The organism is Paenibacillus paludis (genome assembly GCF_042610515.1).
GTDB lineage: Bacteria > Bacillota > Bacilli > Paenibacillales > Paenibacillaceae > Paenibacillus_AQ.
On the sequence record NZ_JBGJZP010000021.1, the window covers coordinates 1 to 57,671 of the forward strand.

47 protein-coding genes are annotated in these 57,671 nt (G+C 47.7%); 13 read left to right on the forward strand and 34 right to left on the reverse strand.

Annotated features, from left to right (window positions below):
* Positions 1 to 549: 549 nt before the first annotated feature.
* The 6 genes from ACAN56_RS28430 to ACAN56_RS28455 form a co-directional block, all read right to left on the reverse strand.
* Positions 550 to 1,260, reverse strand: coding sequence for a response regulator (locus ACAN56_RS28430; RefSeq protein WP_342440203.1), 711 nt, complete (start codon positions 1,258 to 1,260; stop codon positions 550 to 552).
* The gene (locus ACAN56_RS28435; RefSeq protein WP_379147067.1) at positions 1,253 to 3,952 is read right to left on the reverse strand and encodes an ATP-binding protein; all 2,700 of its coding nucleotides are present in this window, start codon (positions 3,950 to 3,952) and stop codon (positions 1,253 to 1,255) included. The genes ACAN56_RS28430 and ACAN56_RS28435 overlap by 8 nt, the downstream gene beginning before the upstream one ends.
* Before the next feature lie 98 nt (positions 3,953 to 4,050).
* A complete protein-coding gene (locus tag ACAN56_RS28440) occupies positions 4,051 to 4,623 on the reverse strand; it encodes a 5' nucleotidase, NT5C type (protein WP_038591701.1) in 573 nt (190 codons plus the stop codon).
* A gap of 180 nt (positions 4,624 to 4,803) precedes the next feature.
* Positions 4,804 to 5,793: an alpha/beta fold hydrolase gene (locus ACAN56_RS28445; RefSeq protein WP_081965827.1), complete on the reverse strand. Its 990-nt coding sequence runs from the start codon at positions 5,791 to 5,793 to the stop codon at positions 4,804 to 4,806.
* Positions 5,794 to 5,943: 150 nt separating this feature from the next.
* Positions 5,944 to 7,386 (reverse strand): DUF4179 domain-containing protein, encoded by a 1,443-nt coding sequence (locus tag ACAN56_RS28450; RefSeq protein WP_038591698.1) that lies wholly within the window; start codon positions 7,384 to 7,386, stop codon positions 5,944 to 5,946.
* A 21-nt stretch (positions 7,387 to 7,407) separates the two neighbouring features.
* On the reverse strand, positions 7,408 to 7,917 hold the full coding sequence (locus ACAN56_RS28455) for a sigma-70 family RNA polymerase sigma factor (RefSeq protein WP_231578443.1): 510 nt from the start codon (positions 7,915 to 7,917) through the stop codon (positions 7,408 to 7,410).
* A 198-nt stretch (positions 7,918 to 8,115) separates the two neighbouring features.
* Between ACAN56_RS28455 and ACAN56_RS28460 the strand changes: the two genes are divergently transcribed.
* Positions 8,116 to 8,301, forward strand: a complete 186-nt coding sequence (locus ACAN56_RS28460) for a hypothetical protein (protein ID WP_038591695.1) — start codon at positions 8,116 to 8,118, stop codon at positions 8,299 to 8,301.
* Positions 8,302 to 8,350: 49 nt separating this feature from the next.
* Here the strand turns inward: ACAN56_RS28460 and ACAN56_RS28465 are convergent, their stop codons facing one another.
* On the reverse strand, positions 8,351 to 8,941 hold the full coding sequence (locus ACAN56_RS28465; RefSeq protein ID WP_038591692.1) for a TetR/AcrR family transcriptional regulator: 591 nt from the start codon (positions 8,939 to 8,941) through the stop codon (positions 8,351 to 8,353).
* Between the two features lie 205 nt (positions 8,942 to 9,146).
* On the opposite strand from ACAN56_RS28465, the gene ACAN56_RS28470 reads away from it, so the two are divergent.
* Both ACAN56_RS28470 and ACAN56_RS28475 read left to right on the forward strand, forming a co-directional pair.
* The gene (locus ACAN56_RS28470) at positions 9,147 to 10,352 is read left to right on the forward strand and encodes an MFS transporter (protein ID WP_379147072.1); all 1,206 of its coding nucleotides are present in this window, start codon (positions 9,147 to 9,149) and stop codon (positions 10,350 to 10,352) included.
* A gap of 194 nt (positions 10,353 to 10,546) precedes the next feature.
* Positions 10,547 to 11,350: a polysaccharide deacetylase family protein gene (locus tag ACAN56_RS28475; protein ID WP_231578442.1), complete on the forward strand. Its 804-nt coding sequence runs from the start codon at positions 10,547 to 10,549 to the stop codon at positions 11,348 to 11,350.
* A gap of 57 nt (positions 11,351 to 11,407) precedes the next feature.
* Here ACAN56_RS28475 and ACAN56_RS28480 read toward each other — a convergent pair whose 3' ends face one another.
* The 5 genes from ACAN56_RS28480 to ACAN56_RS28500 all read right to left on the reverse strand — a co-directional run bounded on the left by ACAN56_RS28480 (position 11,408) and on the right by ACAN56_RS28500 (position 20,222).
* Positions 11,408 to 12,001: a TetR/AcrR family transcriptional regulator gene (locus ACAN56_RS28480; RefSeq protein WP_038591685.1), complete on the reverse strand. Its 594-nt coding sequence runs from the start codon at positions 11,999 to 12,001 to the stop codon at positions 11,408 to 11,410.
* A 43-nt stretch (positions 12,002 to 12,044) separates the two neighbouring features.
* Positions 12,045 to 12,815 (reverse strand): flavodoxin family protein, encoded by a 771-nt coding sequence (locus ACAN56_RS28485; protein ID WP_379147075.1) that lies wholly within the window; start codon positions 12,813 to 12,815, stop codon positions 12,045 to 12,047.
* Between the two features lie 185 nt (positions 12,816 to 13,000).
* Positions 13,001 to 16,429, reverse strand: coding sequence for a discoidin domain-containing protein (locus ACAN56_RS28490; RefSeq protein WP_379147077.1), 3,429 nt, complete (start codon positions 16,427 to 16,429; stop codon positions 13,001 to 13,003).
* Positions 16,430 to 16,594: 165 nt separating this feature from the next.
* Positions 16,595 to 17,272 carry a DUF6273 domain-containing protein gene (locus tag ACAN56_RS28495; protein WP_379147079.1) on the reverse strand — a complete coding sequence of 226 codons (678 nt, stop codon included), beginning with the start codon at positions 17,270 to 17,272 and terminating at the stop codon, positions 16,595 to 16,597.
* 277 nt (positions 17,273 to 17,549) lie between these two features.
* A complete protein-coding gene (locus ACAN56_RS28500; protein ID WP_379147081.1) occupies positions 17,550 to 20,222 on the reverse strand; it encodes a family 78 glycoside hydrolase catalytic domain in 2,673 nt (890 codons plus the stop codon).
* 134 nt (positions 20,223 to 20,356) lie between these two features.
* Here ACAN56_RS28500 and ACAN56_RS28505 point away from each other — a divergent pair, with 134 nt between their 5' ends.
* Positions 20,357 to 21,229: a helix-turn-helix domain-containing protein gene (locus tag ACAN56_RS28505; protein WP_379147084.1), complete on the forward strand. Its 873-nt coding sequence runs from the start codon at positions 20,357 to 20,359 to the stop codon at positions 21,227 to 21,229.
* Positions 21,230 to 21,678: 449 nt separating this feature from the next.
* On the opposite strand, the gene ACAN56_RS28510 is transcribed toward ACAN56_RS28505, so the two are convergent.
* The 6 genes from ACAN56_RS28510 to ACAN56_RS28535 all read right to left on the reverse strand — a co-directional run bounded on the left by ACAN56_RS28510 (position 21,679) and on the right by ACAN56_RS28535 (position 29,734).
* Positions 21,679 to 23,940 (reverse strand): amylo-alpha-1,6-glucosidase, encoded by a 2,262-nt coding sequence (locus ACAN56_RS28510; RefSeq protein WP_052092070.1) that lies wholly within the window; start codon positions 23,938 to 23,940, stop codon positions 21,679 to 21,681.
* A gap of 33 nt (positions 23,941 to 23,973) precedes the next feature.
* On the reverse strand, positions 23,974 to 25,821 hold the full coding sequence (locus tag ACAN56_RS28515) for a glycoside hydrolase family 13 protein (RefSeq protein WP_379147086.1): 1,848 nt from the start codon (positions 25,819 to 25,821) through the stop codon (positions 23,974 to 23,976).
* Positions 25,822 to 25,867: 46 nt separating this feature from the next.
* Entirely contained in the window at positions 25,868 to 27,061 is a 1,194-nt protein-coding gene (locus ACAN56_RS28520) for an MFS transporter (RefSeq protein WP_379147089.1), read from the reverse strand.
* A 153-nt stretch (positions 27,062 to 27,214) separates the two neighbouring features.
* Positions 27,215 to 27,517 carry an ArsR/SmtB family transcription factor gene (locus tag ACAN56_RS28525; RefSeq protein ID WP_379147091.1) on the reverse strand — a complete coding sequence of 101 codons (303 nt, stop codon included), beginning with the start codon at positions 27,515 to 27,517 and terminating at the stop codon, positions 27,215 to 27,217.
* A 31-nt stretch (positions 27,518 to 27,548) separates the two neighbouring features.
* On the reverse strand, positions 27,549 to 28,748 hold the full coding sequence (locus tag ACAN56_RS28530; RefSeq protein ID WP_038591657.1) for a GNAT family N-acetyltransferase: 1,200 nt from the start codon (positions 28,746 to 28,748) through the stop codon (positions 27,549 to 27,551).
* An 80-nt stretch (positions 28,749 to 28,828) separates the two neighbouring features.
* A complete protein-coding gene (locus ACAN56_RS28535) occupies positions 28,829 to 29,734 on the reverse strand; it encodes an NAD(P)/FAD-dependent oxidoreductase (RefSeq protein ID WP_038591654.1) in 906 nt (301 codons plus the stop codon).
* A gap of 234 nt (positions 29,735 to 29,968) precedes the next feature.
* Between ACAN56_RS28535 and ACAN56_RS28540 the strand changes: the two genes are divergently transcribed.
* Together ACAN56_RS28540 and ACAN56_RS28545 are read left to right on the forward strand one after the other, a co-directional pair.
* Positions 29,969 to 31,018, forward strand: a complete 1,050-nt coding sequence (locus tag ACAN56_RS28540) for an ArsR/SmtB family transcription factor (RefSeq protein WP_038591651.1) — start codon at positions 29,969 to 29,971, stop codon at positions 31,016 to 31,018.
* A gap of 151 nt (positions 31,019 to 31,169) precedes the next feature.
* Positions 31,170 to 32,882 carry an ABC transporter ATP-binding protein gene (locus tag ACAN56_RS28545; RefSeq protein WP_379147094.1) on the forward strand — a complete coding sequence of 571 codons (1,713 nt, stop codon included), beginning with the start codon at positions 31,170 to 31,172 and terminating at the stop codon, positions 32,880 to 32,882.
* 136 nt (positions 32,883 to 33,018) lie between these two features.
* Here ACAN56_RS28545 and ACAN56_RS28550 read toward each other — a convergent pair whose 3' ends face one another.
* Both ACAN56_RS28550 and ACAN56_RS28555 read right to left on the reverse strand, forming a co-directional pair.
* On the reverse strand, positions 33,019 to 33,834 hold the full coding sequence (locus ACAN56_RS28550; RefSeq protein ID WP_379147096.1) for a GNAT family N-acetyltransferase: 816 nt from the start codon (positions 33,832 to 33,834) through the stop codon (positions 33,019 to 33,021).
* 13 nt (positions 33,835 to 33,847) lie between these two features.
* A complete protein-coding gene (locus ACAN56_RS28555; RefSeq protein WP_379147099.1) occupies positions 33,848 to 36,028 on the reverse strand; it encodes a PEP/pyruvate-binding domain-containing protein in 2,181 nt (726 codons plus the stop codon).
* A gap of 398 nt (positions 36,029 to 36,426) precedes the next feature.
* Here ACAN56_RS28555 and ACAN56_RS28560 point away from each other — a divergent pair, with 398 nt between their 5' ends.
* Positions 36,427 to 37,224, forward strand: a complete 798-nt coding sequence (locus tag ACAN56_RS28560; protein ID WP_052092069.1) for a YheC/YheD family protein — start codon at positions 36,427 to 36,429, stop codon at positions 37,222 to 37,224.
* A gap of 139 nt (positions 37,225 to 37,363) precedes the next feature.
* Entirely contained in the window at positions 37,364 to 37,954 is a 591-nt protein-coding gene (locus tag ACAN56_RS28565; protein WP_038591640.1) for a P-loop nucleotide/nucleoside kinase family protein, read from the forward strand.
* A 90-nt stretch (positions 37,955 to 38,044) separates the two neighbouring features.
* On the opposite strand, the gene ACAN56_RS28570 is transcribed toward ACAN56_RS28565, so the two are convergent.
* Positions 38,045 to 38,866, reverse strand: a complete 822-nt coding sequence (locus tag ACAN56_RS28570) for an AraC family transcriptional regulator (protein WP_379147101.1) — start codon at positions 38,864 to 38,866, stop codon at positions 38,045 to 38,047.
* A 165-nt stretch (positions 38,867 to 39,031) separates the two neighbouring features.
* Between ACAN56_RS28570 and lacZ the strand changes: the two genes are divergently transcribed.
* Positions 39,032 to 42,145: a beta-galactosidase, LacZ type gene (gene lacZ / locus ACAN56_RS28575; protein WP_379147103.1), complete on the forward strand. Its 3,114-nt coding sequence runs from the start codon at positions 39,032 to 39,034 to the stop codon at positions 42,143 to 42,145.
* Positions 42,146 to 42,363: 218 nt separating this feature from the next.
* On the forward strand, positions 42,364 to 42,939 hold the full coding sequence (locus ACAN56_RS28580) for an acetylglutamate kinase (RefSeq protein ID WP_379147214.1): 576 nt from the start codon (positions 42,364 to 42,366) through the stop codon (positions 42,937 to 42,939).
* Between the two features lie 76 nt (positions 42,940 to 43,015).
* Here the strand turns inward: ACAN56_RS28580 and ACAN56_RS28585 are convergent, their stop codons facing one another.
* From ACAN56_RS28585 to ACAN56_RS28615, 7 genes are all read right to left on the reverse strand, one after another.
* Positions 43,016 to 43,177 (reverse strand): hypothetical protein, encoded by a 162-nt coding sequence (locus tag ACAN56_RS28585; protein WP_179091682.1) that lies wholly within the window; start codon positions 43,175 to 43,177, stop codon positions 43,016 to 43,018.
* Positions 43,178 to 43,416: 239 nt separating this feature from the next.
* On the reverse strand, positions 43,417 to 44,295 hold the full coding sequence (locus tag ACAN56_RS28590; protein WP_076109369.1) for a metal ABC transporter permease: 879 nt from the start codon (positions 44,293 to 44,295) through the stop codon (positions 43,417 to 43,419).
* The gene (locus tag ACAN56_RS28595; protein WP_038591630.1) at positions 44,292 to 45,215 is read right to left on the reverse strand and encodes a metal ABC transporter permease; all 924 of its coding nucleotides are present in this window, start codon (positions 45,213 to 45,215) and stop codon (positions 44,292 to 44,294) included. Before ACAN56_RS28595 ends, ACAN56_RS28590 begins: the two co-directional genes overlap by 4 nt.
* Entirely contained in the window at positions 45,215 to 45,943 is a 729-nt protein-coding gene (locus ACAN56_RS28600; protein ID WP_076109367.1) for a metal ABC transporter ATP-binding protein, read from the reverse strand. Before ACAN56_RS28600 ends, ACAN56_RS28595 begins: the two co-directional genes overlap by 1 nt.
* A 1-nt stretch (position 45,944) precedes the next feature.
* Positions 45,945 to 46,910, reverse strand: coding sequence for a metal ABC transporter solute-binding protein, Zn/Mn family (locus tag ACAN56_RS28605; protein WP_379147107.1), 966 nt, complete (start codon positions 46,908 to 46,910; stop codon positions 45,945 to 45,947).
* Positions 46,911 to 47,203: 293 nt separating this feature from the next.
* The gene (locus ACAN56_RS28610) at positions 47,204 to 47,977 is read right to left on the reverse strand and encodes a DUF817 domain-containing protein (protein WP_379147109.1); all 774 of its coding nucleotides are present in this window, start codon (positions 47,975 to 47,977) and stop codon (positions 47,204 to 47,206) included.
* A 144-nt stretch (positions 47,978 to 48,121) separates the two neighbouring features.
* The gene (locus ACAN56_RS28615; RefSeq protein WP_379147112.1) at positions 48,122 to 49,903 is read right to left on the reverse strand and encodes an SgrR family transcriptional regulator; all 1,782 of its coding nucleotides are present in this window, start codon (positions 49,901 to 49,903) and stop codon (positions 48,122 to 48,124) included.
* 112 nt (positions 49,904 to 50,015) lie between these two features.
* Here ACAN56_RS28615 and ACAN56_RS28620 point away from each other — a divergent pair, with 112 nt between their 5' ends.
* On the forward strand, positions 50,016 to 51,260 hold the full coding sequence (locus ACAN56_RS28620; protein ID WP_379147114.1) for an MFS transporter: 1,245 nt from the start codon (positions 50,016 to 50,018) through the stop codon (positions 51,258 to 51,260).
* 7 nt (positions 51,261 to 51,267) lie between these two features.
* Here the strand turns inward: ACAN56_RS28620 and ACAN56_RS28625 are convergent, their stop codons facing one another.
* The 3 genes from ACAN56_RS28625 to ACAN56_RS28635 form a co-directional block, all read right to left on the reverse strand.
* Entirely contained in the window at positions 51,268 to 51,876 is a 609-nt protein-coding gene (locus ACAN56_RS28625) for a hypothetical protein (protein WP_038591621.1), read from the reverse strand.
* Complete coding sequence (locus tag ACAN56_RS28630) at positions 51,857 to 52,588, reverse strand: hypothetical protein (RefSeq protein ID WP_379147116.1); 732 nt, start codon at positions 52,586 to 52,588, stop codon at positions 51,857 to 51,859. The genes ACAN56_RS28625 and ACAN56_RS28630 overlap by 20 nt, the downstream gene beginning before the upstream one ends.
* 91 nt (positions 52,589 to 52,679) lie before the next feature.
* The gene (locus tag ACAN56_RS28635; RefSeq protein ID WP_379147118.1) at positions 52,680 to 53,870 is read right to left on the reverse strand and encodes a sedoheptulokinase; all 1,191 of its coding nucleotides are present in this window, start codon (positions 53,868 to 53,870) and stop codon (positions 52,680 to 52,682) included.
* Between the two features lie 180 nt (positions 53,871 to 54,050).
* Here ACAN56_RS28635 and ACAN56_RS28640 point away from each other — a divergent pair, with 180 nt between their 5' ends.
* A complete protein-coding gene (locus ACAN56_RS28640; RefSeq protein ID WP_379147120.1) occupies positions 54,051 to 54,809 on the forward strand; it encodes an SDR family oxidoreductase in 759 nt (252 codons plus the stop codon).
* 163 nt (positions 54,810 to 54,972) lie between these two features.
* Here ACAN56_RS28640 and ACAN56_RS28645 read toward each other — a convergent pair whose 3' ends face one another.
* Both ACAN56_RS28645 and ACAN56_RS28650 read right to left on the reverse strand, forming a co-directional pair.
* Positions 54,973 to 55,305: an antibiotic biosynthesis monooxygenase family protein gene (locus tag ACAN56_RS28645; RefSeq protein ID WP_038591615.1), complete on the reverse strand. Its 333-nt coding sequence runs from the start codon at positions 55,303 to 55,305 to the stop codon at positions 54,973 to 54,975.
* A gap of 27 nt (positions 55,306 to 55,332) precedes the next feature.
* Positions 55,333 to 56,115 (reverse strand): SagB/ThcOx family dehydrogenase, encoded by a 783-nt coding sequence (locus ACAN56_RS28650; protein ID WP_379147123.1) that lies wholly within the window; start codon positions 56,113 to 56,115, stop codon positions 55,333 to 55,335.
* A 128-nt stretch (positions 56,116 to 56,243) separates the two neighbouring features.
* On the opposite strand from ACAN56_RS28650, the gene ACAN56_RS28655 reads away from it, so the two are divergent.
* Positions 56,244 to 57,119 (forward strand): LysR family transcriptional regulator, encoded by an 876-nt coding sequence (locus tag ACAN56_RS28655; RefSeq protein ID WP_379147125.1) that lies wholly within the window; start codon positions 56,244 to 56,246, stop codon positions 57,117 to 57,119.
* 176 nt (positions 57,120 to 57,295) lie between these two features.
* Here ACAN56_RS28655 and ACAN56_RS28660 read toward each other — a convergent pair whose 3' ends face one another.
* Positions 57,296 to 57,616: an iron-sulfur cluster biosynthesis family protein gene (locus ACAN56_RS28660; protein WP_379147127.1), complete on the reverse strand. Its 321-nt coding sequence runs from the start codon at positions 57,614 to 57,616 to the stop codon at positions 57,296 to 57,298.
* Positions 57,617 to 57,671: the final 55 nt, after the last annotated feature.

Here is a 57,671-nt window from a genome sequence, read left to right on the forward strand (position 1 = left end):
GAGATCTGGGAGGGTGAACCTCCGTGGGCCAAGTGGAGTGTGCAGGATATCGACGATCTAAAGGCACGTCATGCGTTGCTTCTGTTCCCGCCCGCCCGCTAACCGCTCGACGGTTCAATTTCCATCGTAAGCCAACCATCTCCACCGCTTCATAGCGATGAAATCCTGCGAATGAGTGAGCATTCGTGAGAATCCCTCTTAATTACGAGGGACGGATTCAGGAGGCGCTATAGAGAGTAAAACACCTGTTTATTCTCTTATGCGGACCCAGGTGACCTTATCTGCTCTGCATTCTATCTAAAAACGGCCAGCAGGGAGAAATAACTGCGCTGGAGTCCGATGTCCTCCTGTATCAGGCTAATAGCTCCAAATAAGTGCAACTCGGTCCGTTCATGCTCAGAGCCAGGAATACACTTTCCGGAAGCACACACACCTTGCGGGTGAAGCGGTTTGAAGACACGCCCTAGTAGAATGGGTGCTTTGAAATTTCTCGTTAAATTCTTCCAGGTCTACGCTGACATTTTTATGAATTCTAAGCGTTAACTCAGGTCACTTTGTATCGTCGCCAACCTGCAGCATACGGTAACCTACTCCGATATGGGTTTGAATGTACTTTGGCTGAGAAGGCAGCTTCTCTATTTTCTTTCTCAGAGTCGCCATAAATACGCGCAAGGCAGGGATGTCATAGGTATGACTGCCCCAGATTTCATGCAGGATGTAATTATGGGTCAATACTTTTCCCACATTTTTGGCCAGCAGGCAGATTAGCTTGTATTCAATGGGAGTGAGGTGGATTTCTTCTTCGTCCAACAATACGATGCCTGCCGAATAATCGATTCTGAGACTTCCGTTAGTAAAAATAGATGCATCCTTCAGCAGCTTGTCACTATCGTACCGGATACGCCGCAGGCTGACCCGGAGCCTCGCCAGCAGCTCTTCCACGCTGAAGGGTTTGGTCAGATAATCGTCTGCGCCTGCATCCAGCGCGTCGATTTTGTCCCGGTCTTCACTGCGGGCGCTGACCACAATAATCGGGATATTCGACCATGCCCGAACCTTCTTTATAATATCTACGCCATCCATATCGGGAAGTCCGAGGTCCAGTATCATAATATCCGGCTGCTTGGAGACCGCCTCCAGAATCGAGGCCTGGCCTGTTTCAGCTGTATGGTACTTATAGCCCTGCGTCTCCAGTGTTGTAGTAATCAATTTGCGGATGGGCTTGTCATCCTCGACGACAAGAATTAAAGGCTTATTCATGAACAACCACCTCCACGGCCTGCAGGGTAAAGCGGAACACTGTACCTTGCGGAACATTATCTTTCACACTTATTGTGCCTCCATGAGCAGTTACAATAGATTTACACAATGAAAGCCCGAGTCCCAGTCCGCGGCGGCCATCTCCGCGGATATTATCCGCCGTATAGAACATGTCAAACAGCTTAGCCTTCGCTTCCTCCGGGATACCGGGACCGTCATCGGAAATCTCTACACTGACCATTTCTTTATCGCGTCTCGCCGAGACTGTAATATGCGACCCGGTCCCGGTATATTTAATTGCGTTGTCGACAATATTGATCAGGACCTGAATAATCAGCCGGGAATCCATTTTAGCCATAAGCAGCTCTTCATCAAGTACGGTGCTAATCATATGATCTATGCTGCTTCGATGAATATGAAGCAAAGCTTCCGCAATAACTTCCTCCAGAAGCTCTCCCTGCATATTCAGATTTAATGACCCATTATCAATCCGGGTAATGGACAGCAGGTTCTCCACCAGATTAATAAGCCACATGGAATCATCATAAATATCGGTGTACAGCCCCTTCTTCTGTTCCTCGCTCAGCACCTTGGAGTTTCCGATGAGGATTCCCGCATTGCCGGATATACTGGTCAGGGGGGTACGCAAATCGTGGGAGATTCCCCGCAGCAGGTTCGCCCGCAGCTGTTCCTGCTGGATTTGGATCGAGATTTCTTTTTGTTTTTCGTTTAGCATTTCTTTTTCCAGCGCCAGCGCACATTCTCCCAGCATGGCAATCATCAGACTTTTCTCAAAAACCTCCAGCGGGTCTTCCTTATCCATGGCGATGGCTGCCACTGCAAATACGCAATCTCCTCCCCGCACCGCATGATACAAGCAACTGGCGGCAGAGAAGGTATCTGTGGTAGCCCCGGCCCGTTTGTTATTCTTATAGACCCAGTCCGCAACCGCTTGTTCATTTCCGCCCGAAAACTCTTGAGGATCTACAGCCGACTCTTCCTTTAAAAAAACGAGCGGCTCAGATAAGCTGTCTTGCTGCACCGGATAAAAGATAATCGTTCTGTCCAGCAGCTTCACCATTTGCTGTGCCGTCTCATGAATGATTGCCGTGGTGTCTTTCGCCTGCTGCAGTTTACGGCTTGTCTCCAGAAGCACCTCTGTCCGATAAGCCTTTTGCGCGGATTGCCGGGCCTGCTCTTTTACCCGCATTGTCAGAGTGCTTGTGATAAAGGAAGCCGACAGCATCACCAGGAAGGTAACCGGATAACCCGAACCATACGCCTGTAAAGAAAAATAAGGTTTGGTAAAAAAGTAATTAAACACAAGCACACTAACAACCGAAGACACAGCGCTGTACAGCCGGCCTCCGGTAACCATCGCATTGAGCAGCACACCCAGAATATAGACCGTGATGATATTTGCTTCCCTGAAACCGAGATAATTAAACCACAGTCCGATTAAGGTGCAGACAACCAGAATTCCAGTCGTCTTGGCTGTGTCAGCCAGTGACAGCTCGGGATAGCTCACATATTGCGGAAATCTTTTATAGAACGTAGGCTGGGTGTCCGGAATAATATAAATGTCGATATTGGGTGCAGATGCGGTCAGCTTATCGGCCAAATTCGCTTTTGCAAACCACTTCTTTTTGTTATGGGAGCGCCCCACCACGATCTTCGAAACCCGGCTTGCTTTGGCATACTCCGCAATCTGTCCAGGGATATCTTCTCCATAGACTGTGGCAATTTGTGCGCCAAGCTGCTCTGCAAGCCTAAAGTTCGCTCTAAGTTCCGCCTTGTTTTTCTGGGTTAGCTTTTGCGTCTTCGGTGTCTCCACAAACAATGCGGTGAATTCCCCGTGAAAAGCCTCCGCCATTCTCGCCGCCGTGCGGATCACCTTTTTATTGGTAGCCGCCGAAGAAAGGCAGACCAGGACATGGTCTTTGGCATAATATTCGTTGGTTTTTACCTGAGTACCGATGTGTGAAGCGATTCTGTTCAATTGATTTGCCGTGTACCGCAGTGCAATCTCACGCAAGGCAGTCAGTTTTTCTTTGATATACAAATGAGCATTTGCCCTTTGTGCTTCTTCATCCGGATAAATGTTCCCCTTGTTCAGGCGGTCGATCAAATCATCAGGTTCAATATCAACCAGTTCAACCTGATCGGCACTATCGAATACACTATCAGGAATACGCTCCTCTACAGAAATGCCGGTTATTGAAGCGACTACATCCTGCAGGCTTTCAATATGCTGCACATTAATAGTCGTATAGACATGGATTCCTGCGCGAAGCAGCTCGCTTATGTCCTGATATCTTTTTTTATGCCTGCTGCCAGCCGCATTGATATGAGCCAGATCATCCAGAAGGATAAGATCAGGTCTTCTCCGGATCGCACGGTCCAGATCAAACTCCTCTGTAAGGATACCGTTATGGGTGACTTCCAGTGGCGGCATAAGCTCCAGACCCTTGAGCAGAATCAGCGTCTCCGGCCTGTGATGAGACTCAATACAGCCTGCAGCAACATCAATTCCGGCTTTTTGTTCCTCATGGGCAGCACTCAGCATGGCACAAGTCTTGCCGACACCTGCTGCGTAACCGAAGAATATTTTCAGTCTTCCAAGTCTTTTCTCTTCCGGCAGGTCTGGAATCTGCTCAAATTCGGAAGCTGAGCCGGTGCGGTTTGTTGCCATTTGGCTACCCCTTTTTCAATATCTTCGCTTTTAGCGCTAGTATATCATGAGCAAAATCTGCATAGTGTTACAACTTTGGCTGTGGTATTAAGATTGTATTAAGATGAAACGGGCTGACCCCCGAGGATTAGATCAACCTGCTCTTTGGCACCTTGCCAGGTGGTAAGCAGCGGAAATGCATATTGCTCCCGGGCCTTCAGGTTCCAAGGATGTGGAATGCAGAGTACTTTCCTTCCCTCCTGCAATGCTGGCACCAAATTATGTACCCCGTCATCAATGAGCAGATCGTAGTTAATCAGCGTCTTCCGCTTGCAAGGGAAGAAGTTCTCAATTGGAATAAAAGGCATATGCTTCTGAAGCCAGTTCCACTTCTCGATGACTGTCTTCGGCTGTGCAGCCGTAACGATAATTACATCATAAGCGTTATGCAGCTTCTCCATCTCCCCGACGACATGTTCGTCGAACACTTCAAGCTCCTCAAACAATCCGGGCCGTCCGTAGAAGATTTCCTGAGTGCAATCCGGATGGCGCAGATGATCGGTATCCCAATCAAGCATATCTTCATACCGCAGCAGATGCGTAGGGAAATCATTGTTGTTATGGTAAATCGCCCGCTTAACCAGATGACAGATCGTATCATCCATATCCACGGCAATAATTGGCTTTCTCATATATGTACCCCCATAGGTTGTTTCTAGTTTTTAGTATTGCTTTATTTATATTCGCTTATATTGCTGTTTTAGTCGAGAGCAACTTTATCACAAGAAAAAATTCTAGGCAGGAATTGCAAAAGCCAAGCCCCTCTAGTAAGAGGTGCTTGACTTATTTGTTGAAGCGGCTCACTTGTTATACTATTTGTTCCCTGCATATGCAGCGAGGAATTCATTTACTTCCTCTGAAATCTTCTTGGAATGGGTCCAATGCAGATAATGATGCCCTTCCAATACGACGAGCTTGTTAGAAGCTACATTCTTCAGCTGGGTTTCGTAAAAGGTAATGTTGGATTTGCCTTCTTCATTCACTTTGTCCGGTTTTGTAGTAAAAATCATTACAGGTATGTTTGAAGGAAATGACAGGTTCTTTGTTTTTTTGATATTGTTGTTAATTTCGCTTGCTTCATTTACTACATTCTTATTATAGGCATTCCATGCAGTGAGGATCTTGGTCAGCTTTAAATTCTCATCAGAATAAGTTCCATCAGCAGATATCGGCAGAACATTCTTAGGGCTGACGTAGGTTGCCAATCTTACAAGTCCGGTTGGTGCCGCCATGCTCAAATATTTAGGCATCGCGGGCGCAGACTCTTTGAAATACTCAACCGCCTGCGGCAAGGTTGGATCAATGCCTATTACTGCTTTTACCTCAGACGGATATTTATTGGCATAATACATGCTATAAATTCCGGATATAGAGTGGGGCATTAGGATATAAGGGCCTTTTACATTTGCCTTTTGCAAAGCGGTCCGCCATTCTTCAACGATATTTTCCACAGTTCGTTGTTTTGAAGTCCGCTCACTCCAGCCAGATCCGAAAGGCTCCACGACGACCACTCTATTGTTTTGAGCCAACTCATTCATCAAAGGTTCGAAATCCAAGACAGGCGCTGCTGTCCCCAGGCCGCTTAAAAGAACAATAGTGTTTCCCGTCTCACCTTTGGTGTACACATGCATTTTCTTGCCGGAGACTTCCACGAGTTGGCCCCATGCAGGGTATCTCTTTTGTTCGTACTTGGTCACCAGCATATTCGCAACCACACCGAGAATCAATACTACTAATAATAGCAGTACAATACTTCTAACAATTCTCCAAAATTTAAACTTCTTTTTCTTTTTCTCTTCCATCGGTTTCACTGCTCCCTGTAACAAGTCTTTGAACGTAATCGGATAATCGCCTCTCCCCTACTGGTCTATTGTAAAAGACGTAGTTTAAAAATCGGGTTGGTGAAAGGTTAAATTCCGTTTAAATAAAAATCTCATTACAGGAGACAGTACCTATTTTTGCGATGAGAACTCTACAGTTTGCGTGTCCATAATCGGGTTCCAATACCGCTCAATAGTTAAGGTTAGCGGTTGCGGGTATTCAACGGCTTCCTTTCCAAAATTATAGAGGTATTTATCTACGGCCGTACTCTCCTTGTTCGAAGAAATTCTACTGATTTGGCCGTTCACACCCGCCGTTTTGTGGGATTGACCATTGCCATCGGTAAAGGTATCCGACAGCCGCATACTAATGATACTGTTCAATGGGGCTTTCTGAAACGTTTGCTGGAACAGGATCTTTTCAGCTTCCGCCCCCTCTTCAGATTCAATAATGGAAAGGTCTGAGTTCGGAGCTTCGATCATCTGCTTTTTGCTTAGATCGACTTTAATTTTCATTTGATCTTTATCAAGAGCGGCAATTCCGAAGGTCTTCAATGTGGCAGCGTCCGGCTGGCCGTCCTGGGTGTTCTTGAAGTAAAGCGTGGACTGGGAGCGGTCCGAATAGACCTCGGAATTATCGGCTGTGATGATGCCGGGGTAGTAGGATTTCACCGTCTTTCCTGCGCTTTTAACAATCAGCACAGGCTCAATCAGGCTGAAGACTTGTTTATCATTATTCTTATCAAATTCCAAATCCACATAGGTGTTCAGCGGAGTATAGAGCACCTGATTCACTTTAATGGTCTGACCATCAACAATCAGATTGCTTTCGGGATGTAGCGTTCGTGTCTGTTCCTTGAACATGTCCGGATCAAGCTCGAAAGGAATTGACAGGTTAGTCTGGAGTCCCTTGCCTGAAGTTTGGTACAGCATCACATTCCATGTCACTTCCTTGGGATAGTCAACCGTGGGTGACAGGTTATTCGTATAGATGAAATAGGAGGTTTGGCCCGCGTTGATTTGACTACTATGAGCAGTTATCTCTAAACTCGCTCCGATAGACGCTGCTTCAAAAGCTCCAAAATCCAATGAGAAATCAGCATGAGATACCGTTTGGTCCGTATTGTTGTGTACACTATACAAAATAAACAACTTTCGGGTGTCTGCGACAGCGCCCATGACTTCGACCCGCAGGCCGTTTTTCTCCACGCTCTGGTAGACAGGCTTTATGAGATTCCGGTCTAGTATGCTTTGAAAAGATCTATCGCTTATGGAGGCTCCGCTAAATTTTGCGGAATCGGTCCATGGTTTAGTGGTAGCTGTGTAGCTCTGCGGCGATTGTTCGGCAACTTCCGTTCCTGGAGCATCATTGATATTAAAAAGAAACAGTGCTGCTGCAGCGGCTGCGATTACTACACCCATTCCGTAGAAATAGCTGCGCCGCTTTTCGCGTTTTTTTCCCTGCATGATTCCACCTCGCATTGCATTATAGAGTTTCATTTCCTCAAGGGCTTCAGCATTATGCTTTACTTCATCCACATTCTGGTGCAGAACGCGTTCTTCTTTGTCAATCATGTTCTTTCACCTCCCGTATCTCTACAGATAATCCCGCAGCTGCTTAAGTCCCTCGCGAAGCCAGGTTTTAACCGTACCCTCCGGTTTCTGCAGCACATTGGCAATTTGGGCAGTTGTCATGTCCTGGTAGTATTTTAGAATCACCGCATGCCGGTATTTCGGCTTCAACCGGTCCATCGCCCGTTCCAGGTCAATCCGTTCATTGCTTTTCATTTCCTGCGCCGCTTCTTCTATCAGCGTCTCCGCCGGAAACACACGTTTTTTGCGCCTGAGTTCATCCATGCAGCAGTTGATGGTAATTCGTATCACCCAGGATGTAAAGGCTTGCTCGTCTTTGAGCTTTTTGCGCTTGATCCATGCCCGGCAAGACGCTTCCTGCACCACTTCCAGCGCGTCAGCTTCACTTCTCAGGTAGCTGAACGCGATCGAGTACAACTTGCGGTGCTCCACATACAGCCGCTGAAAAAAAGCTTCTTCATCCATCTCGGCAACATCCACCATTCTGACCTCTTTCATCGTATTTTCTACCATCGCCACTCCCCCTCTCTTTCTTTAGTGTTGGCATGTAGAAGAGGCCCTCTGAAAGAGTTCATGTAAGTAAGACGCCTTTCAACGGGAAAACGATTGATTTATTTTTACCGCGCTCACATGTTATACCGCAGATCAACCTTCCTTTAATGTTCTCAAAAGGTTATAATTAACTAATAATGAAGCAAGGAGCTGATTTATATGTTTGATGGCAATAACTCTCCTCCACCCCGTACAACGGACCATGTAGGCCATAAAGCCAACTTTGATGTAAACGAACAGAAGCTTCACTCCCGGGGCGTTCCCAGTCTGTGGGATGAAATATCCAGCTGGCTGATCATCGCCGGAATCATCGCTGGAATATATCTGCTTTTCAAAATATTTTAGATCAATAAAATGACCGTATCCAGATAATTCACCTGGACACGGCCATTTTTCATTTATACGTTGCAATGGGAGCAACTCCCTGAAAACCAAGCTTTACAAGTTTCTGAATATAGACATCGTCAAGTGTTTCACCGGTTAATAATAATCTGTAGAAAATAGGTCCATAAATGAGATCCGTACATATCCCGATATCGAGTTCTGCATTTAGCTCCCCCCGCTTGACGCCTTGCTCCAATAGTTGTCTGGCCTCCAGCCTGCGCGGCTGAAAATACCGTGTCCGGTACGCCTCTGCCAGACCCTCATCGAGTTGTCCTTCACCGATAATCTCGGTAATCATTTTGCCTTCCCGGCTAATCAGGAAACGGGCCAGATTCGTGGCGTGGATAAGGATGTCCTCGTACACCGAACCTGTATCCGGCAACGGCAGCCTTTCTGTAGTCGCTGAAAGGAAGCCATCCATTACAACTGCCGCTTTATTGGGCCACCACTTATAGATCGTAGCTTTGCTAACCCCGGCACGCTCTGCAATTTTCTCAACGGTTACTGCCGCAAAACCATGCTCAAGAAGCAGTTCATAGGAGGATTTCAAAATCGAACTCTGAGTCTCCATGTTGCGTGGACGCCCTCGTTTGGTATTCACACTATCAGTCCCCTTCGCAAAATAACTTCACAATCCCATATTTATAAATACTATACGTTCATTATACTTAATCTCCCACAAAAAGAAAATCAAAATTACCCATTTACAAAACGATACGTTCAGTATATTATTTGATTATGAATTAGTGAACTGAACGTTCAGTATATTATTTAAACCATACTTTTATGAAATGAGGAGGATTACAATGCAAAATGAACAAGAAGTGAAGGGTCTGCCTATTCCGGGATGGATTACCTTTCTGCTCGCGGCCTCTTGCGGTATCATCGTTGCCAATCTTTATTACGCACAAACGTTAGTGGGTCCGATCAGTGCTGCAACAGGGCTGTCCTCAGCAGCAGCAGGATTAATAGTTACCATTACTCAAATCGGTTATGTTCTGGGTCTGCTGTTCATTGTACCGCTTAGTGATATTATCGAAAACCGGCGTCTTGCCGTGGTTTCGCTGATCGTCGTCGTGATTGCTCTAGTGGCCGCGACTTTCGTCCATCACGCAGCACTGTTCCTGACGGCTTCCTTTTTTATTGGATTAGGTTCTGTAGTCGCTCAAATTCTGGTCCCTTATGCTACTTATTTGGCTTCTGAAGAACAACGTGGACGTGTAGTGGGAAATGTGATGAGCGGACTTCTGCTCGGCATTATGTTCTCCCGTCCATTAGCCAGCTTTACTGCAAGCTTTTGGGGATGGCGGTCTGTATTTGCAATCTCCGCGGTTCTGATTGCCGTACTGTCGGTCTTGCTGTCGCGGATTCTTCCGAAACGTATGCCCTCGCGGGCAATGAACTATGGAGAGTTAACCCTGTCGCTGGTTACTTTATTCAAGCAAACGCCGGTATTGCGGCGCCGCGCCTTTTATCAAGCTTCTCTTTTTGGAGCCTTCAGCCTTTTCTGGACTGCGGTCCCTTTACATTTGGCAGATGAGTTCGGATTGTCCCAGCAAGGGATTGCATGGTTTGCTTTAGCCGGTGTGGGAGGAGCCGTAGCGGCTCCAATCGCCGGACGTCTGGCGGACAAAGGCTGGACCCGCCGTTTAACCGGACTGGCGATGGTTTTGGCTACACTTTCCTTTCTGTTGGCTTTTCTGCTTCAAGGCCATTCCAGAGCAGTCCTTCTCCTGCTTGTACTCGCCGCTATTACCCTGGATATGGCTGTGTCGGGAAATCTCGTGCTTGGACAGCGTGCAATTTATTCACTCGGGAATGAGGCCAGAGGCCGTCTGAACGGTCTGTTCATGTCCATATTCTTTATGGGCGGGGCTATTGGATCCTCCTTGGGAGGCTGGTCCTATGCTCATGGCGGCTGGAGCTTCACCTCTTTGATCGGAACGGTCTTGCCGCTGCTGGCGTTGCTTTACTTTTTTACGGAGAAAAAAAGCGGAGTGAACAACGTTTAACCTTTTACTGAGACACGGATGATATTTAGTGCTTTTCTGAAACGGCCCATAGTGGTAAAAAAGGCGTCCCATCTGCAGAAACTCAGCTGAAGGGACGCCTTAAGTGTAAAAAACCTCCCAATTTTCCGGGGAGTTACACTATAATAAAGCTTAACAGGCTTGTTTACATAAATGAACATTAATGGAGTGTGGTAATGATGAAGCTGAAATTTAATTTATTTCCCGGCGGGATGTCCAAAGCACTCACCATGAGCTATGATGACGGGCATAAACACGATATTCGTCTGGCCGGAATATTTGATCAATACGGGATCAGAGGAACCTTTCATCTCAACAGCGCAATGCTGAATGCTCCCGGATTTCTTACAAATGATGATGTACGGGCCATAGCCCGCAATCACGAAATATCGGCGCATTCTGTAACCCACCCGCATTTGGACCGACTGCCATTACCCATGGTGGTAGAGGAGCTATTGGAAGACCGCAGACGGCTGGAGCAGCTCGTAGACTATCCGATTCGGGGAATGTCTTATCCCTATGGTTCGTATTCGGCAGCTATCATCCCTCCGCTACAAGCAGCAGGTATTGAATACAGCCGTACTGTTGTTTCCACCAGACAGTTTGATGTCCCTCTTGATTTTATGGAATGGCATCCGACTTGTCATCACAAGGATGAGCTTGAGGGGATTTGGGAGCGCTTTACTACCGAAGGACCTTCGCAGAAGTTTAGGCTCTGCTATGTTTGGGGGCACAGCTTTGAGTTCGAGCGCCAGAACAACTGGGAACTGATCGAAGCCTTTTGCCGGAAAGCCGGCGGTCACTCCGATGTATGGTATGCAACAAATGTCGAAATCATGGATTATATTCAGGCTGTCCGTTCCTTGAAGTTTAGTGTCGACCGCAAGATCATCCGCAATCTTTCCTCCGTGGACGTTTGGCTATCCATTAATGACGAGCCCGTTTGCATTAAAGGCGGCGGTACCTATATCTCAAATTAATCCAGTGAACAAGCTGCCGGTTCTCCCGGCAGCTTATTGCGGCTGCTTAACTTCAATCTACATAGGTTTAGCCTGCGGATGATCAGTCAACCCCTTCATTACAAACTCCGCCATGTAATCCATAATCTGCGGAAAATGCTGAATCCCGATTTCATCTTTATGGGTGTCTATAATAATAATTCCTGTGAAAAAAGCCATGATCAGCTCAACATCCAGGTCATTTCTTATCTTTCCTTCAGCTTGCCAGCATCTGAACAGTTCTGCAAAACTGTCATATAAGAAATCAACCTGTTCGACGCCGTTCTCTTCACGGTATTGTTGCTCAATCTTGACGAAAACATCTTTATTAAACCATTCTTTAAGGATCGGGTTTGAATTCATCCCATTAATGTTTAATGCTATTAATTTTTTGATCAGCGGCAGAGGTTCCTCGTTTAAGTCGATTGATTTCATAATGCTCTTTTTCAGCTTCACATTTTCTTCCAGAAAGATCTCCAGAAACAGCTTCTCCTTAGAAGAGAAGTAATTATAAAATGTGCCTACTGCAATCCCGGCCGCCTTTGTAATGTCGGAGACATTGGTTTGTTTAAAACCTTTCGCACTGAAGATTGCTTTACCATTGTTAAAAATCTCTGTTTTCTTATCCTCCACTCTATTGCCCTCCGATAGATAGATATATAGTTACTGTAACTTGCTATGAGCGTTTAGCCATTCTTTTTCCCATTCCATCGAAAATACGACCAGCCATTTTTTTGACGAGCCCTAAGGAAACCGGGTAATAGTACCCCGATTCAAACCAGCCGTTTTCCTTGTAATACCGGTAATCCTTAGACTTATCGTCGAGCATTAGCTGAATGCTGGTACGGGACATACGGAATGTCATCAGCCTGAAAAAAGAAGGAACTGGTGGTGCTGGTCGCATAAGGTTCTTGTAAAATCTCACAGAGGCTTTTTTGATTTCCCGGGTTATTTTGTTCTGCGCAGCTTCACTCCGGGGCTCAAGCGTCGTCAGGACACAGCCTTTGGAAACCCGAAATCCGAAGTTACCCCCCATACTGCTAAGATACTTAACGATAGCGTTGCCTCCAAAGATTCCCTGATTAACAATAGCCGTAAAGGTCTTCCCGAAAAACCGCGGTCTATGGAATGTAAAAGCAAGCCGGTCCAGCAGGTTCTTCATTGGTGCGGATACATGAAATGCGTAATTGGGGGTAGCGAAAATAACTCCGTCTGATTGGATCATCTTTTCCATCAGAATGTCACGATCATCATGCAAAGGGCAATATTCCTCCCCTTTTTCAAAACATACCTTACAACCCCGGCAATATTCAAGCTGATAATCTTTAAGAAATACGATTTCGAACTCAATATTACCATAAGCTTTGAGATTACGCTCAAATTCACATACTGCCTTGTAAGTCGAATGCTTCTGATGATTCCCGATAAATGCAGTAACTTTTTTCATTGAAGCCCCTCCAGTATCTTCTGTGCTTAAGTCGAGTTTGCTGGTGAATGAATATATTATTATTCATTCATATCATAACATGGATATTCGGCTCTGTCAGGATTGATATCCATGTTTATACAAAAAGGCCCTGCCCGAGATATCCCTTCATGGAATCCCTCTCAGGCAGGAGCCTTTAGTTAATCTTATTGAATGGTCAACTTAAACCCATTTTGGATGAAGTATAAAGCTGGATATGCGATATTACTTGTCGTCAGATTCTTGAACGTTGCGGAACCATTACCGGTGTAAGTGTAGATCGCCGCACCCAGATGGGGTCCTGCGAACCGCGAGGTGGTTATCCCGTCCAGTCCAGTACCGTTAATATTGATGTTGTTAAACACAATATTCTCGAATCCGCTTCCGTAGCCGAACTGAACTGCATCCCGCTGAGTGTTGATGATATCAATATTGGTGAATGTTACGTTCTTAATCGGATCATTGGAAGCCTCCAGATCTATCGCTCCGCGTTCCCCATCGTACAAGTCTTTACTGGTTCCGCTGTTGATTATGGTTGTATCCGAGAATACAATGCCGGTGTTGTTCTGGAAATGATATCCCGGGAACACCGTGTTCATTCGGATTCCGGAACCTCCAACGGTGTCAATGATGTAGTTGTGATCAGCCTTATGCCCGCTTCCGCCAAAGAAGGCGATAGCCGCTGCACGCCAGTTATTCTCGATTGTATTATAGGAGAAGATATTGTTTACACCCGCAGGTGCACCATTGGTATTGCTGGTCCATACCGCAAGACCGTCATCTCCGTTATTCCGCACGCTGCTGTTACGCACGGTGGAGTTGCTTGTTCCTTGGGCGAAGTTGATTCCGTCGGCGAGGTTGTTGCGGATGCGGCTGTTCTCGACAACCAACCCGCTGGCATAGATTGCCGGAGTATGCCCATAGTCCCCTACCCACATGCCGCATTCAAAATGCTCTACCCAGACGTCATGGATGATGGAATTGGTTCCGAAATTGTCCATGAAACCCTTGTAAATCGCATTTTGCCCATATCTGGAACGCAGATTCGAATTAAGATACACATTGCTGAAATCAAGCTTGCCTGTTATTCGGAGCGAAATGCCTCCACCCGCCGCATTTGGATTAGTAAACTGGAGATTTGTATGCCAGTAACCCGCTCCAGTAATTGTTATGTTGCTTATCATTTTACTGATCGAGCCAATCTGCCAAATGCTGCTGAGGTTGAAGGTTCCTGCCGGAATGTAAAGTGTTTTCCCGGCTGCGACTGCTGCAGTAACGGCAGAATTGAAAGCAGCAAGATCATCCTTATTGTCATTCGCCACTGCCCCGTAATCCGTTACAGAGACTGCACCTGCCGGACGTGAGACAGCCGCCGGAACGGGCTCAATTTCAATGAAATCCACACCATATTCCAGGCTGTCCCCGTTATTCTTCTGAATGCGTATCGTATCTCCCGGTTGCAGCGCTGTGTCCATTTTCCAATGTACTTCATCAAAACGGAACAGCGGGCGTCCCGCACTAGGTGCATCTCCCGGCATATCGCCCGAGAAATACTGCCAGCTGTAATAGGAGGTCAGCGGAATAGTCTTGGCCTTGACTCCATTTACATATACATCCAGCGAACCGTTAAGCCCCATACCGTCTGCCGAATCTGGCATGGTGAATCTCATGGTTACACCCGCACCGCCTTCACCCGGTCTTACTGTCCACTGCGCATAAGAACCGTTCGAAGGCAGTGCCACATAACGCTGGCCGGAAGCTTCCGAAGCAATCAATGCCTGATTGAACGTAGGTGCACTCTTCAGGGCTGCAGCTCCACCTCGGGCAACGTCATCGGTGTCGTACCGTGTGTAGGGTACACTTGCCCCACGAAGAGAAGATACAACCAGATTTGTTGTATTTACATTGTTAGCCTGCTTTGCCGTCACTTCGTTGGCGTCTGCGGCAACGGTAGTAGTTACGGTATAGTTGCCATTAAGCGCTGCCCAAGTCCCCGGAATTGCAACATGAACAGATGCTCCGGCAGCGAGGGTACCACTGTAGGAACCGTTAAAGGTTTGAATGGTTGAACCTGCAAAATTCTTAAGAACTACAGTGACTCCATGGGCACCATTTGCTGAATCCATGGTTCCCTGATTTTTAAGATTCACAGTAAACTTGACAGCGTTATTGGCAACCGGGTTGCTTGGTGTCCACGATACTGTACCCACCAGATCTGAGCTAGTCACAGGAGCGACAACGAGCGATGCTGCATTCGTATAGCTGTTGTTGGTGTCGTTCTGCTCGATTATAAGGTTGCTCTCATCAACTTTGGCGTTTAAGGCGTAGGATGCAGCGGCTTTTGTTCCTATATTCAGCGAAACGTTCGCCGACCCGCCTGCCGCTAATGCGCCTACCGGGGAAGTTCCGGCAAGTTCACGGTTCAGGTAAAAATTCACCGTAGAGGCTGCGGAACTTGCATTGCCGTTGTTCTTAACCGTTGCATTCAACGTGATCACACTGCTCTCAACAGGAGCGGCAGGTGTCCAAGATATGCCGCTAATCAGGAGATCCGGGTTCGGTGCAGGTGTGCCGAATACTTGAAATTCAGCAATTTGTCCGGCCGGTGCGCCGGAATTTGCTGTGACTTTAAGCTGTATACGTTTGACCGTTGCGGTCACCGGAATAGTGACCGTATTGCCGGAGGCCGGATTAAACGTATACGATTGTGCAGATACCAGACTGCCAAAAGCCGTCGTGTCCTGGTTATGGCCGAGCACTTGAATGGTTTGTGTGCGCGTACCCCATTCAGTGGACGGATTAAGCTTGAGCACCACCGATGTAACGTTATAATTTGCGCCGAGATCAAGCGTTAATGTACTTGGATTGCCGCTGCCTTCCCAGTATGTGCTTGTATTATTATCGTTTGCATTAGCAGCCACGAACGATTGAGTACTTGAGGATGCGCTGATTGTTTTGCCGGTGGCAATGTTGCTGCCCGGAGAAGTCGTTGGAGTTGCTGTCGGGTTGACTGTTGGTGTCGGTGTAACCGTTGGTGAAGCTGTTGGTGTAATTGTTGGTGTTGGTGTTGGCGTAATGCCGCCGGTACCATAAATTTCGAATTCAGAGAGTTGTGCAGCTGGCCAGCCGGTATTGGCTGTTACTTTCAGACGGACGTAACGTGTACTGACAGCGGTGAAATGAATGGTAACTGAATTGCCAGCCACCGCCGGATTAAATACGTACTCCTTGGATCCGACAATATCTGTAAACGTTGTGCCGTTCGTACTGCCTTGGATGGCAAGCGTTTGTGTACGGGTTTCCCAGCCTGCAGGAACTTTGAGTACAATTTGATCCATGCTCGTACTTGCTCCAAGATCGACACTAATCCATTGGGGGAATGCACTGTTCGTGCTTTCCCAGTAGGTTTCCTGTTTGCTGTCTTTGATGTAGTCCGGGCTGTACGTTTGAGATTGTCCACTCGACGTTACGTTCTTTCCCAGCGTCAGGTTCGTTCCGCCAGCCGCAGATACGGGTGCGAAAGGCCCAACGGCCAGGAACCAGCTTGAGATCAGCAGAATGACTACAAGTGAGCCTGCAAGATACTTGCTGCGCATTATACTCCTCCTCCAAAATGTGTAGGTGCTTGATCGTAGCTGTAGCCGATGCTCCTCCTTTCTATGCAATACACCTTCATTATAGAGATTACGCAGCATAACCTATGAGAGGTATTTCTACGGAAAAGATGGCCGATTCCATGAATATTCCAGCGCCGATCCTTATCATTGAAAATGTATTACTAAAGCGGGACGCACACCGTAACAAGCTAAGTTGACACGTCCATAACTGCGAATACTGCTGCGAGGGCCAATAAAAAACGCGCGTGAAGAACTGCCATGCTGAGTTCTCAGCCACCACCAGGAGCAGCCCGATTCTTCACCCTCCTCGGTGATATAGTCATTTTTCACTTTTTTATTATACACGTACAAGTGGCATCCATCGTTCTTTTTTATTCTGGCAAATTCTGTTGCTATTGCCCGACGTTTCACACTTAAAGAGACTTCATCAAGTTTATAGGTCAATTCCTTCACTTCCAAAACACTGGGCAAAAAAACCTTGTCCTCCGTGTCTGCACTACCCTCTCCATTATCAGCGCAATGTGTAGTCTTGATGAACCTCTTCTCGGAGCCATTGAATGCGGCATTATAAAACTCATCGTTCAGCCACCTTCGCAAATCAGAGTCACGCCATGTAATATCAGCATACTCCCCATGATATCGCCTGCAGTCCAAAATGTACTCGCTCAAAATGAATAGCTCACTACCCGAATTTTGCAGCACCCGCCACTTTATCGGTGTTCTGTCCTCGCCGCCAACCGTCTGCGGATAAGTGCCGAAAGTAAAGATTTCGCCGGGCTTTGCGCTCAAGTGCAGCGTGAAAGCAACGTTATCTTTTTCCAAGTAAGATCTCCTCCTTTCGTTTCTAATGTAATCGTACAACATTTATGCAAGTGCTAAGCTAAACCCGCCAGACCCTTGATTAGCCGCAATATCAATTTAAAAAAGTTTAGCTATGTACTTTAATGTTTTCCTCTAAGTTTTGTCTGCAGTTATGACGTTTGCCAGAGCGTAAGTGCAAAGATCATAGAGTAAAATTAAGCGAAAAAAAACAGCGGCAGGCTCTCACTGTGGAGTAAGAACCTGACACTGCCGAGTCTGAACAGAGCAATTACGGCATTTACAAAGGATACCCGTAAGTAAATTGGTAGCTGCCCGATCCCATTTCTATTTGCACACCAGTTTCTGCAGGCAATGTGCTGTAGATGCCTTCAGCCTGCTCCACCGGAACGCGGCTCTCAAGCAATCCCTGCAGCGCTGCTCCCGGAAGTATAACTACCGCACTTGTATTTGCGGGGACCGTAATCTGAACTTCCATGCCGCCATCCTCCAGCCGCCGCCATGACGAAGCCACTGTGCCATACATGGTTTCTAGGCTGGCTTTGGCGAAATCCATGCCTTGGCCCGGTCTCGGACGGATATGAACCTTCTTAAATCCCGGCTCAGCTTCGTCCGGCCCGATTCCGGCAACATAACGGTACAGCCATTCTCCTATTGCTCCGTATGCGTAGTGATTAAAGGAGTTCATGTCTGCACTCCAGAAGCTGCCGTCCTCCTTGATCCCGTCCCAATGCTCCCAGATCGTAGTTGCCCCTTTAGTCACTTGATAGAGCCAGGATGGAAAATCCTTCTGAAAGAGCAGCTTGTAGGCAAGGTCGTTGTGCCCGCTGTCACTAAGTACAGGATTCAGATAAGGCGTGCCGACAAAACCTGTCGTCAGATGATCTCCGGCTTCGGCGAGCAGTTCTGCCAGTTTCAGGATTGCCTGCTCCTTTGCTGCCCCGTCTATAAGATCAAAGCGCAGCGCCAACACCTGAGCCGTTTGGGTAGGGACGGATATCTGCCCGTCTGGATTCACATATTCTCCGTGGAAGGCTTCAAGGATTCTACGCTGTAATTCGCGGTAATCATCGGCATCCTTTGTATTTCCCAGCGCGGTAGCAGCTTTAATTGTCAGTGAAACCGAATAGGCATAAAATGCGGTAGCTACGTAATTGGGATCTGTGGCTCCAACATAGCTGTCCGGCTTTGAATCCAGCGCCAGCCAGTCCCCGAAATGAAATCCGGTATTCCACAAATTAGGATTGTCTCCCTGGGCGCGAATATATCCCACCCAGCTTTTCATACTCTCATACTGTTCTGCTAGAAGCCGTTTGTCGCCGTACATTTCATAGATCGTCCATGGACAGACTGCAGCTGCATCACCCCAAGCTGCCGACGAGTTGCTTGTCTCTCCCCAGCCGTCAGAGAAAGCTTCCGTCAGGTTGGGAACATAAAACGGAATGCCTCCTTCAGGGGTCTGATCCGCCTTCAAATCCCGCAGCCATTTGGTGAAGAACGGCGCAGTGTTCATCAGATACGAAGCTGTACGGACAAACATCTGCGCATCACCGGTCCAGCCGAGCCGTTCATCCCGCTGCGGGCAGTCGGTTGGCACATCCAGAAAGTTCCCCTTCTGCCCCCAAAGAATATTGTGATGCAGCTGGTTCACCAAGGGATCCGAACACTGGAAGTCCCCGGTACGCTCCATATCTGAATGCACCACCACACCTGTGAAATCCTCAAGTTGAACGGTTTCCGGGAAGCCTGTAAGCTTCACATAACGAAACCCCTGGAAGGTGAAATGAGGCTCATAGCTCTCTATTTCATCACCCTTCAGCGTATAGCGGATGAGCTGCGTCGCACTACGGATATTTTCCCGGTAGAAATTGCCGTCCCCGTCCATTATTTCGGCATGCTGAAGTTCAACGGTCTCCCCGGCCTTCCCCTGTACCGAAAATTTGAGCCAACCGACCATGTTCTGCCCCATATCCAGAACTTTATCGCCTTGGGGAGTTGTCAGCAGTGCAATAGGCTGCAGACTCTCATTCCGGGTTACAGGAACATTTTCCTGTGCCACAATAATATCTTTGGAATGCCCGATGACAGCAACGGGATGCCAGCCTGCTTCCGGTGTACTCATAAGATTACGCTCCAGCCGTGCATCGTAAGTCTCACCCATATAGATATCCGACATGCGGATCGCGCTTTCTGCCGCCTCCCAGCCTTGCCCGGTATGGATGCGCTGCGTACTGCCATCCGTATATTTTATATGAAGTTCCAGTAAAAGCGCTGTTGTTGATCCATAGATTTTTTTCTCCTTTTTCCATCCCAGATGTCCCTTGTACCAGCCATTCCCCAGCAGTGCGCCTAGCACATTTGTCCCCCCGGACAGGAGATTGGTTACGTCATACGTTTGATACTGTAAGCGTTTACCGTAACTCGTCCAACCGGGAGTGAAATAGTGATTTCCGACACGCCGGCCGTTCAACTGCAGCTCATACAGACCCAGTGCGGTAACATAAATTCTTGCACTTGCAACCGTCCCTTTAAGCTCAACGAATGTACGAAGCTGCGGGCAAACCTCGGAATCTTCAGTGAAATACTCGGTTGGAGCACTGATCCACTCTCCCTCCCATAGCTCACCCATTAGCCCGGTTTCAAAAAATGCAGTCTCCGACCAGCGGGAGCACACTCCGGTTTGATCCCATGCCCTAACTTGGTAATAGTAACGCGTGCGCGCGTCCGGCTTCACCTGATCTAGCGCGACATGAATGGACTGCGATGACTCCACTCTGCCGGAATCCCAGCGCATTTCACGGTAGCTGCTATCCACAGCAACCTGAATCTGGTAAGCAGCCTGTTTGCAATCTCTGCGATCCGTTACCAGCTGCCAGCTGATTTGGGGTGCAGCGAGATCGATGCCGAGCGGGTTTTGTTTGTACTCACAGCGAAGTTTTTCTATTGCGAACATATCGGTGTGATCCTCCCTCTATAGCTATAATTTAATCATTGCTCTATAATTATAGCTTCGGTACCGCTTTCATTACCCGGCAATACGGTCAATATATCCCTGAAATCATGCCATTTTTTATAGGAGGAGATTACATGCAACGATCCGCACAATTGTTCAAAAGCGAGAGTTTGTTGCAGAACAATCTGCACTTGCTGGTCAACCGCTACGCGGAAAACTTCTTCGCTCCTTATCACTCCCATGACTTTATTGAATATTGCTACGTCGCTGAAGGGCGGGGTTTTCATCACATTGATCAAGCTGTGATTCCGGTTCGCAAAGGCATGCTGTTCGTGATTCCGGTGGGCGTTTCCCACGTGTTCCGGCCGGCCACATCTCATCCAGAACAGGACCGTTTGATAGTCTATAACTGTCTTTTTGATGATCATATGGTGGACCGTTTGTCCGCCCTGCTGCAAGAAGAATCACCAATTATAGAACATCTGCAGTCACTCGGCAGCAGGGGATCAGCTTATTTTTCCGTCTCGGATTGGGACGGCTCGATAGAGAAACTAATGCTGAATCTCCACCGCGAAATGTCTGTGCCTGGCATCGGCTCCGTAACTATGCTGCAAACACTGCTGAGCCAGCTGATAGTCACCGTATACAGACAACTATATGCGGATCAAGACAGGTCTACAATCGAGGCTTCCGATTTCGCCCAGGTCATTCTATTTATGGAGCAGAAGCTTTCCGAGGGAATCACTCTTACCCATTTGGCCCAAATGTCCCGCTGGAGCAGCCGACATCTTCAACGTATGTTTCTCAAACATACCTGCCAGTCCTTTGGCTCCTATCTGCAGCATCTGCGGATTCAAAAAAGCTGCGAACGGTTGCGCACCTCTGATCTCAAGATCAGCATGATTGCCGAGTCGGTAGGATACCGGGATATTGACACTTTTAACTCCGTATTCAAGAAAATTGTCGGTGAGCCGCCAATGGCCTATCGAAAGCGACATCGAACGTAACCTTTCCTCTATCAAAAGTGGAAACGGCCTCGCCTTCCTCATATAAATTATATTTTTAAAAAACCGCCCAAAAGGGCGGCTTCAACATTCTTTTGTTCTAAGGCGTATCTTCAAACCGCTTCCCCGCCAAAACCTGCTGCTGTATGCCCTAAGGAATCATGGGTGCTCTGAGCACGAACGGACCGAATTGCACTTATTTAGGGCTTTTAGCCTGTTACAGTAGGACAACGGACTCCAGCGCAGTTATTTCTCCCTGCTGGCCGTTTTTAGATAGAATGCAGAGCAGATAAGGTCGCCTGGGTCCGCAAAAGAGAATAAACAGGGGTTTCACTCTCCATAGCGCCTCCTGAGCCCGTTACGAATAAACAAACCCGCTGCGGGCTTTAGGGCCCCTACTTTCAATACTAAATCTCTGCTTCCCCAAAGCTCTTCCAGTTTGAAGATATCCTCTAGTCACTCGGGCTTTCTGCTGAAACATTGTACCGCCGCATCACCGGATGCGCATTCAGAGGCAACGGCTCTGCAAATTTGACATCCTTAAAGATCTGATCGCTTTGCGACTGCCACCGTGTTCTCTCTTCTGATTGTGGGATGACAGTGCTTGTAATGATCTTACCCTCCGCATCACGCTGAGTAATCTTTAATGTATGCTCAGTCCGGTTAATCTCCAGCATGGTATTGGATTCAACCTCTATTCTCGCGATCTCAAAAGGCAAAATATCAATAATTACAGTCAGCCCAATTCCATTAAAGCTGTATTGATAGGTCTGTCCGAAAGCTTCCGCGGAATAGGCTGCATTAATACTGCCGTTACCTACTTTGACCTGATAGTGCAACTCTTTGATCTCTTCAGGGATTCTTGGTGCAAGCGTAAGCGTGCGGCGGATCATATCCGGCCGGATGCCAAGAAAATATTGGTACCAGACCCGCAGCTGCTCCGCATTGGACCAGGCCTGCAAATAAGCTCCAGTTAGCTTCGCCCAGTCCTCACCCTCCTGAGGGTAAGCATCCAGATTCTCACTCAGTCCTCCGACTACACCCAGATTCAGCGCTTGCCAGTTCATATTTCGGAACAGCTTGTATGCCGTTTCTGGCTGGCCTGCTTCAATCATCCGCTGCATGGCGATGCCGTTTAACCAGGTCCATACCGCGCCGTTGTGATAAGCTTCATCTTTGTGATAAAGCTCCGTTAAGTGAAAGGGATGGAACAACGGATGCTGACGGTCTAGTGAGGCAACTCCCCAAGGATAAGCCAGTTCCTCCCATGCGGTGCGGATAACTTTGCTCTTATATTCACTGTCTTCGAGCATATCCAGAGCAAACAGCTGGTTCGGACGCAAGGAGAATTCCGCTTCGCCCTCCGCAGTCAACCGGTCTGCCAGATAAGGATGTGCCTGATCACGGAAATCCAGCTCGAAATTGCCTTTTAACTTCTCAGCAATGGCATCCCATTTGGCTGCATTTTCTTGATCGTTCATAACCTCCGCAAAATATACGCCCGCACGAAGCTGATTGTACCAAAGCGCTTGTATATCATTGGCCCGGGTATCCCTTGGCGAATAAGAATTCAGATCGGCATCGCGGGCATCCATCCACGTTTCATTGTCTTTATGTGTAAGATATCCTTTGTCATCCACCCAGTTGCGGATCGATCCTTCTATACTGTTCTGCACCGCCGGGTATAGCTGTGTGATGATTGCAGTGTCACCGGAGTATTTTACATAATCCTGCAGCTGGATAATAAAACGTGGTGTACCGTCAGTGGTATGGTAATCAATGTTCTGGGGAGCGAGAATATTCGGCACTCTGCCGAAAGTTCTGGACGACTCCTCCGTATCCTGAAATTCCGCAAAAGATAGCAGGATATGCTTGGCCGTCTCAAATTGTCCGCTAACGAGCGCTGCACCCGGAAGAGCAATAAATTGATCGCGCCCCCAGTACTCATTGAACCAGGGCAGACCGGCGTAAATCCCCTCTCCCTGCTGCCTTGTCACCAATTGATCCATCGTGAGATTCAGCCAATTCAGCGCAAGGGTGAGCGACTCCGAGCTGGAATCCACATATACATTATGGTTCAAAAAGTCTTCCATCCGCTTCACACGATCCGCTTTCCAGCGGACAGCATGTTTCTGGGCATCCTGAATCAAGGCAGTTGCCTCAGCGGCCGATTTGCCAACCGCAATGTAAAAGCCGTCTGAGTTGCCAGAGCTGGTTACAATCCCGTTGTCCATAGACAGCGGCTGGATGTTCTTGGAGCTTACAGCAATAATCCAGTCTCCCTCCATGGAGGCAAACAAAGCAATCTGATGATTTAGTGCTATACATTCAACATTCTCACCGTTTATGACAATTCCGGCAGCCTGCCCGGAGCCGCCTTCCAGACTTACTTCTATTACATTTTTATAATCAAACATCCAGAGCTCTTCGGTCAGTTCCCCGTGTTTGCGAAGCATTTTATAGGGATACACCCAGACATCCGACTTTTGATTATCTAGCTTTTGCTTATCTATATATAGAGAATATCCGCCGAAAATTCTGTTCTTGGCCACATTGAATCCTTCAAAATGGGCATGCTCCGGATGATTCGTCAGGTGCGATTGAGTGAAGTAAAAGGCCGCTTCCTTATTGGTAAAAGAAATGCCGCGATTGGCGTCTTGTGGTACAAACATTGTCATCGATTCTAGAATAGCTGGTTTGCCCTCTGCATTCATTAACATTAACCTCCATAATAATTACGTTTCACTTTATTGAACCAGCAACCGGAAGGAGTAAGGTTCCATGCTGATTTCATCTGATAAGCGAACGGATTCTCCGGCAAAAATGTCCTGAAGCACCTGATCCTTCAGTTCAACGGGAAGGTTGAGGCTTGCCGCCACCGGTGAATTATGAATCAGCACATACAGTGTGCTGCCTTGTGATTCTTTTGAATAAATCAAGCTTCCGGTCTCATCATCAATGGACAGCCATGAGATATCAGTTTCCTTGAACACGTTGTATTGCTTTCTTAATTCAATCAACCGGCGGATGGTCTGATAGAGATCCTGGTTTTGCTTCGCAGTATCCCACGGCATACATTGCCGGTTGTGGTGTTCATCCCCACCCAGACCCACTTCGCCACCATAATAAATGCTTGGGGAACCACCGTACGTAAGCTGGAAGACATAGGCTAGCTTCACCAGTTCTGCATTGTCCCCGCAGATGTGGAGAACTCGTGCGGTATCATGGCTGTCCAGCAGGTTGAACATATTTTGCATCACAGGTTTGGGATAGCTGACGAGCAGCCCGTTAATCGCATATACAAAATCTGCTGCTGTAAACCGTTCCTGATTCTGAAGATGGACCCCGAAGAAACGGGTAACTGCTGCCGTGAACTCATAGTTCATAACCGAATCGAACTGGTCGCCCTGTAGCCAAGGGTTGGAGTAAAACCAGTTTTCACCGAGAATATAGATCTCTTTGTTAATGCCTTTGATTTTTTTGCGGAATTCCCGCCAGAAATCATGGGGCACTTCATTGGCAACATCCAGCCGCCAGCCGTCTATATTATATCGCTCAGTCCAATACACCGCTACACTCAGCAGGTACTCTCTTGCTTCTGCATTTTCTGTATTCCATTTTGGCATATTTTCGGCAAATCCAAAAGTCCGGTAGTTCAGATGTGCTCCCAAATCATCGTCATCCGCCGTAGCCGCCATAGAATTTGATACCACAGGTTTGTCCGGGTCCATAATATAAAAGTAATCAAAGTAGAGCGAGTCTTGTCCATTCTTCAATACATCCTGCCAGAAGGGATGCTCATGCCCGCAGTGGTTGAACACGGCATCCAACATCACTTTAATGCCCCGCTTGTGCGCCTCCTCCACCAGCAGTCCAAAGCTCTCATTGTCGCCAAACTGGGGGTCGATCCGGAAATAATCTTTGGTGTCGTATTTATGCGAGCTAGGTGACTCAAAGATAGGCGTAAAGTAAATCCCATCACAACCAAGACCCCGGATATAATCCAGCTTCTCTGTCACGCCCTGCAGATCCCCGCCAAATTTCTTCTCAGGGCCGTCCAGTTCATCGCTGCCCCAAGCGAGCAGATTATCCTGTTCTCCGGCAGCTCCCCTGTTGAACCGGTCCGGGAAAATCTGATACCACACGGTATCCCTTACCCAAGCGGGTGCCCTATATAGGTCATCTTCGAGAATATAGGGATAATTGAAATAATTCGTATGGTCGGCAGGCGGCGTCGAGTCTTCCTGCAGCGGGATGAAGCTATGGGATCCGGCAAAACACAGCTCCTGCCCGTCATCCAATATAAAGCCATAGCGGATTCTGCTCCATTTGAACCCCGGCACCTCTGCAAACCAGCAATCATGCAGACGGGTAACATATTCCTTCTTCATCTCCACAGGCTGTATGGTTTTTACTGCAAACTCCCACACATGTGAACCTTTGCTTACAGGCTTCCAGTTGTACGGGTCAATAGGAAGAAGCTTAACGGCTTGAATATCATCTCTTTTGGTCTTGATACGGATATGAAGGGTCTCCTGATTAACCGCATAGGAAAATGCCCCCTTCGGTTCGTGGATAAATGCTGCCAGTTCCATAATAATCGCTCCTTATAAATTAATATTAAAAGGTCAACTTATACGTTTAAGTCATTTCATTATAAGATTCTAATGAGCAGGCTGTCAATTGATGTGCGGAATCCAGACGGTAAAGCGTAAAAGCAGCAATAATCGCCAGGGCAACGCCGGCAGCACCGAACCATGTAATGGAGGACAAAGCAACTTGATTGATGGCTATGCCGCCGAGCCCCGCTCCGGCAGCCATCGCGAGCTGCATCATGGACTGATTCAGACCTAGCATAACCCCAGAGGCTTCAGGCTCAATCGTTGTTAAATAATATTGCTGTGTGGGTCCGGACGACCAGGCAGCAAATGACCATAATACCAATACGGCCAATACTCCGGCCAAAGAATCCTTAACTACAGCTAACAAGAGCAGCATTACGATATGAAGCGCCATTCCGCTGAATAAGGTACGGTGTACTCCCCAGCGGTCTGTACTGTAGCCGCCAACCTTTGAGCCAATCATACTGGCGATCCCAAAAGCCAGCAAAGCCCCGCTGATGTAACCGCTGCTTATACCTGATACTTTGAGCAGGAACGGTGACAGATACGTATAAGCGATAGAATAACCGCCAAGCCAGAAGAAAGAAATGGACAATCCGAGTGCTACTTTTGGCTTTTTCAGCAGTGCTAATTGGTTACGCAGCGGTACAGGTGAATCTCCTTTAATATTCGGTATGGTGAACGAGAGAATGATCATTGCCAAGATGCCCAGCAGAGCAATTCCGCCAAACACAAACTTCCAACCCAGGATATCCGCGGTCATCCGTCCCAGAGGGACTCCGATAATAAGCGATGCCGTAAATCCCATGACGACCGTTGCGATGGAGCTGGCCTGTTTGCCTTCAGGAGCGATTTTGGCAGCAATATTTAAGGCCGTAACCACGACTACTCCGGCTCCAAGCGCCATCAGGATGCGTGCAGCCACGAATAGTCCATACCCAGGCAGCACGAAAGCAAGAATGTTGGATACAACAAATACACCGAGTGCAGAGACGATTAATTTGCGGCGGTCCATGCTTGCTGTCAAAGCCATAAGCACAGGTGTGCAAAGCGCATATACCAGTGAGAAAATCGTAATCAGTTGACCTGCAGACGCTAGCGATACACCAAACGAAAGTGAAACCTTATCTAAAATACCGGATAAAATGTATTCCGAGGTTCCGACTAAAAAACTAATGATGGCGAGTGTGTATATCTTCCAGTTCGTAGACATATGTAATGTTCAGCTCCTAAGTTGTTGTTATATATAAAGATATATCTCGAATTATAGATGTGATTAATCATGAAAAAATCTACATATTACGAATTATCGAATTGTTAACTTAAAACAAAACCGAATTCTTAGATCAAGAACTCAGTTTGTGCCTTACATTTCTTGCTTCATGTATTCAGCCATTTTGAGAATCGCTTCTTCATCCCTTTGGTAATACGTAAATTTGCCAATACGTTTGGTAGTAATAAGCCCTGCTCTCTGCAGTATCGAAAGATACTGGGAGGCTGTTGATTGGGTCATATTCAGCTTATCGGTAATTTGACTGACACATACCCCGGTTTCCGTCATATCAATCCCTTCATGGGGCGTAAAATGAACATCAGGCTCCTTGAGCCATTGCAGGATTTGAATCCGCGATTCATTGGACAACGCTTTAAAAACATCTATAGGTTTCATGAAGTTTATTATATCGATAATTTGCGATATGTCAATTCTCCATTCCAGAAATTCGGGAGACCGGTATTCGTATTTCAAAAATTCCATCATGAATGAAATTAGCAGCGTCTTGCTGCACATATACAACAATCCGTCCATCCAGCAGATACCAGCCAGTACTGGAGGTTTCGATTCCCGGAAACTGAAGCGGTGCGAAAGGGCCTGCTTCCCCGGAAGCAATCTTCAGGTTAATATACTGATTAATCTGTGTCTGGTAATTCGGATTATTCCCTGCAAGCTGCTGCAGTGACAGCTCCTCTCCTGTGGCGAGATCGAAGGTCCAGCTGTACCGGATGCTTTTGTCCTGCTTGGATTCGCCCATATATTGATAAGTATCCGCGTACAGACTGAGCAGGCCCTTTTCATTGTAAGCGATCGTCCACTCCACTTGGAGCCCGTAGGGTAAGATATGCGCGTAGTCTATAATTTTGTCCTTGTTGGGATGTGCTGCCCAAGCTTGCGCAAGCTCTTGCTCGGCCTGTGTTTTCCAGCCTTCTGCCTTGTTCTGGAGGAAGTGATTAATCTTATCAATACCCTCTTTGTGCGCAGAACCGGAAAGAACGGGATAACGGATAGAAAATGAATAAGGCTCTGTAGTTACCGCCAGCTCACCGGAAGCGGAAATCGTCAGCTCATTTTCCGGACGTGAATGGAGGAGATAGCTGTTTTTGCCCTTCAGCACAATATCATAACCTGACATTGTAGCCAGCTGGCGGAGCGGCACATACGTGGAACCCTCTCTGACAAACGGTGTTTTGGCTGAAGAAGTTAGGCCGTTGACACTATAAGAACTATTGTAAAGAGTAAGCTTGATCACGCGCCGCGGTTTGCTGAGCGTTAGATCACCGGTCCCGGCCTGATCTTCCACCGTATATCCCATGGCCCGGGCAATCGGCATCAGCTGGACCAACAGGGTTCCATCCGCACTGTACGCCAGTGCTTTCAGCTGTTTACCTTCAATGTTGAATGTTGTGAGAACCGGTGCATAAGGTGAGACAGTAGCGGCAACCTGAGATTTGATTGCAGAACCTGAAATTTCCTTAGCTGCTTGTTCGCCACTCATTCGGGAAACTGCTCCGGCATCGGCAGATACCCGGGCAGGTGTGGCAAGACACATACTCAATAACACGCAAGCAGCAGTAAGTCTGAAAGTGCGGCCTTGTTTCTGTGACTTTTGAATAGGCAGTGACATGGTAAACCCTCCGTTTCCATTACTTACCTATAGACGAAGAATTGCTTGTTTTGTTTCGGTAACTAACCGGAAAGAAGATTTCAACTGTTGAAATCTTCCTCTGTCAGATCCATATTTACGTTCATACCAATTCGGCTGCCGTCGGCTGCGGCAAAAATCAATTGGGAAGGCGCGAAATACGAAGCATCACCTGCGGCATATACACCGGAGACAGAAGCTTGTCCCTTGTCATCTGTCCGAATCCCTCCAAGCTCCGTTATTTCACAGCCTAATTGCTCTCCTAACGTTGAGCTTTGCACAAGTTTCGGAGCTACAAAGCCGCCGGTTCTGGCCACACTAGTTCCATCTGCAAAACGAATGTGCTCAAGCCGGCCGTTCTGGCCGTGGAAAGCCGCAACCGGTTGTTCGATCACGACGATTCCTCTAGATTCAAGCTGCTGTCTTTGCTCATCGGTCAAGGACGCCTGGCCATGTGTACACACAAGCAAATCCTTGCTCCAATTGAGGAGCAGCTTAGCCATATGGAATACGGTCGGATACTCAGAGACAATGGCCAATGGTTGATCCCTCAGCTCCCATCCGTCACAATAAGGACAGTTAAACAGGCTTTTACCGTATAAAGGACGCAAGCCTTCGATCTCCGGAAAGATCTCCTTTAGACCCGTCGCCAGGATCAGCCTCCGGGCTTGAACACGGACTCCTCCCAAATCCTCTATCTCAAATCCACCTTGCGCTTGAGAGACCGAGACCACTTCGAACGGCAAATGGTCTACAGACGGATAACGCTGCAGTTCCTCATGTGCCACGCGCCTGAACTCAGCCGGTGTTACTCCATCCCTTGTAATAAAACCGTGAGACGCATGCGTAACAGCATTTCTAGGCCGGTTGTTGTCGATCAGAGCCACACTTCTCCTTGCTCTGCCAAGCACTAGGGCTGCATTCAGCCCGGCAGGTCCCCCACCGATAATCGCGCAATCGTAAATCATAAATCTCATCCTCCTTGATGGCTATTAAAGACTTTTTATATCCGGGAATACAACATATTTTTACCCTTGAAGTGCTAACCTAGACTTTCAGATCTTAAGTTCTTATATTAAAGGACTTACTATATCTATAATATCTTTATATTTGCGACTGTCAAGTTGAAACTTGATAATCCTATTTAATGAAAATATAATGAATTAGATAAGCACCAAACTAATAAAACCTATGGAGGACCTATGAACCTCAACATTCATGAACAGTTGGATCCCGTCTTTGAGACCTTGGGTTTGCTCTACGTCAGTTGCCATGTGGAGACTTACAAGAAAGGGACGATTGAAGACCTGAACAAATTCGGGCTGGACGGAGAAGCCTTTTACAGCAAACATTTGAAAATAGTAGACAAGTACATCCATACCTTTCTTAAATATCGTGTACTTGGTAAGGAAGCGGACTTCTTTTTCGGGGATGAAAATGACTCCTTCTTCTCCGTTCTACATCTGCTGCTCAGTGAAAATACGGCTTGGCTAAACTCGCTTGCAGAAGTGCCGGATGAGGTGCTTCATGAAGAAATATGGAAGATCCTGCTCGACATGGAGGTCATGCAAAATTACCAACTGCAGAAAACCTCACCTTCCGGAAGTCTATCTTTGGCTGATATCATCACCTTCCTGAGCGACAGTCCTCTTGAAGAAGGGATGAAATGGAAAATGTTGAGGCTGCTGCAGCAGCCGCGTACACAAATCCAGGCGCTTGCCCGGATCATCAACAATAACTTGTCTGCATTTGAGCAGGTGTGCCAGGAACTGGAGAAGCCGCTGAATAAGCTGATTTCCAAGTATGTTCAATCCGTGCAAAGGCAGGACGATGTACAATTTATTAAGCTGGTGGAGATGTTCAGCGATGCACCCTCTGTCCATCCATCCTTAATTGTTCCGCTTGGGCAGGTGATGTTCGCCAAGCATTGCTACTATGGCCTGTTCGTCGATCTGCTTCCGGTAGCCAGCAAGGGCCATGCCGATTCCAAAGATTTTCTGCTGCTTCGGATGAAGGCACTCGGGGACAACAGCAAGCTGCAAATCCTGGCGTCGCTCAAGGTCAGTCCGAAATACAATCTGGAAATTGCAGATCAGATGGGCTTAACTGCTGCCACCATGTCTCATCATATGAATGTGCTGCTGGCCTGCGGTATGGTCGGAATTGAGAAAAAAAACGGCAAGGTGTATTATCATCTGGACTCTGACAACTTGCGGCAGTTAATTGCTGACCTTGAACATTTTCTGCTATAGCATTGACAGACTTCCCGTGTGTTTTTAGCGGGAAGTTTTTTTGTGCGCCTGAATAAGATATCCGTCTAATATGTTTGACATAATTAATATTAATATGATACTGTCATCTTATAAATTTAATGATAATCTAATATTAGGAGTTGTCTATTTGATGAAACAGTCCATCCGTCAAAACAAAATGCTGCTTGCGGTTACCCTGCTGTTCAGTATCATTACCTCGGCAGCAGGCGTACTGGTTGCGATCATTCTGCAAAAGGTAATCGATGCCGCCATGCAGGGTGACATGTTACTTTTCAAAAAAATTCTGATCCTGTCGGTTGCTTATTTGCTGCTGCTAAGCTTGTTCGGTTTCATATATGCCATTTGCAGCAAAGCCTTGATCCGCAATCTGACCCTGTCACTGAGGGAGCGGGTATTCCGTGGAGTATTCCGCAGAAATGCAGAAGAATTCACTTCGTCCAATACGGCTGATTATTTGTCGGCACTCACCAATGACATCAAACTGCTGGAGGATAACTATATCCAACCCCTGCTGCTTACCCTGCAGAATGTTGTGGTTTTTGCCTCCTCCCTCATTGCACTCCTCTACCTGAGCCCGCTGGTTACCTTGATCCTGGTGGTATGTATGATTCTGATGTTTGCCGTCCCTTCCCTTTTCGGCAAAGCTCTGCAGGACAAACAAAGCGCCGTATCTGCCCGGATGTCCATTTTTACCACTAGCGTTAAGGATTTATTGTCGGGTTATGAAGTGATCAAATCCTATGCCATGGGCAAACACACGGAGCAGAAATTCCAGCAGGAGAACACCGCAGCCGCAAATACCCGTTTTGCTGCTGACCGGCTATTTGCCGCCAATGAGAGCCTCTCCGAAACGCTGGCTATTCTTACTCAATTTTCAGTAGTCTTTATTGCTGCTTATCTGATTATTTCCGGAGACTTCTCAGCGGGGAGCCTGGTTGCCCTTGTCCAGCTGAGCGGCGGTTTTGTGGGACCTGTACTGGTCGTGATGCAGAATCTGCCCAAAATTCAAGGTGTCAAACCCGTTGTACAACGGATCAATGATCTGGCAAGCGAAGAGGCACAGCTGAAGTCAGGGTTGCTCGAACCTGTTTTCAATGAGAATCTGGAGGTCAGCCACTTACAATTTGCCTATCAACAAGGAAATCAGGTACTTTCGGACATCAATCTTTCCCTGCAAAAAGGAAAAAAATATGCACTGGTCGGACGAAGCGGCTGCGGTAAATCTACACTAGTTAAACTGCTTAGCGGGTATTATGACAGGTATGAAGGCTCCATCACCCTTGATGGGATCAACCTCAAACAGCTTGACCCAGAGCGGCTGCAGCAAATGACAGCGACCATCCATCAGAATGTCTATATGTTCGATACGGACATTAAGCAGAATATTTGCTTGCACGAGGAATTTACCGAGGAAGTCATGGAAACAGCCCTTCGTACCAGCGGAGTCCATAAGTTCGTGGAGAAGATGCCCAGTGGACTGCTGACTACCGTTGGCGAGAACGGCTCACAGCTCTCCGGCGGCCAGCGGCAGCGGATTGCCGTTGCCCGGGCGCTGATCCGCAGCAAACCGATCCTGATTCTGGATGAAGGAACTTCCGCGATTGATATGCAGACCGCTTATGAAATCGAAAGCAGACTGCTCACGCTTAAAGAGCTGACCTTAATGACGATAACCCATAATATGAATGAGGAATTGTTGGGATTATATGATGAAATTATCTATATGGAGAACGGACGAATCGCTGAGATTGGCAGCTTCCAGGAGCTTCGCGCGCGCGGTGGCGGATTTGCAGCCTTTTGCTCATTGCACAAGGAGGATGTTGCGGAGGCGCTTCAAGCATAATCAGGTGAGATCATAGAAACAGCCAGCTCCCCATAAACCGGAGACTGGCTGTTTTCCCCTGCTAAGAAACGCTGTTAATAATAACAGGCTGAACCCTGAACGTCTTCACAACCTATAATCAATTTGATTCTACAAATTAAAGCCGGGCTGTCCAAACCGCTCTTGTCCAAGCCAGTTGAAATCCGGCCCGTTCCATATTGTTCTGGCTTGTAGAACCAAAACCCGCCTGAGCCGTTATGAGCCGACAACCTGCCAAGTGAGCCTCGTGCATCCTCTTGTGCAATAATGCAGTCTGGATCCCCCTGTTTCTGTATTCAGGAATTGTTGCGGCGAGTGTGCAGGAGGCGATATCTCCGTTTATATGCATCGCAGCCACTCCGGCCGGAAGCCCCTCCCAATAACCTGCGAAAAGCTTCCACCCCGCCCTATTCAGCAATCCTAGATTATTATTCACGAAATGAATCTTATCGGACAACGGCATGCCGGAAGCTAGGCAATGGATTTCTGCATAAGTGTCAAAGGAATTTACGTTATCAATTTCGACAATTGTTATCTTGGATGGAAGTTCAGACGGCGTTTGACGCGGCGGCCCATACAGTACAGCATGAAACCCACTCTGGTAAAGTCCATGACCGGATAACCCTTTAAAAAGCTTGGAGCTGCAATGAACAGGATCCACATCGATCTGGAAAGCTCTGTCTTTGGCAGCATAAAATCGGATGATCTCCTCCAGCTTGTCCACGTCCTGATCAGAGATTCCTTTAACGGAATTAAACAGGCTCCATGGCATGGTCCTGATATAGAAACCAGTGGTGTGGCCGAAACGGACAATCTCAACACCCTCCGGGTTACCTTCGCGTTCGCGGATGGAGTTAATTCTTGAGGTTAAATAGTCAATTTCCGACTGCTGAATTTGTTCAGCAAGACCTTGGTTCAAGACTGGCAGCTTCATGAAAGATCACTTCCTATGATGGATTTGAGTTTCGCTTCAGTATTTCAATTACTCCCCGTTTTGCATCTACCTGTACTTCATCACCATTCTGGAGAAGACTTGTCGCTGCCTCTACCTGAACAATCGCCGGAATGCCCATCTCCCGGGCAAAAATAGCTCCGTGCGATAAGAAACCGCCCACTTCGGTTACGATAGCTGCACAGGCCAAGATCGCATAAGTCAGATTGGGCGTCAGGATTGGAGCTACGATGACCGCATTCTCCGGAATCTGGTTGTAGCTTTCCCGGTCCAGCGGATTCATTAATTTAAAGACCTTTCCACTTCTGCATCCTTGCGCCACAGCTACCCCCTGCAGCTTTTGGTCTTCGGACACCTTCCGCGCATTACCGGGCTTCAGAAGTAATGGAGGGTTAATTGCTGCTGCTGCGGCAAAGCTTTTTTCCCGTTGAAGGAGTTCCGTTTCTTCCACACTTTGGCGGGCACCGGAGATCAGTTCATGTATTTCATCGGGATAGAGGAAAAATATAGACTCCCTGCTTTCTATTTTGCCGCAGTCTACTAAACGCTGAGCGATTTCGAGCAAGATTCTTCTAATAGAGGATGAACCTTTCTGGAGCAGATAATCGTCATCTTCTGTTCGGATCACGTAGGCTCTATACTCTGTTAACAGCCTATGAAATTCCGTTTTCTCGTCATGCTCCATCCGTTGCCCAATCCTGGCAGCAACTTCTTTCCAGCTTTCCTGACCTTTCCCCTCACGAGAAATCTTGCGGGTATGGAGTTCAGCTGCAATTCTGGACAACAACGTTTCCGGACTCTCGGCCAAGGTCTTCAGGTGCAGTGCCAAGGGATGTGGAAGCTCGTAGCCGTACTGGGAAATGAAAGCAGCAAATTGGTCTGCCCATGGATGAGGTTCACTGCTTCTAACCTTGTTACACAGTTCTCCAAAGTCAGGATATTTCCGCGCAGAGTTTACCAATTGGTTAAGCTGCAACGTTTTTTGATACGTGATCGTGTTCACTTCTCCAGTCAGCGAGGACAATAAAAGCGGTACGTCTGCATTCTCTCCAGCATAGCGGCTGACGAGCTGTTCCAGCTCCTTCCCTATGATGCGTCGTGCCATGAACCAGTCCCGGTTCAAATACTCACTCACATAAGACCGGTTGATCTCTACCCGAACAGCTGTCTTCTCCCATAAGTCTTCAAGTGAGGCTTGCGTAATATTTTCGTTCAGCTGTTGATCGAAGATCGGCTCGTATCTGTTTCTAAGCGCCTGCCATCTAAGCAGCATGCTTGTCCCGTCGTCCGGTTGTGAAGGCGCAGCGGCACCAACGTTCTTTTTCAGACTGATGTAAGGGTAATGCTGAACGAACCGTATATCCCAATAAGGCATTTGAAAATAATTGCCCGGATCCAGCTTCTTTACTAACGGAGTAACGGGTTCCGTGCACTGATCAAGAAGAAACCAGTCCTCTTCAAGGAAGGAGTCAGGGATATGTGCAAAATCGTAGTCCCACGAATCGGTATGGACTCCGGTTGTTACAGGACGAACCTGAAGCCAGTAAAGCGATTTGTTCTTGATGCAAAACTCCATGTCCACCTGCTGCTGCATTAGCTCCTTTGCTTTCATAATCCATGGTTCCATATGGAGCAGGAGTTGTTCGAGCAATGGGCTGGAATCGCTCCATTTGCCTTCCCGGTAATGGACCATTGGATTGGTGTCCCCGCCCACGAGAGCTTCTCCTCTTCCTTCTACAAGTTCAATGATTATTTCGGATTCTCCCGTAAGCGGGTTGCAGGAAAACAGAACACCGGAATAATCCGGTTCAATAAATGTCTGAATGATCACAGGAATTGACCCCTCATGCACTTCAGCAACTGCAGCCGGCAGCTGAGAGGAATGCTGAATAATTACGGTCTTGTATTGACCAGCCATGGACTTCATTCCGCCGTCTTCGTCGATTGCCGTGGAGCGGACGGCCCAGCCGTCAGCGGAAGGAAGCATTCTCTCCAGACGCTCAGACAGTCGATTCAACTTCTGCTGCAGTTCAGCTTCCGAACATGCGAAATAAGTTTGGGACAGCACTACACCATCGGGCACGCTGAATTGTTCGTTTATAAGCTTGGACAAATTCGAGGCTTTGTTGCCAACTTCCGCTGCTTTTAAATCCAGAGATTTCAATGATAACTCCAAGCCGCAATCCTCCTTTTACAGCTAATTTTCAAGTTCCCTAATATACCAGGCGTCACAGGCAAAATGCTCGAAACCGGCAAAAGGGGCCATCCCGCACCCGCCCGCAACCTCTCCCTCATCCTCTACAATCCAGTAGGCGCAATCATTACGGTTATTGTAAAAATGAAATAAATCACGGAGACTGTCATCTGCACATTGCCTCCAAACCCTTCTACATATTCTCTTAATTATACATGAAACTTCCGCGCATCCCCCCGTCTTTTTGCCTGTGGTTGATGACCGATGACTTACATACGATATCCTATGTGCTGAAGGCTGCGGAATGATCCATTCCCGTAAGACAGGCAATATAAGTGTGTAAAGCTATACTTCCACTATTAGAACGAGGTGACCTGCTGATGTTGTCCAAGAAAGCCGCGACCACCAAAAAAACCATTACCATTGCAAGCAAATGGTCCAAAACAAAAATGCTGCTTAACCATTCACGGCTCCGCCAATTCGTGCCCGATAGCCGGATCTATTCGTATGAAGCCCTGCAGTCCATGCTTAACAAGCATAAGATGGTATATGTAAAGCCTGTCAAAGGAACCGGAGGAAATGGTGTCATTAAAGTTATTAAGTATGGTGAACATAAATATGCCTATCACGTAGGCGAGACTCCCCGTTATTTTAAAACTTACGGCGCTCTGTTCACTTCGCTAGGCAGCAGTAAATTAAAGCGTGAATATTTGGTTCAGCAAGGGATAAATCTGCTAACTTATCAGAATCGTATCTTTGATGTGCGCATTATGACGCAAATGAACAGCACGAACCATTGGGAATGTACCGGATATATCGGGCGAATGGCACATCCTAAGAAAATCGTTACGAATTTCCACAACAGCGGAAAACCGCTTCCTCTGGAAACGCTGCTTAGTCCTTACCTGCAAGGAGACAAGAAAAAAGACTATATCAAAGGATTAAAAGCTTTAGGGGATCAGGTGGCGAAAGAATTCCATAAAAACCACAGCGGATTTAAGGAAATAGGCCTGGATATTGGATTGGATTCTGCTTTGAAGCCATGGATTATTGAGGTAAATACGCGGCCGGATGCTTATATCTTTAATCAATTGAAGGATAAAACGATGTTCCGCAGAGTGATCTACCTTAAGAAGTGGCATAAATTATTGAATTCCGGCAAGAAAGTTGTCAAATAAGGTGAACACTACCGGGTATAAAAAAGGTTGAACTTGAGCGCTCTCTTTGGCTCTGTTCAACCTTTTTTTGGATTGCAAAAAATGATAGGATATACTGGTTGAGGTGTGAACTGAATCGGGATTTGAGGAGAGCAGAATGATGAATAAACTGGTATTTTTTCTGGGACCGGCAGGTGCGGGCAAAACGACGCTGGCCAAAGCGGTAGCCTCGCGCCGCAAAGCCGCCTTCTTCGATATGGATATTCTGCTGCGGCCGGCGGCGGACGCCATCATGACCATGCATGGTCTGGACCCGACTGACAGAGATTCCGCAGAATATAAAAGACTTTGCCGCGACCTCGGTTACCGCATTACGATGGACGCCGCACTTGATAATATCGGCCTGAATAGCGATGTATTCGTGGTTGGACCCTTTACCAAGGAAGCAGCAGACCCAGACTGGATTAGCAGTGAGTTGTCCCGGATCGGTCTTACGCTGCCCGAGGTTGAGGTCAAGGTTGTTCTGGTCGGACTGGCCAACGAGGATTTGTACCGGGAACGCATTCAAGGCAGGCACTCGTCTTTGGATGACTGGAAATTTCAGCATTGGCAGGAATTCCGGTCTTCGCTTGGCAGCCGCACTGTCGCGTGGCCGCTGCCCGCGTCGAATGTCGCAATGATCGACAACTCAAATCCGGAGATCGAAGATACAGTAAGGACAGTTGAGCATTTTATTTATGCAGCACAATGAATGAACGAAAGGCAGCCGTGGGCTGCCTTTTTTTGTTATGCAGTATTCATGAAAGGTCCAGCTCCGATTATATCCCCCCTGCATTCACCTTTAATCCAAACCATGCAATCGTTTAAAATCCTCAGGCTTCATCCCTGTCACCCGTTTAAACACCGCACAAAAGTAGCTGGCATTCTCAAAACCGACATCCCGGGCAATTTCGTAGATTTTTTTACCGCGAACGTTAAACATTAATTGCTTGCTCCGGTTAATCCGCTGTTTATTAATGTACGTTACCGGCCGCTCATGAACCGTGTGCTGAAACAGCCGGCACAAATACTGCGGCGATACTGCAGCTACTTCTGCCAGTTCTTTTAACTGAAGCGGCCGGTGCAAATGGAGTTCTATATAGCGCAGGACGGGCTTAATCCGTTCCATTTCATCTTCCTCGCTGGAAGAAGGCAGCAGTTTGCGTTTCAGATCCAACAGCAATGCGTACAGCAGCTTGGAGCATTCCAGATCATCTTCAAGCGGATGTTCATTAGACAAAAGAAGCATCTCCCGCAAAGGCTCCAAAAGTGCTTCGTCTCTTAATCTCCCGGGTCCAGACTCGCGTATTCCTGCGTACATCAGCATCTGGGCAGCTTCCCTGCCGCTAAATGAAATCCACGCCAGCTTCCACTCCCTGCTAACCGGAGTATAGAAATGCGGAATTTCAGGATATAGAAAAAACACTTCCCCGGGGCCTACGATGTAACTTTTGTCATTAATATTCAGTTCACCTTTGCCTTCAAGCACCTGATGCATCTGATAATCCGGAAAACCGGCCGGACGCAAAGTTTCAGCCTGATGCTCCCAATATCCGATGGTTGTGGCATATAAGGGCAGCAGCATCGTCTCATCAGTTTGGCAAAAAATCATTTTGCTTTTCACAAGGATTCTCCGTTTCTAATTGTTGCTTCTATATTAGCCTTCATTTCTAGCGAAAGAAAGCCCTATTTAGTTTCATATTGTGTTATTTGATAAGAATATCATTATATATACCTTGAGCCTTTCTCATTCTATAATATGAATATAACAATATAAGGAGATGTTAAAGTGCGTAAGAAGCTAGTCTATCAGCCACCTGCCAACGGATATCCCGAATGGAATAACAATCCGGAGATTTTTCAATTGAACCGAATGGAAGCGCATGCTTCCATGATGTCTTTCCCGACTGCTGAGCAAGCACTCCAAGGAAATAAACAATCCTCCTCCCGTTATCAATCGTTGAACGGCACTTGGAAATTCGCCTTTGCCGAAACTCCTGAGAAACGCAGCAAGGATTTCTATAAATCAGATTATGACAACAGCAATTGGGCGGATATTCCTGTTCCTTCCCATTGGCAATTCCAGGGCTATGATTACCCTCAATATACCAATGTGCGGTATCCTTGGGCAGAGTCAGAACCGGATTTGAAGCCCCCTTTTGCCCCTACTTTATATAATCCTGTAGGTTCCTATGTACGTACATTTGATGTACCGCAAGCTTGGGACGGCCAGCCTGTATTCCTCAGCTTCCAGGGTGTGGAGTCTGCTTTTTATGTATGGGTGAACGGAGAACTGGTCGGCTATGGTGAAGATACCTTTACCCCGTCGGACTTCGATATTACAGCTTATCTGCAAGCAGGAGAGAATAAACTGGCCGTTGAGGTGTACCGCTGGTGTGATGCGAGCTGGCTGGAAGATCAGGATTTCTGGCGGCTTAGCGGCATTTTCCGCGACGTTTATTTGTATACCGCACCTCCCGTACGTGTTGCCGACTTTTGGGCCCGGACCGATCTGGGCAACGAGTTTGTGCATGCGGAGCTGAACGTGGACATCAAAGTGGAAGATTACTTTAGCCGCAAAGCTGGAGATTACTCGCTGCAAATGCAGCTTTATGATAACAATGGCCAAGGGATCTGGGCTGCTCCGGTTGCTGCTGCAGTATCTTTTCAGGAAGGGGATTTGCAGCAGCTTAAACTGTCGGCACCTGTAGCTCAGCCTCATAAATGGAGTGCGGAGAAACCATACCTTTACACCTTGGTGCTCTCGCTAGTGGATGGTCAGGAGGCCGTTCAAGAGGCGGTCAGCACAAAGGTTGGCTTCCGCTCCTTCGAGATTAGAGACGGCTTAATGAAGATTAACGGGAAACGGATCGTACTGAAAGGCACTAACCGGCATGAGTTCTCTTGTGACACTGGACGCGCATTGTCCGTAGAGGATATGATCCGCGATATTCATCTGATGAAATCCCATAACATTAATGCGGTACGGACCTCTCATTATCCCAATCAGTCAGTTTGGTATGAGTTGTGTGACGAATACGGTCTCTATGTAATTGACGAAACCAATCTGGAGACACACGGCAGCTGGCAATATGGACAACAAGAGCTGCATGAGGGCAATGTTCCCGCGAGCAAGCCGGAATGGCGCGCCAATGTCATCGACCGCTGTAATTCCATGATGCAACGGGACAAAAATCATCCATCCGTTATCATCTGGTCACTCGGCAATGAGTCCTTTGGCGGCGATAATTTTATTGCCATGCATGACTATCTGCGGGCAGCCGATCCTACCCGTCCTGTTCATTATGAAGGGATTTTTCATTACAGACCTTCGGAAGCGGCGAGCGATATCGAGTCTACGATGTACATTAAGCCTGCCGGCGTTGAACAATATGCGACAAACAATCCGCAGAAGCCTTATATCCTTTGTGAATACAGCCATGCTATGGGCAATTCCTGCGGCGGACTGCATCTCTACACCGATATGTTCGACAAATATGATGTGTTCCAAGGCGCATTCATCTGGGACTGGGTGGATCAGGCCATCCGCACTACAACTCCAGAGGGGATTGAATATCTGGCGTACGGCGGCGATTTCGGTGAATCCCCACATGACGGGAACTTTAGCGGCAACGGCCTGCTGTTTGCGGACCGGACAGTAACCCCTAAGCTGCTTGAGGTCAAAAAATGCTATCAGAATATAAAAGTCACCGCCCAGGATCTTCAGAAAGGTCTCTATCAAATCCGTAATAACTTCTTATTTACGAATATCAAAGAATATGATTTACATTGGAAGCTTGAATTGGAAGGCGTAACTTCGCAAGAGGGCTCTCTGCGGATTGCCGCTGCACCGGGAGAGACTGTCGATTGTGTCATTCCGTATGAGCTTAGTTCCATAGCCAATGATAAAGAAGCAGTGCTGACCTTGTCCTTCATTCAACCTGCTGCTGCAGCATGGGCAGATGCCAACCATGAGATTGCATGGGAGCAGTTCATTCTAGTTCCAAGAGTTGCAGGAAATCTTCCCGTTTCAGCAGGAGATCCCCTTCACATCACTGAGCAAGAGGAAGCATTGATCATTGCAGGAGCTGACTTTTCACTTTCTTTCAATACGGCAACCGGAGATTTGTTCTCTTATCAAGTCCTGGGCAAAGAACGCCTGATTGAGCCTGCAAGACCGAATTTCTGGAGAGCCGTCACTGATAATGATCTTGGCAACCATCTGCAGGAACGTTCCGCAGTCTGGAGAAAGGCTTCCTATGAACGCAGTCTTGTTCAATTCACTACCCGGACTCAAGAGAATCTTTGTTTCGTATCGGCAACCTACTTGCTGCCCACCAATCCCGTGTCCACTCTAATGGTCACCTATGAAATCCGTCCTGACGGATCTGTGGAGATTTCGCAGGAACTGAACCCGGGCAGCAGCTCGCTGCCGGAAATTCCCGAGTTCGGAATGCTGTTCGTGCTTGATGGAAGCCTGGACACTGTGTCATGGTACGGACGCGGACCACATGAGAACTATTGGGACCGGCAAACCGGAGCCCGACTGGGACGCTTTAGCGGCAAAGTCAGTGAACAGTTCACTCCTTACCTCAAGCCACAGGAATGCGGGAACAAAACAGATGTCAGATATGCTTCAGTTACAGAAGGCAGTGATGGATCAGGGATCCATATCGAAAATGCAACATCGCTGGAAATCAACGTACTCCCTTGGAAACCAGAAGAACTGGAAGCCAGCGATCACGTCTATAAATTGCCGGCTTCGGATAAAACCGTGCTGAGGGTCAATTACAAGCAAATGGGTGTCGGCGGTGACGACAGCTGGGGTGCACCGACGCATGAACAGTTTACTCTGCCTGCAAACCGGCCGTATAGCTTCCGCTTCACGCTCGCTCGAATTTAATCTGCCATTGCAACAAAAAGCGAGATTCCGCTCAGCGGATATCTCGTTTTTTTGTTTAGGGAAAACGTAAAAACCACCTTCTTTTGCAGCCATCTGTGAACACATAGGCGTAATCCCCATACTATGGGGATATAAGTATTCAGGGGAGGTTAGATTGTATGTATTCTTATGGGGGCTTTGGCCCCTCCGCAAATAGAACGTCTTACGCATGGCCCAATATGGCTCCTGCAAATGCAGGTCCACAGGTGATCTGCCTGACCAAAGCTCAGATCGAATTCAAAAATAATATGCGCTTATTATGGGAGCAGCATGTGGCGTGGACACGAATGGCCATCATCAGTCTTGTTTTCGGATTGCCCGATACCGATGCGGTACTGGCGCGCCTCCTGCAGAATGCGCCGGATATGGGCAACGCGCTTAAGCCCTTTTACGGAGAGAGTATAGCTAATGCTTATAGCAATCTTATCAAAGAACACTTGGTAATTGCTGCTGATCTTGTCAAAGCTGCGAAAGCAGGTGATACCAATGCAGCTGCCGCCGCAGAGAAAAAATGGTATGCCAATGCGGATCAAATTGTTGAATTTCTAGCCCGCATTAACCCCTTTTTCCCCAAAGAAGAGTTCAGGAAAATGTTCTACGATCATCTTGCACTAACTAAAGCAGAAGCAGTAGCGATGTTGAACAAGGACTACAACACCAGTATTCAGCTGTATGACCGTATCGAGCGTGAAGCGTTGATGATGGCGGATATGATAAGAAATTCCATACTCATCCAATTCCCTCAGAGGGTATAAACCGGATTATTGCTTCTTAAGCCTAACAAAAGCCCTCATTGCTCCGCTTCAAGGCGGAAACCTGAGGGCTTCTTGGTTATACAGACTCCTGCATATTATGCTGAAAAAGTGTCCGATACAGCACGTTGCGGCTCCATAATTCGCTGTGGCTTCCACGGTCCGCAATACATCCGTCTTCAAGCAGAATAATCTGGTCTGCCCGCATCACAGAGGAAAGGCGGTGTGCGACGATAATCATCGTCCGCTCGCCAGATAGATTATCAAGCGTGCGGTTTGATTTAATGAGAAAAATGTGGCCTAAATCCATATATTAGTGTAATGCTTGACAATCATTTTTGATAGTTATTATTCTGTGATAGCCTTGTGGACTCGGTAGATTCGGTTGCTTCAACCTAAAAATCCCCGTTCTATCGCCCTTGAGCAATAAAATGGGGATCTTCATATTCGTATGATACAAGCTCGCAACGCTGGCTTATGCTATTCCTCAATCACTGCTGGAGCCCGGAAAAACCGGGACAACACACCGCTTGACGGAGAACCCAGGAAGCTTGCTATAAATACAAGTCCGGTAGCAAAGGCCATGGAGCCTGAAATTGAGGTGTCCAGCCACACTGCAATATAGTAACCCGCGACAGCAGAGAGGACGCCAAAACCGGCGCTGAGCATCAGCATGACTGAAAGACGGTCTGTCCACAGATAAGCGGACGCAGCCGGGGTAATCAGCATGGCTACGACCATAATTGCCCCGACGGCATCAAATGAGGCCACCGTTGTTACCGATACAAGCGTCATGAACAGATAATGCATCAATACGACCGGAAGTCCAAGACTGGCCGCAAGCGCCGGGTCAAACGATGTAATCTTCCATTCTTTATACAATGCAAGAATAACGGCAAGAACAATAATGAGTACAATGAACAGCATTAGCGTTGCTTGAGGAACGGCACCTATCCAAGGCAGCTCCACTGTATTCCACGGAACAAATGTAATTTCACCCATCAATGCGTGTTTTACATCTAGATGTGCATTCCCTACCTTTGTTGCAATCAGAACTACACCGACTGCGAACAATGTGGTGAAGACTACGCCAATGGAAGCATCCTGGGCTACGCCGCGGGAGTGCAGGAATTGGACCAGCATGGCTGTCAGCAGACCGGCGATGATGGAGCCGATCAGCATATGTCCGCCGCTCAGCTGCTTGGTGATCAGGAAGGCAACGACGATCCCCAGCAGCACACTATGGCTGATGGCATCCGCCATCATTGCCATTCGTCTAAGGATGAGGAACGTTCCAATTATTCCGCAGGTTAAGCCGACAAGTGAAGCTGTAAGCAAGATCCAGGCTGTGTAGCTCATACCGCTTTCCCCTCCTCAGGCGTATGCAGATGTGCTGATTCCGCCGATTTTTTCTTTTGCGCCCGCAGGTGAAGAAGCTTCGCCAGCCAGCCTTTCTGAAAGCCAAAGACAAGCGACACAAGGAACAGCGAAGACGAGACCAGAACGATAAAGGGTCCTGTCGGCCAGCCTTTTCCCAGTGTGCTGACCCATGTTCCTGCGGCCCCGGCACCCCCGCCGAATACAGCGGAAATGATAAGCATCCGCTTGAAGGACTGGGTCCAGTATCGCGCACTTACCGGGGGAATAATCAGGAGAGCCGACATCAGGATGACACCTACCGCCTGAATCCCGATGACAATAACAAGAATCAGCATACTCATATACATCCCGTTCATCACCCGCCCGGACAAGCCCAGTCCCTTGGCAAAATCCGCATCGAACAGAAACAGCTTCCACTCCTTGAAACCGATCCATATGAACGCGATCACAATCAATGCCAGCACCAGCATGATCTTAACATCTTTACCGGTCATGGAAGCTGCCTGGCCAAATATGAACGAATCCAGACCGCTCTGGCCTCCGCCTGCCGTCCGGTTTACAATGGACAACAGCATGATTCCAAGTCCGAAAAAGATCGACAGCACGATTCCCATCGCCGTATCCTCTTTAATTTTGGTGGACGATTGAATCCACTGGATAAAGAGAAAACCGAGCACTGCGCTTAGCGCCGCTCCGGCGATCATTGCCGGAACGCTTTTGACACCAACGATCGTAAAAGCAATCACAATTCCCGGCAAAGCCGCATGGGAAAGGGCGTCGCTCATCAGGCTTTGGCGTTTCCAGTACGCCAGACAACCGATCAAACCTGAGGCGATCCCAAGAATTAAAGTACTGAATAATACCCAAAGTGTGTTAGGTGAGATGCCGGTTATATCCATTAGGTGCCTCCGATCCAGCGAAGCGAACCTCCATAGGCACGGTACACTTGCTCTTGGGTAAACGCCTCACGGGTACTTCCGTGGGCTACAATCGTACGGTTCAACAGCAGCACGTGGTCGAAATACTCCTCTACCGTATGTAGATCATGATGTACGACCATCACTGTTTTGCCCTGCTCCTTCAATAGCTGGAGTGTCGTCATAATCGCCTTCTCCGTCGCGGCGTCTACCCCGGCCAAGGGCTCATCCAGAAAATAAAGGTCAGAATCCTGTACCAGCGCCCTGGCCAGAAACACCCGCTGCTGCTGCCCGCCGGACAGCTGGCTGATCTGGCGGTGCGCGTAATCGGCCATCCCCATCTGGTCCAGGGCGTGTAATGCCTGCTGCCGGTGACTGGCTTTGGGCCATTTCAGCCACCCAACTTTGCCATACAGTCCCATCATGACTACATCCAGCGCATCCGTCGGGAAATCCCAATCCACGGAGCCCCGCTGCGGCACATAACCGATACGTGATTTCACCTTGGAGAAGGCGGAGCCGTAAAAGGATACGGTGCCCGACAGCTTGGGATGCAGGCCCAGCATCACTTTGAGCAGGGTCGATTTCCCGGCACCGTTCGGGCCGATGATCGCCGTAAGCGTGCCGGGCTGCACCTTGAAGGAAACATCGTGCAATACTTTATTTTGCCGGTAAGAGGCATTTAAGCCTTCTACTAGAACATCGCTCATCTTATTTCCCTCCCCCGCTGAGTGCAGTATAGATCGTTTCCACGTTATGTTTATACATTCCCAGATAAGTACCCTCAGCGGTATCCGCATTACCCATGGCATCGGAGAACAGCTCGCCGCCGAGCTTGACCTCCAGCCCCTTGCTCTTGGCTCCTTCAATCACAGCCTCTATGGATTTCGGGTTAATACTGCTTTCTACGAATACGGCAGGAATTTTGTTCTGAATCAGCAAGTCAATAGTATCGTTAATGTCAGAGACGCCAAATTCATCCTCTGTACTCAGTCCCTGCAAGCCTATTACCTCAATACCATTTGCCCTGCCAAAATAGCTGAATGCATCATGCGCGGTAACCAGTGTCCGCTGGGCTTCAGGAATCTGTGCCAATTTGGCTTTTGAATCCGTGTTCAGCGTGTCCAGCTCTGCGAAGTATTTCGCTTTATTGCTCTCAAAATATTCTGCATGCTCCGGGGCCAGCTTCTTCAGCTCCTCTGCTGCATTGCCGAGGGCCTGCTTCCAGAGGTCGATATCAAACCATACATGGGGGTCCGTGTCTCCCAGTTCATTTGTGAGCAGCTGGTCTTCCGGGATACTCTCAGCTATCGCTACTGTCGGCCTCGTTTTGCCGATCTCTTGGAACACCTCATGCATTTGGCCCTCCAGATGCAAGCCGCTGTACAGGACCAGGTCTGCACCGCCCAGCTTGGCTATATCTCCTTGAGTGGCATTATACAGATGGGGATCCACACCCGGTCCCATAAGACTCTGTACCTGTACTTTATCTCCGCCAATAATCGTTATAGGCTCTGCAATCTGTGAAATGGTCGTAACCACAGCAATGGTGTCTTTGTCTGTCCCTTCTGCTGCGTTCCCGCTCTCCTTCTCATTACAGGCCGTGATTACAAGTGCCAAAGACAGCAATGCACCCACACCTAATTTTCTCGTTCTCTCCACCCACAGGTTCCTCATTTGTTTCTCCTCCTGGTTCATAGAATAGATAAGATTCAATAATTTGCATTAAGGAAAATATGTTTCCCTGATGAAACTTATTTATATATATAAAAATAAAGGCATTTGTTTCTAATGTCAAACTAATTTTCACTAGGGAAAGATTTATGTAATAATAATCCAGTCCATCCTCATGAGCTGCGTTTCCAGAACACAACAAAAAAACAGTGGCAGCCATGGACGAGAATATTGTCCTGGACTGCCACTGTTTTATTGTACTATCGTGTCCCGTTTGCTTAATCTTAGCTGGACCCTTACCCTTTTGTAATACGGTTCGCTTTAACATGTTTTAGTTGGGCCACAATAATAACGCTGATGATCACCAGCAGGAACCACGAGCTGATCTTACTGAAGCTAACCACTTGCCAGGCTTGGTACTGGTCAGGATATTTCCAGGCATTAAAGAATGTAGCTATATTTTCGGCTAACCAGATAAAAAAACCTACGATGAAAAAAGCCAGTGTCAAGGGCATTCGATATATAACGGTCCGTACCCGATAGATGATCCAGGTTTTCCAAAAAACAATGAGCACAAGTGCCGTCAGCCACCAGCGAAAATCAGGAATGAAATGATGTGTGAAAAAGTTCAGATAAATGGCTCCTCCCAGTGATCCCGCAGAAGTAAGCCCCGGCCAGCCGGTCATGTCCATCTTCAGTCTACGCCATACCTGGCACATAAAACTTGCAACACTTGCATACATAAAACCGCTATAGAGCGGTACACCGAATATTTTCGTAAGCCCGGGCTCCGGGTATGACCATGATCCCATACTCACCTTATATATTTCCAGCAACAGTCCAATACAATGAAATATACAGATCACTTTAATCTCATCCCATGTCTCTAATCCACTGCGGTACATGAGGTACTGCACAGTAAGCAACACGAAAAGAATGGCATCATAACGGTAAACGAAAGGCACATTTATTACACCGGAAAGAGCTAAGGTCCCAAAGATCGCAATCGGAAAAATGCAGCTCATCGCCTGATGATAGCCAAAATGCAGAAGTTGTGTTATTGGTTTCAATGATGTTATCTCCTCACCGGCAGCTTTAGCCTTCCTTTTTTATTGAAGTATTACCGTTTTGAATTTAACATATAATTTATCGTTTTACAATATATTTTGATTGTTTTATGATAGAATAAACCTTCCTGAACCTATTATATGTTCTTACTTAATCCATATTTCCTTGTAGTCGATTTTGCCCCAGGCATTCATCTCGATCCCATGCAGCGACTTCTCATGCCCGACTGTCTGCACACTATGATACATAAAAAGCACACTGCACTCCCGCTTCAGCTCCGCCTCGATCCCGCGCAAAATCTGCATTCTCTGCTCCGGCTCGGCAGTTTCCAGAGCATCCCGGATTCGTCCATCGACTTTTGCCAACGTGGCAGCATCTAAATGGTTGCGGATATAACCGTTAGGAGACCGGTACATCTCAATTAAAGCAATCGAGGGCTGCCCGCCCAGCACTTCACCAACGAAGATCATATCTGCCTGCACAATCACCCCAGCTAGCGACAGTTCCAGAATAGGCAGCACATTTATTTCCACCTTAACGCCCAGCTTGCCGCACTCCTGCCGGATCCAGCGGACATCCTCTTCATTGCTGAAATACTCATAGGTGTACAGCTGCAAGACTTCACCGGCATAAGTAGAGGCTCGCAGCAGAGCTTTGGCTTCATCCAAATCAGAGCCATATGCGGGGTCATTCCACCCGGGATCAAAGCCTGAAGAAGTCACGGCTCTTTTACCCTGCAGCTCCCTAAGCATTTGCTTCCGGTCCAGCGCAAGATGAATCGCCTCCCGTAATCGCCTGTCTTGCACTACTCCGTTTTTGGACAAATTGAACGTTAGCAATGTACTGCCCAGCTCAGATTGGTTCAATGTCCGGTCAGAATCCCCCTTACTAAGCGCTTCAAAATACAGCAGCTGTGTTTGATCCGAAGACCGCTCCCTGCTCCGCAGCTGTTCTTCGTAATTAGGCCACACCCACATTTCAATCCGGTCCAAGAAAGGCCGTCCATTAAAATAACGTTCATTGGCCTCCAGCACCAGGATGGATTCATTATTCTCCGTCATTTGAAATGGGCCGGTGCCCACTGGCAGCCTGGCGAAGTCATGTCTCGCAGCTATCTGTTCCAAATCATTCGGGATGATCGAAAATCTTTCGGTGGCTATAAAATGCGCAAACAGCGCATTCGGCTCAGCCAGCTGGAAACAAACACTATACGTACTCTTCATCTCCACCTGCAGCACACTTTGTGCCAGAAAATCGCCGGCACTCCAGTTCCTGATACGCTCGAAAGTAAAGCGCACATCCTCCGCTGTCAGCCTTTTACCATGATGGAACATCACGCCCTTGCGCAAATAAAAGGTCCAGCGGCTTTTCGTTTCGTCACACTCCCAGTGATGGGCAAGTCCAGGCTTCAGCGTCTGCTGCTGCGGATCGTATTCCACCAATGTATCAAACAACTGGCGGATCATATGCGCCTCCGTTCTCCGGACAACTGTCAGCGGATCAAGATCAGGCACGGGCCTGTAAAAGGGAAACCGAAGCACATCCTCATCACTCCGCTGTTTATGCATGCCAAACTGGTCACCAAGCCAGCTGTGGAACTGCGTATGCAGAGATTCGTCACTACTGGCCTGCAGACATTCGAAGGCTTCACGAATCCGGCCTTGCTGCGCCCGTCTGCGCGCTTTTTCCAGAATCAGCTCTTCTTTGTCCCGGAGAAGTACAAGCTGTGAAGTATTCCCCCTGCCCAGTCCCGATTTCCAGTCAATATAACCATGCTCCTTCAGCTTCTGGACGAGAAATTGCGTATTGCGGCGCGTGCAGTCAAAGATAACCGACAGCTCATCCATCGACACGGGAAACCAGGTTTTATCCGGCTTTAACTCATATTGTTTATGCAGCGTTAAGTAATGATCTTCAATATCCATCATCGTCACTCCTCTAAAAGGCGAAACCAATAAATTAACTTTTCTATTTTACTACCACTTTTGTAAAAGTATAATTTGAGTCATTCCATCCGTAAAGAGGAGCGTGTATGAACTAATGTCATCCAACATAACGCAAGCGCAGCCGGTGCTATCCATTTGGCGCAGTCCGGCTTTTATGATTCTATTAGGGACAGGTGCGATCATGGCGTTGGGGAACAAGATCTATGAGCTGGCCCTCCCGCTCATCTTGTATGATCTCACGAAGTCCTCCGTGGTTATGTCGACGATGAGGGGCATTGAATTCCTGCCGAATTTGCTGCTCGCGATGTTCATTGGCGTACTGGTAGACAGGGTACATAAGAAAAGGTGGTCTTTAACGGCTATTCTGCTGCAGATCGTAATTCTCGCGGGGTTGTACGCGGCTATCGAAATGGGGAGTCATTCTCTTTGGCTGTTGTACATTGCGGGTTTTCTGCTGATGACCTTTGGGTATGCCTATTCTAACGCCCGGGTTGCCATGGTGAAGCAATCGCTTCCCAAGTCTATGCTCACCCCGGCAAATGCATCCTACAATTTCGTGACGACCTTTGTGGGGATCGCCGGACCCGTATTAAGCGGCTTGTTGCTCATCCTACCCAATCTCCATGTATCTCTGCTGATTACGGCGGTTGCATTCACCTTGGCCTTCATTACACTTTCCTGTATTCGAACCCATGAAGAGACCGCATCGCCTTCTTCGAAGCGAGACGGCTTCTGGAAAGAGCTGCATGCAGGCTGGATTGAATTACGCACGAATCGATTATTATGGACGATGACGATCGCCGTTATTTTTCTGAACAGCACGTCAGGGATGGTGGATACGACAATTATTTTTTTCGCAAAAGATGAACTGAAGCTAGGGAACGCGCTACTTGGCCTCGTTTTCTCGGCTGCTGGAATCGGAGGACTGGCAGGAAGCCTGCTGATCGGTAAATTGCGGGGTTATTTCACAGTTGGACAGCTGATTACGTTATCCTGTTTATGCGTCGGGTTGACGAGTATCATCTTTTATTGGTCGCACTCTGCTTATGTACTTGCCTTCGGTCTGTTTCTATACGGTTTGTTTGAGACGATAAGCACGGTAAGCATCTGGACGTTCCGCCAGGAGACGACACCTTATCAGCTAATTGGCCGGGTCAGCGGAATTACGGGATCAATCTTCAAGCTGGGGATGCCCTTCGCCATTATGGCGTCGGGCTGGATCTCTGAGCTGTCGGGGCCGCGCACGGTGTTCCTGATTACGCTAAGCATAAATATGCTTATATTCGCAGGTTGTCTGTTTAGTCCATTATGGAAACATCGCGGGGCGATAAAGGGATAAATCAGCATCATTTCACGCTAAAAACAATTTCAGTACCTGTCTCTTTGTTCTTGAATGGTCCGATGTATTCCTTAAATGCAAGGTCTATCCCTGATAAATCGTCAGGCAGCGGAGGGGAGACCACATAATTATAAGCGGCATGCCCCGTTGAGCTACCGCCATCTGACATTCGGCAGTCATAAGCTTCACCCAGATCAAGTTCAAAATGTTTGTGATGTTTATAGGAATGTCTGATCAGATCATCTACCGTAACATCCCAATCTATATTGAATGTAATTACGCTGGCATTGCTGTATTGCCGCAAGGAAGTCAGTGTATAGAAATATTCACCCTGCTCAATGGATTGAAGCACAGGAATATGTTGTCTGAATCCGGAAGGCTCAATCAAGGGTTTAAAATGCTCTTCACTTAACAAGGTTCCGAATACTGATTTTAACAAATCCTCGTAGAGTTCGAAATCCGCCGCCCATTTAGAGATTTGCTCTAAGGGAGGAAAGCCCGGATTATTGCCGGAGATATCTTTCCGCTGCTTGATTAGGGCACAGATTTTCTCGTCGATATCCATGATCCGTGCATCATAATGTTCGGTTGGACGTTCAAAGGGCATCCGTTTCATCGTTAACCTCCTTTAATAGAACAAACACTGACACCGATTCAAAATACAGCAGCCGTTTCTCATCCTCGTAAATATCCGGAGGAAGCGACAAATACTCTTCAGTAAGCAGATCCGCTTCGCTAAGGGCATCGGACCGCCATAACGTCAGACCAAGCTGAGGAAAAGTATAGGTGCATCCGGTTTCCGCAGGATTCCGTTCATAGGGAGATAATTGATCCAGAATAATTATCAGCTTCTCAGCCATGGTAGCAAATAGATCAATCCCGGCAAAACTGCAGGTCCACTCTTCCCCAGAATTGGCGATTTCGATGAATACCGCCGATCCGGCACCGTTATATTCTACTTTATAAAATAACGGAAATTCCGCTGCGGCTTTCGCGATCTCTGCTTCGGTCATTCCAAGCCGCAGCGGGCCAATGGATTGTCCGGGCAGAACAGGGATTATCCGGGGACCGGACTCCATTGAACCTGCACTCTGCGTGTAAGGAAGTTCTCTACGCTCTGCTTCTTCAGCATCACTAATAAACGGTATAACAGATTCCTGTGGCTCTGGAGCAGACAATCCGTATTTGTCCATCAGGCGAAGTTTATCCTTGCTGCTAATCTCTACCTCGCAGGTTTGATTGCTTTGTTCCAGCGTTATGTATTCTCCGGCTTCTCTGAAGCTGCTTAGGTAACCTGATCCTACCGCTGCGCATAATGCCGCACCCACTGCCGCTTCTTCCTGTGAGCTACTCAGACTAAGGGGAAGCCTGAACGCCGACCGGACTTTGGCACATAATACTGTGTTGGCACGCAGTGCGTTACCAGAGCCGACTATATATATCGTAGGTTCTGCCGGTTTTCATCCCAAGAGCCGTGTAGAATACGTGCAACTCATCAACCATCCCCTCCAGAAAGGCATGGGCAAGTTTGCCGGGAGTGAAATTGTCCAGCGAAATGCCTTCTATGCTGCCGCGCGTACCAGGGTTTGATCGGGTTCCAAGGAACTGTGAGTGTACCGTTAACCCCTGGCTACCCGCCGGATTATCCTTTAACAGCCGATCCATTATACTGTATACTTCTTCCGCTGCTTCTCCGGTATAAGCTTCGATGATTTGCCGAAAAAAATGCTCCAAAAGAGCGTAGGATTTGCCTCCGCTGAGTGCAGCACCTACCATGAGCACACCACCGCCGGGATAAGGCCGCATTTCCATTCCGTCTACTTGCTCCATACCCTCCGGCAGCAGCACCGACAGTTGGCTACCTGTACCGATGTTCAGCAGCAGCGATTGGTCAGGAGCCGGTACACTTCCCAGAAAGCTTGCCTGATTATCTCCTAGCGAGGTGTATACAGGAATTCCGTGAGATGTGAGTCCTACTACCGTTCCTGAGGGTACAACCTGTGGCAGCATCTTCGAAACAATTCCTGCCTCAGCAAGGGCTGTCCGGTCAAAATCATTTAGAAGGAAGCTGTAGCAGCCAATCGCAGCAGCTTGTGTTGCGTCGATTCTTGGCACATCGCACCCTGCTAACCTTAATGCCACATAATCGGCAATCGTACAGAAGCTGGAGGCATCATTCGGAACAAGATCATGCAGCAGGTTATAATAGTGTGTTGCCAGCCCGTAGCCTGGAGCGACCGGGTAGCCGGTCGATTCACTCAGCTTCTGCGCATAAGAAAGCGAAGCATCGTAAGGAAGACCCCCTCTGCCATCTTGCCAAGTATAAAGCGGACTGACATGTTGCCCATTTCTATTTATATATAGGATACCGTGCATTTGTCCGGTCAGGCCTATCCCGGACACATCCGGTTCCCATGATACCAGTTGCTCCAGAATATCTTCCACTTGCAGGAGAATTCTTTCAGGGTCCTGCAGCCTTTCCCACTCCGCTGAGCCAGTAGGGGTATTTCCTCCCTCATCCGAAATGGTATGAAGCACTGTTCGCTGCTCCAGATCATACACCAATCCAGAAATTGAAGTCGTTCCGATATCCAGCCCGATATACTTCACAATCGCTCTCTTCCTTCCCTGTAAACTACCATAATTATTTCCAGAATAACATAAAGCAGATAACATGCAAATAAACCTAAGGAAGTGATCCACAGGTACAGCACAGTGATTCTGCATAAACTGGATACCTTTAAAAGATACTAGCGTTTGGAAGATATTCGCGACATTGGAGGAATTCAGATGAGACTTCAGGACAAAGTAGCTGTGGTTACGGGGGCAGCTTCAGGAATGGGTAAGGCAATCGCTTTGCTTTATGCAAAAGAAGGTGCCAAGGTCGTAGTTTCAGATATTCACGAAGAAGCTGCTAAAGGCACCGTAGACGAAATCAAGTCAGCCGGAGGCCAGGCTATTGCAGTAAAGGCGAATGTAGCGTCCGAAGCAGACATTCAGAATTTGATAGATACTACAGTGAATACCTATGGCACATTGGATATTCTGGTGAACAATGCCGGAATTATGGATAATTTCGAACCGGCCGGGGATATTGAAGATGACAAATGGGACCGTGTCTTCGCAATCAATACGAACTCCGTAATGCTCTCAACGCGCAAAGCTCTCCCCATCTTTCTTGATAAACAAAAAGGGGTAATTATCAACGTCGCCTCGGCCGGAGGATTAAACGGTGCCCGGGCCGGCGCTACCTATACCGCTTCTAAACATGCCGTTGTGGGTTTCAGCAAGAATACCGGCTTCATGTACGCTCAGCAGGGAATCCGCTGCAATGCTATTGCACCGGGCGCAGTTGAGACTAATATTGGTTCTTCAATGACAAACATTAGTCAATTTGGTATGGGGCGTACCCAGCCAGGACTGGCCCTGAACCCGCGGGTCGGCAAACCGGAAGAAATTGCTCAAGTAGCGCTGTTCCTTGCTTCCGAAGAATCCAGTTTCGTGAACGGAACCGTCATCGTAGCAGATGGCGGCTGGACGGCTTATTAAACATCGCGAATGAACATGCCAAAAACCCACCTATGCTGAAATGCTGAGACAGGTGGGTTTTTGGCATGCAGATGATATTTCACTCCATCTCACTTAGCATCCGCTCGAAGATTTCGATCTTCTTGTTAACGTAAGACGGGATTTTTATAGGAAAATGAACTTCTTAAACTTCATTTAGGGAGTATTCTCTTTCTACTTTACAGATTCTCGTGATGTAATTTTCGTACCAATCCGTTTTCCCTTTTTCCTGTGCTAATCCATGCGCTTCGTTTGCTTTCCAATTTTTAATGGCCTCCAAGGATTCCCAGTAAGAGATCGTTACCCCAAAACCAAGCGAATCCCGGACACTTTCCACACCCAAAAAACCTGGTTGTTTGGACACCAATGTTACCATATTCTCTGCCATGCTATCGTATCCATGATCTCCTTCGGTACGTTGACTCGAGAAGATAACCGCGTAATAAGGCGGTTGTGGTGTTTTAGCAAAATTACTCATTATCTTCATCTCCTTCTCTTACGCTACTTAAGTAGGCCGTCTATCATGCTTCCAGCCTTTTCCCGTTGTTTTGCCGACGGATGCCATCAGAACAGAGAGATGACTGCTCCCGTCGATGCCCAGATATTCGTTCATGTTTTTGTCGAACCAGTGGCCTATGGTGGCTACCCCCAGCCCCAATCCGTTCCCGACAGTATGAAGATTCTGTGAGACATGACCTGCATCCCACCATATGTACCGATATGCCCGTTCGTTGTACTTGTCTTCCGTGCGTCCAACCATAGCAGTCCAAACAAAGTTAACGGCCGCCCGGCGGGTCATCTCCTGCTCCTCCGTAAACAGATAGGCAACCTGCGCTACGTCCTCCAGTTTTAACCCTTCCAAGGTCCATCGCTCCACATCCAGGTGATACAGTCCTTTTTCCAATCCTACCACGTTATTCACCAGCAGATAAGTTTCAATCGGATAAAGTGCTCCTGCGGAAGGCGTTGTCCGAAGTTGATACCCCTCCATATTTGCAGTGATTCCCTGTGTTCCCCAGAGCAATAGGTTTAATTCGTTCAATGAAAGTGGCACATTGGTGAAATTACGCTTAGTACGGCGGTTGTTCAGCAGTTCCCACAGGGCTGGAGCTTCCGGAAAGTCCGGATTTCCCAATGGGATATGCACAATAGCGTCTTCATACCGCAAATACGTAGGCGGAGCCTTAGAAAAGTCGTACTTTGCCGCCCAACCTTTTTCCAAATCGCCGACAGCGTAAGAGGTTGCCTGGATAAAATCATTACAGATGCTCTTCCACTCAGGATGCATAAAATATTCCTCCCTTTTTACAGTTGATTCACTGCTCACAAGGTAGAGTATACGACGCAGTATACCATTAGTGAAATTATGCTTTATTATATAGTTAATAAGTATTTACTAATGTCTAAGGAGGAAACATGACACTTACGCAGCTACAAGTTCTAATTGCAGTATCGGAGCACAAAAATTTTACCAGAGCGGCAGATGCATTGGGGTTTACGCAGTCGGCGGTATCGCAAATGATCAACAGTCTGGAGAAGGAATTGGGAATCTTGTTGTTTCACCGCAACCGGCGCGGCATCTCCACGAGCTACATCGGTGAACGGATGATTCAGCATGCCCGGGAAATTTTGCGTATTACATCATGCATGAGAGAGGAATCCTCTGCTTCCTTGGGATTGGAAGCGGGAACACTTCGCATCGGAGTCATTCCCAGTGTATCCGCTAAGGTGCTTCCCGGCTTAATCGGTTCGTTCCGGGAGCTGTTTCCTCAGATTGATATTGTCTTGTTTGAGGGGAGCTACGAAGAGATTCACAGCTGGATCTCCGGCTCCGTAATAGATGTCGGCTTTACCACCACGCCTGATAAAGAGCTACAGGCGTTTCCGTTGCTTCAGGATCAAATGAAGGTGTTTGTTTCAAACGATAGTCCGCTGAAAGACGAACCGTTTCTCACTTTCGAGCAACTGAGGGGCAAATGCTTTATTATGGTTAAAGACTATGGCATCCAAAAACTGTTACAGGAGCATGGCAATGTACCGAACATCACCTTCGAGGTGAGGGATCCGGCCACAATCCTCTCCATGGTGCAGGAAAGGGTCGGGGTCACCATCCTGCCCGAACTGTTCATGCCGGAGGTATTGCCAAAAGTGACGGCTGTTCCCCTTCGACCAGCCATAACTCGCGAGGTCGTACTTGCCGTACGTGACTTTCAGTACGTTTCTCCGGTGGCCGCAGAATTTATTGTACACAGTCAAAATTATATGAAGAAAGTGGAAACAGCTGGACTCTGAGAGATTGAGCCTGCCTGGCATCATAAGGAATACACTTTACATAAATTCCAGGAGTACATCGCCGGCAAAGGGACCCAGTTCTTATCCCGAGGAGGATAATAACCGGGCCCCTTACAACAGAAAAACCGCGCAGAGCGCGGATTCTTAAAGGACTATGTTCTTGTCATCTGACAAATTTATTGCCGCGCATCTCTCACTCTGATATTGCTTCCGAATAAAGTGGAATCGCTTGTCAGCTTGTAGGATGGATAAAGTTCGTCGGCCTCCAGAGTCATCACCTCATCAAATAATGATTCCTGCTGGCGGTCGCAGAGAAAGACGAAGGGTTGCTGCTGGAAGACGATATCCGTTGTATTAGGTTCATTTACGATCAACAAAACCAAAACACCGTTGCAGCCGCAATCTTCCGTGTCATAGAACAATTTGAAGGATCCGGGTTTATCATTAAGACTTTCTTCAAGTCGTCCGGAAGTTAAGGGATCCAGTTGAATTTGCATATCCTCCACTCTCCTTTAGAGCAGGTTGCTCCTAAATAGATTATGGAATAAGTAT

Coding starts and splice junctions, on each gene's coding strand:
- ACAN56_RS28430 (WP_342440203.1), bottom strand. CDS start 1,260: ATGAATAAGCCTTTAATTCTTGTCGTCGAGGATGACAAGCCCATCCGC.
- ACAN56_RS28435 (WP_379147067.1), bottom strand. CDS start 3,952: ATGGCAACAAACCGCACCGGCTCAGCTTCCGAATTTGAGCAGATTCCA.
- ACAN56_RS28440 (WP_038591701.1), bottom strand. CDS start 4,623: ATGAGAAAGCCAATTATTGCCGTGGATATGGATGATACGATCTGTCAT.
- ACAN56_RS28445 (WP_081965827.1), bottom strand. CDS start 5,793: ATGGAAGAGAAAAAGAAAAAGAAGTTTAAATTTTGGAGAATTGTTAGA.
- ACAN56_RS28450 (WP_038591698.1), bottom strand. CDS start 7,386: ATGATTGACAAAGAAGAACGCGTTCTGCACCAGAATGTGGATGAAGTA.
- ACAN56_RS28455 (WP_231578443.1), bottom strand. CDS start 7,917: ATGGTAGAAAATACGATGAAAGAGGTCAGAATGGTGGATGTTGCCGAG.
- ACAN56_RS28460 (WP_038591695.1), top strand. CDS start 8,116: ATGTTTGATGGCAATAACTCTCCTCCACCCCGTACAACGGACCATGTA.
- ACAN56_RS28470 (WP_379147072.1), top strand. CDS start 9,147: ATGCAAAATGAACAAGAAGTGAAGGGTCTGCCTATTCCGGGATGGATT.
- ACAN56_RS28475 (WP_231578442.1), top strand. CDS start 10,547: ATGATGAAGCTGAAATTTAATTTATTTCCCGGCGGGATGTCCAAAGCA.
- ACAN56_RS28485 (WP_379147075.1), bottom strand. CDS start 12,815: ATGAAAAAAGTTACTGCATTTATCGGGAATCATCAGAAGCATTCGACT.
- ACAN56_RS28490 (WP_379147077.1), bottom strand. CDS start 16,429: ATGCGCAGCAAGTATCTTGCAGGCTCACTTGTAGTCATTCTGCTGATC.
- ACAN56_RS28500 (WP_379147081.1), bottom strand. CDS start 20,222: ATGTTCGCAATAGAAAAACTTCGCTGTGAGTACAAACAAAACCCGCTC.
- ACAN56_RS28505 (WP_379147084.1), top strand. CDS start 20,357: ATGCAACGATCCGCACAATTGTTCAAAAGCGAGAGTTTGTTGCAGAAC.
- ACAN56_RS28510 (WP_052092070.1), bottom strand. CDS start 23,940: ATGAATGCAGAGGGCAAACCAGCTATTCTAGAATCGATGACAATGTTT.
- ACAN56_RS28515 (WP_379147086.1), bottom strand. CDS start 25,821: ATGGAACTGGCAGCATTTATCCACGAACCGAAGGGGGCATTTTCCTAT.
- ACAN56_RS28520 (WP_379147089.1), bottom strand. CDS start 27,061: ATGTCTACGAACTGGAAGATATACACACTCGCCATCATTAGTTTTTTA.
- ACAN56_RS28525 (WP_379147091.1), bottom strand. CDS start 27,517: ATGAAACCTATAGATGTTTTTAAAGCGTTGTCCAATGAATCGCGGATT.
- ACAN56_RS28530 (WP_038591657.1), bottom strand. CDS start 28,748: ATGTCACTGCCTATTCAAAAGTCACAGAAACAAGGCCGCACTTTCAGA.
- ACAN56_RS28535 (WP_038591654.1), bottom strand. CDS start 29,734: ATGATTTACGATTGCGCGATTATCGGTGGGGGACCTGCCGGGCTGAAT.
- ACAN56_RS28540 (WP_038591651.1), top strand. CDS start 29,969: ATGAACCTCAACATTCATGAACAGTTGGATCCCGTCTTTGAGACCTTG.
- ACAN56_RS28545 (WP_379147094.1), top strand. CDS start 31,170: ATGAAACAGTCCATCCGTCAAAACAAAATGCTGCTTGCGGTTACCCTG.
- ACAN56_RS28550 (WP_379147096.1), bottom strand. CDS start 33,834: ATGAAGCTGCCAGTCTTGAACCAAGGTCTTGCTGAACAAATTCAGCAG.
- ACAN56_RS28560 (WP_052092069.1), top strand. CDS start 36,427: ATGTTGTCCAAGAAAGCCGCGACCACCAAAAAAACCATTACCATTGCA.
- ACAN56_RS28565 (WP_038591640.1), top strand. CDS start 37,364: ATGAATAAACTGGTATTTTTTCTGGGACCGGCAGGTGCGGGCAAAACG.
- ACAN56_RS28580 (WP_379147214.1), top strand. CDS start 42,364: ATGGCTCCTGCAAATGCAGGTCCACAGGTGATCTGCCTGACCAAAGCT.
- ACAN56_RS28585 (WP_179091682.1), bottom strand. CDS start 43,177: ATGATTATCGTCGCACACCGCCTTTCCTCTGTGATGCGGGCAGACCAG.
- ACAN56_RS28590 (WP_076109369.1), bottom strand. CDS start 44,295: ATGAGCTACACAGCCTGGATCTTGCTTACAGCTTCACTTGTCGGCTTA.
- ACAN56_RS28595 (WP_038591630.1), bottom strand. CDS start 45,215: ATGGATATAACCGGCATCTCACCTAACACACTTTGGGTATTATTCAGT.
- ACAN56_RS28600 (WP_076109367.1), bottom strand. CDS start 45,943: ATGAGCGATGTTCTAGTAGAAGGCTTAAATGCCTCTTACCGGCAAAAT.
- ACAN56_RS28605 (WP_379147107.1), bottom strand. CDS start 46,910: ATGAGGAACCTGTGGGTGGAGAGAACGAGAAAATTAGGTGTGGGTGCA.
- ACAN56_RS28615 (WP_379147112.1), bottom strand. CDS start 49,903: ATGATGGATATTGAAGATCATTACTTAACGCTGCATAAACAATATGAG.
- ACAN56_RS28620 (WP_379147114.1), top strand. CDS start 50,016: ATGTCATCCAACATAACGCAAGCGCAGCCGGTGCTATCCATTTGGCGC.
- ACAN56_RS28625 (WP_038591621.1), bottom strand. CDS start 51,876: ATGAAACGGATGCCCTTTGAACGTCCAACCGAACATTATGATGCACGG.
- ACAN56_RS28640 (WP_379147120.1), top strand. CDS start 54,051: ATGAGACTTCAGGACAAAGTAGCTGTGGTTACGGGGGCAGCTTCAGGA.
- ACAN56_RS28645 (WP_038591615.1), bottom strand. CDS start 55,305: ATGAGTAATTTTGCTAAAACACCACAACCGCCTTATTACGCGGTTATC.
- ACAN56_RS28650 (WP_379147123.1), bottom strand. CDS start 56,115: ATGCATCCTGAGTGGAAGAGCATCTGTAATGATTTTATCCAGGCAACC.
- ACAN56_RS28655 (WP_379147125.1), top strand. CDS start 56,244: ATGACACTTACGCAGCTACAAGTTCTAATTGCAGTATCGGAGCACAAA.
- ACAN56_RS28660 (WP_379147127.1), bottom strand. CDS start 57,616: ATGCAAATTCAACTGGATCCCTTAACTTCCGGACGACTTGAAGAAAGT.